We start from the raw sequence: 51,818 nt of genomic DNA on the forward strand, positions 1-51,818 counted from the left end.
ACGTTCGGACCCTGGCGACTGGCGCCGTCCGAGGGTCCGAACGTCAGGGAGTATCCAGAATCAGAGGTCGAGCTTGTAGCCCAGACCTCGCACGGTGACCAGGAACTTCGGCTCACCCGGGTCGGGCTCCAGCTTGGCGCGCAGCCGCTTGACGTGCACGTCGAGGGTCTTGGTGTCGCCGACGTAGTCCGACCCCCACACCCGATCGATCAGCTGGCCCCGGGTCAGCACGCGACCGGGGTTGCGCAGGAACATCTCGAGCAGCTCGAACTCCTTGAGCGGCAGCCGCTGCTCGTTGCCGTCGACGGTGACCACGTGGCGCTCGACGTCCATGCGCACCGGGCCGGCCTCGAGCGTGCTGGGCGACAGGTCCGGCTCCTGGCCGCGGCGGAGTACGGCGCGGATGCGCGCCACGAGCTCGCGCGGGGAGTAGGGCTTGGTGACGTAGTCGTCGGCGCCGAGCTCGAGCCCGACCACCTTGTCGACCTCGTCGTCCTTGGCGCTGACCATGATCACCGGGACAGTGGAGGTCTGCCGGATCACCCGGCACACCTCGGTGCCGGGAATGCCCGGCAGCATCAGGTCGAGGAGCACGATGTCGGCGCCCGCCCGATCGAACTCGGTCAGGGCATCGGGGCCGGTGTTGGCCACGGCGACCTCGAACCCTTCCTTGCGGAGCATGTACGCCAAAGCGTCGCTGTAGCTCTCTTCGTCTTCAACGACGAGTACCCGGGTCACGGATGTGCCTCCTGCTTTTTCCTGGGAAGGGACAGGGTGAATGTGGAACCCTGTCCCTCGACGGACCATACGCGGATGTCGCCACCATGGGTGGCCGCGACGTGCTTGACGATGGACAGGCCGAGGCCGGTGCCACCGGTGGAGCGGTGCCGGGCCGGATCGACCCGGTAGAACCGCTCGAAGATGCGGTCGATCTCCTCCGTGGGGATGCCGATGCCCTGGTCGGTCACGGAGATCTCGACGGTCTCGTCGGTGGCGCGGGTGGCCACCAGCACCGACGAGCGGTCGGGGGAGTAGTTCACGGCGTTGGCGACCAGGTTGCCCACCGCCACGGCGATCTGCTCGGAGTTGCCGAGGATCTTCAGGCCCTTCTCGCCGGAGGCGACCACCGAGAGTCCGCGCGACTGCGCGTCGATCATCACGGTGTCCATGGCGGTGGCGACGATGGCGTCGACGTCGACCGGCAGCGGCTGGTCGAGGGGGTCGTCGCCCTGGAGTCGGGAGAGCTCGATGATCTGCTGCACCAACCGGGCCAGTCGCTCACTCTCCACGATCATCCGGCCGGAGAAGCGCTCGACGGCCTCAGGGTCGTCGGAGGCCTCCTGCACGGCCTCGGCGAGGATCCGGATCGCGCCGATCGGTGTCTTCAGCTCGTGGCTGACGTTGCCGACGAAGTCTCGACGGATCGCCTCCACCCGACGCTCGCGGGTGCGGTCCTCGACCAGCACCAGCACCAGGTGCGCGCCCAGCGGTGCCACCCGCGCCGTGACATGGCGTGCGGGCACGGACGGCGTACGCCGCATGACGATCTCGGTCTCGCGAATCTGGCCGTCGCGGCGGACCTGTCGCACCAGGTCGGCCAGGGACGCGTCGTGCAGCTCGTTCCCCTGCACCAGGCCGAGGGCGTACGCCGGAGCCGAGGCCTTGAGTACGACGTCCGCGTCGTCGACGACGACCGCACTGGCACGCAGCACCGACAGCACGGCCGCGACGCCGGTCGGCACCAGCGGCTCGGCGGTCTCCGGGATCCGCTTCTGCTGCCTCTCGCTCATGACGAAGGCGAGCAGGACGCCCGCCACGAACAGGCCGATCAGCAGCGCATACAGGATCGTCTGCGATGTCGTCACGTCCTGATCGTACGCAGCGTTTCACCTGGAGTTCGCCAACGAGACCATTGCTTCCCACTGTTCACGCTCAGTTCACGCATCAGCGTCGGCTGGTCACTTGCGCCCTCTACTGTCGCTGCATGCGCGAGGCCTTCCATGACGAACTTGATTCCATCTTCATCGACCTTGCGGGCATCGCCCGCAAGGTCCAGCACGCCGTGGCGCGTGCCACCGAGGCACTGATGACCGGTGACGTTCACATCGCCGAGGAAGTGATCAGCGGCGACGAGGCGATCGACCTGGCCCGCGAGGCGGTCGAGGAGAAGTCCTTCGAGCTGCTCTCGCTCCAGCAGCCGGTGGCCGGTGACCTCCGGACCGTGGTGGCGGCCCTGCGCATGGTCGCCGAGCTCGAGCGCATGGGCGACCTGTCGGTGCACGTGGCGAAGATCGCCCGGCTCCGTGTGCCCTCGGTCGCGGTGCCGGCCCAGGCCGAGCCGACCATCCGCCGGATGGCCACGGTCGCCGAGATGATGACCGCGAAGACCGCCGAGATCATCGAGAATCGTGACGTCGAGGCGGCCGCCGACCTGGCCCAGGACGACGACGAGATGGACCGTCTGCGGCGCAACTCGCTCCGCGAGCTGCTCAGCGCGGACTGGACCCACGGGGTCGAGCCGGCCGTCGACCTGGCCCTCCTCGGCCGCTACTACGAGCGGATCGCCGACCACGCCGTCTCGGTGGCCCGTCGTGTGGTCTTCGTGGTCACCGGCGAGACCACGATCGACGCCTGACCGACGGAATCCGGACACCCTCCCACGGGCGGAGACGTCAGGGAGTGTGGGACCTGCGGGACGAAGCCGTCAGGAAGTGCCGCGAATTTCGATGGTCCCTGACGTTTCCGTTCGCGGGTACCGGGGCAGTGATGCTGTACGACGCGCGGGCGGGGGACGTGCGTCGTACGACATCGGCCCGCACCCCAGGTGGGAGTGCGGGCCGATGTCTTTCCCGGTCAGGCCCTCGGGGGACCTGGTCTCAGTGGGTCAGGGAGCGTCGTACGTCATCGTGTACGTGCCCGACCCGCTGTAGGACTGGACGACGTACGAGTAGGAACCCGCCGTCCCGTCGTAGCTGATCTCCTCGTGGGAGCCGGACGACAGGCTCGAGGCCACTCTCACCCACGCGCTGCCGTTCCACTTCTCCAGGTAGAGATCGAAGTCGGTGCCGTCCGGGCCGTCGATGCAGGCCTGGTGCGTGCCCGCGGCGGTGGACGTGTAGTAGCCGTTGGCGCCGGGCTCGTACTCGTAGTCGTTGCGTGAGGTCAGCGAACCGCTGTCGCTGAGCGCCAGGCTCGCGCAGTCGCCCTCACCCGGGTCGGGGTCGGTGCCACCGTCGGTCGTGCACGTGTAGTCGTTGGCCGGCACGTCGACGCCGTTCCAGGCCGACTCCACGCCGGCACACTCGGCGCTGTCGCCGCCGTACAGGTCGATCGCTGCGCGCACCGTGGCGTCACGCGCCTCGGGGTACGTCGTGGTCGAGGTCATGTAGGCGTCCAGAGCCTTGAACCAGACCTGCTCCACCTTCTCGCGACCGATGCCCTCGAAGGACGAGCCGTCGCAGGTGGGGCTGTCGTAGTCGACCCCGTTGATCGTCTTGGCACCCGAGCCCTCCGAGGCCAGGTAGAAGAAGTGGTTGCCCGGACCCGAGGTGTAGTGCGGGTCGTCGTTGCCCATCGAGGAGGTCCAGCAGTCATAGCTGGCGCCGTCCTTGGAGGGCTGGTCCATGTAGCGCAACGGCGTCCCGTTGCCGTTGATGTCGATCTCCTCGCCGATCAGGTAGTCACCGATGTCCTCGGCGTTGTTGGCGTTGAACTCGACCGAGGTGCCGAAGATGTCGCTGGTGGACTCGTTGAGGCCGCCCGCGTCGCCGTAGTAGACGAGGCCGGCCGTGGCCTCGGTGACACCGTGGCTCATCTCGTGGCCGGCGACGTCCAGCTCGGTGAGCGGGTTCTGGTTGTTCTCGCCGTCGCCGTAGGTCATCTGCTGGCCGTCCCAGAAGGCGTTGACGTAGTTGTCGCCGTAGTGGACGCGCGAAGGCACCCCCACGCCGTCGTCGAAGATGCCGTGCCGGCCGTGCTTGTCGAGGAAGTAGTCCCACGTCTGTGCGGCACCGTAGTGCGCATCGACACCGGCCGAGTGCGGGTCGGCCATCGTGCCGTCGCCCCAGTCGTCGTCCTCGTCAGTCATCACCGAGCCGCCGGACTGGCTGTTGCCGAGGTCGATGGTGGTGCCGTTGCCGCGCCCGGTGTCGGTCATCTCGAACCCACCGCTGACGGTCTTCGTGCCGATCTCGACCTCGCCGACGAAGATGCCGTGGCCGGTGCCGGTGTGGATCTCGTCCCAGCTGGCCAGGGTCTTGCCGCTCACTGCGTCGACCACGACGTGCAGGCGGCTGGGGGTCTGGTCCTTCCGGACTCCCTTGACCACGGTGTCGTACGCCAGCCGGTCACCGTTGTCTCCGGCAAAGACCACGAGCTCGGCCGACGAGCCGGTGACCTTGTGGCCGGCCGTCCTGGTCGCGGTGCGCACAGCCTGGGCCTTGCTGACCGTGGCGGTGGTGGCGGCCGGCGCGACGGCGGCACGGGAGGAGTGCTGGACGTCGGCGATCGCGCCCTTGGCGGTCGTGTGGACGATCATGTCCCCGCCGATGACCCGCATCCCCTTGTAGGTGCGCTGGTAGCGGATGTGCTCGGCGCCGTCGGCGTCCTTCACGACATCCTTGACCTTGAGGTCCTGCGTGGCCGCGAGGCCGACCCGCTTGGCCATCGTGTCCTGCTGGGCGCGGGCCGTCGCGATGAGCAGCTTCTGCTCCTTGACGGTGATCTTCTTGGCGGCGTTGCGTTGGGCCGCCTGGGTGTCGGACGTCTTGTCCTGGGTGGGCTTCTGGACGTCCTTGTCACCGCCATCTGCCTGCGCGTTCGGCGCGAGACACATCAGGGCAACCGTCGCGGAGGCCACCAACGTGCGGCGCCTGCGTGAGATGAGATTGTGACTCATTGATCTCTCTTTCCCGAGTTCGTGCCGGGGTCGGCACTGGGTCGACCTTCAGCCCGGCGTACGTCGGGAGGCAAGAGAGAGTGGCGCGTTAACTTTTGACTCGTGGGCGGGGTCGGTCAAAATCACAGGCGGGCCTGTGAATCTGCCCGATCAACGCGAAACTTCCCGTCAATCGGGCAGATTCACAGGTGAGCCTGTGATTTTGATCCCGGGTTACCCGGCCGCTCAGTGGTGCCAGGCCAGGCCGGTGGTGCCCGGCGCGCAGTCGAGCACCACGTAGTGGGCGTGGCCGAGCGAGTCGACGCTCACCCGGCGCCGGACCTCCTGACCCTCGTCGCGCGGCCGGTGGTATCGCTCCACCCACTCCGGGAGGTCGTCCGGGGAGAAGTGCACCTCGACGACGTATTCACGGATGGCACGGCCACAGCTGGCGTCGTACGACGTGTCGAGCGGGCCGGGTCCGTCGGCGGTGATCTCGTAGTCGAGCACGACCGTGTCGCCCCGGGTCAGCGGCTGGGCGAAGCGGAGTTCCGTGCCCAGCACCCGGTGGGCGGTGTCGAGGTGGCGCGCGGCCACCTCGGCGCCGGCATGCACGGTCAGCCAGGGGGTGCCGGCGGTGCGGTCCTCGAAGAACTGGGTGACGCCGATGCCCTCCAGGCCGTCGGCATCAGCCCTGGCCACCGTCCGGATGCGAACCGACTCGATGCGACGGGAGGTATCGATGCGGACGACATCGTGCTGGCTGATCCGGGTCAGGTGCTGGCCGCCGGACCGGGCCTGGACCTGCTCGGCGATCCGGCGTACGGCGTCCTGCTCGACGAACCTCGGCACCAGACCCACCTGCTGTGGGGCGCGCACCTGCCCGCGCGGGCGCGGCGGCGGGACCAGCACCCGCAGCGTGTGCGGAGCGAGTCCGAGCACGCTCTCCAGGTGGGCCACCACCATCTGCGACCGCTTGCGTCCGGGGACGCGGTTGCCGCTCTGCCAGTAGCTCAGCGTCGCGACGCTGACCTCGACGCCCCGCTCGGCCAGTCGCTGCTGGATGCTCTCCAGACACAGGCCGCTTCGATCGACTGCCCGGCGCAAGGTCGCGGCGAAGTCGTTCGGACGGGTGATGAGCGCGCTGGGCACGGGTCTCCGATCGTGACCCCATGCCATCCACCCCGGACGTCGGGAAATGTATCAGCAGAGCAGGTCAGCGCGCGTCGTCGTACGACGACACTGGTGCGGCGCCGTGGTCACTTGCGCGGTCTCACCACACGTGTGGAGCGACGAGAACCCCGCGTTGCACGGGGAAGAGATGAGCGTCAGCGGCCCTGGTTGGCGACCGCGGCGGCGGCTGCTGCGGCAGCCTCGGGGTCGAGGTACTCGCCACCGGCCACGGTCGGCGCCAACGCGTCGTCGAGGCGGTAGACCAGCGGCATGCCGGTGGGGATGTTCAGCCCGGCGATGTCATCGTCGCTGATGCCGTCGAGGTGCTTGACCAGGGCCCGCAGACTATTGCCGTGCGCGGCCACCAGCACCGTCTTGTCGGCGCGCAGGTCGGGCACGATCGAGGACTCCCAGTAGGGCAGGAACCTCGCGATGACGTCCTTGAGGCACTCGGTGCGCGGCATCTCGTCGCCGAGGTCGGCGTAGCGCGGATCGCCCACCTGGGAGAACTCGGAGTCGTCGTCGAGCGGCGGGGGCGGGGTGTCGAAGGAGCGACGCCAGGTCATGAACTGCTCCTCGCCGAACTCGGCGAGCGTCTGCTTCTTGTCCTTGCCCTGCAGGGCGCCGTAGTGACGCTCGTTGAGGCGCCAGCTGCGCGTGACCGGGATCCAGTGACGGTCGGCCGCGTCGAGCGCCAGCGCGGCCGTGTTGATCGCACGGCGCTGCAGCGAGGTGTGCACGACGTCGGGCAGCAGGCCGGCGGCCTTGATCTGCTCACCGCCACGCACCGCCTCGGCACGACCCTTCTCGGTCAGCGCCACGTCGACCCAGCCGGTGAAGAGGTTCTTGGCGTTCCACTCGCTCTCGCCGTGACGCAGCAGGATCAGCGTGTGGGCCATCAGTGGCCTTCGCCTTCACCCTCGTCGGATCCGCTGTGGTGGGTGAGCGCCGGGTCGACCGGGGTCAGCGTGTCGCCGTCCTGGCCGGCCCACTGGCCGTTGTTCTCCACGACGGGCACCTGGACGGTGACCGGGTCGGAGGTCTTGAAGGTGAGGGTCAGCTCGACCCAGCCGCCCAGCTTGAACGGGCCGGTCACGACGATGCCGGGCACCAGGGCGGCCTCGCCCTTGCCCAGGGTGTCGCTGGCGGTGGCGATGCGGGTGTAGCTGCCGGGCTCGATGTCGACCGGCTTGACCTTGGCCTCGACCGGGCCGCCCTCGCCGTCGTCGTCGCTCGTGCTGACCACCTTGCCGGAGACCGCGGTCAGCCGGTCGGCGTCGTCGAGGGAGTTGTTGGACAGCGTGGTCACCAGGGTGCCCTTGCCATCCTCGGTCGCCACGATCACGGCGTTGAGTACGTCGACCTCGGCGTCACGGTCGTTCGCGCCGGGAGCCGGTGTGTAGACCTTGTCCGTGGCGTAGTTGAACCCACACGAAGACAGCAGGGGTGCAGTGAGCACGAGGGTGCCGGCGGCGATGGCGCGGGCGATCCGGTTGCGAAGCATCATCTGAGGGCCTTTGGTGTCGTGGGCGGGCCGTGTCTGACCGGACCGCATCGTGCGGGTCACACCCTATCGTTCACTGGACGAGTCCGACGGTGAGGGCCGCCGTGAGAAGGGCCGCACCCACCAGCACCGTGTAGATCACCGCGATCACCAGCAGCTTGGGGGCCCCGGACTTCAGGGCGACCGCGAGCGGGAACGTCCTCGCGCCGTCCGCGTTGTCGTCGACCAGACCGGGCAGGGAGACCAGGACGTGCACGCCGATGCCGAGCAGGGCGGCACAGACGGTGATCGCCAGGGTCGGCGGGCCACCGGCGCCGTCACCACCCCAACCGCCGTAGGACAGGAAGGCCGGCATCAGGCCGAACGTGGCCATCCACGGGAGGTAGGAGAAGCGGCTGCGTCGCAACAGGCCGGCGTTGCCGAGCAGGGCGATCAGCAGGATGCCCAGCCAGGTCAGGCCCGACGTCAGTCCGTGCGCGATCGAGAGCGGGATCACCAGCAGCGCCGCGACCGCGATCGCGAAGACCAGCGTGCTCTTGTCCAGGTAGCCGGCGGCGACGGGCTTGCCCGTGCGGGCGTGGGCCTTGTCGCGATCGGCGTCGACCAGGTCGTTGTGCCACCCCAGCAGCACCTGGCCGACCAGCACGGTGATCAGCACCAGACCGCTCTCACGGGTCGAGCGACCGGCCAGGGCGGCCGCCACCGTCAGCCCGATCGTGACCAGCAGTGCCTGCCGGGCATGGCTGGCCCGGAACAGCGCGACCGGCAGGCTGCGCCCAAGCTCGAAGACCGCCCCCGGGGAGCCGTCGGCCCGCGACACGCGGACCCGCCGTGCGGGCTTGTAGTTCTTGGCAGACATAGGCCGAAGTATTGACCAACCCCCTGTGTTTGCAGGGTTTCGACGCGCACATCTCGTACGACGACCGCATCGTGACACGCACTCCAGATTCGTTGCCCACCACAGGCAATGCGGTTCTGTCAAGCCCGCAATGGGCACCTGACCTGCGCAAACGTGGAAACCGGTGTCTAGAACTCGTGTTAGACTGGTCACCTAGGAAGGGGTACTTGGCACATGACATTTACCGTCGGCGAAACGGTTGTTTACCCAAATCACGGAGCGGCTGTCATCGAGGACATCGAGACGCGCACCATCAAGGGAGAAGACAGGGAATACCTGGTTCTCCGCATCGTCGCACAGCAGGACCTCGTTGTTCGGGTCCCTGCCTGCAACCTCGACCTGGTCGGGGTTCGTGACGTCGTGGACAAGGAGGGGCTCGACCGCGTGTTCGACGTCCTCCGCGCCGCGCACGTCGAGGAGCCGACGAACTGGTCGCGTCGCTACAAGGCAAACCTCGAGAAGCTGCACTCGGGTGATGTGATGAAGGTGGCCGAGGTCGTCCGCGACCTGTGGCGCCGTGAGCGTGACCGCGGCCTGTCCGCCGGTGAGAAGCGGATGCTGGCGAAGGCTCGCCAGATCCTCGTCTCCGAGCTGGCGCTGGCCGAGCACACCAATGAAGACAAGGCAGAGGCGATCCTCGACGAGGTTCTCGCCAGCTGAGATTCGATCCAACGCATCACTGAAGAGCCCCCGCAGGGTCACCTGTGGGGGCTCTTTCGTGCGCCGGTGATGCCCACCAGAAACCTCCGACACGCTGGCGCAAGTGATCTGCGAGTCGCCAAAGAAGTCCGAATGTTCCCCTTTTGCCCGAAAGTTAGTGAATTAGGATTGACTAGAGGGGTGATCTGAGTCACTCTTGCATCCGACCCGATGTGTGGGCACGGGTGCAACAGAGGTGGGGTGTGGTTGTGGGGTCAACGATTGAACCGACGCTGGGGCAAGCCGACAAGGCGCTCGACGTCGAGAACCTCGAAGTTGTCTACAACGACGTCGTGCTCGTGCTGCGTGGGGTCAGCCTGAACATCGCGCGTGGCGCCATCGTCACCTTGCTAGGAGCCAACGGTGCCGGGAAGACCACGTTGTTGCGGGCCGTCTCCGGGCTCCTCGAGCTACACCGGGCGGACGCGACCAAGGGCAGTATCCGCTTGGACGGGCACGACGTGACTCGCCTGGCATCCGCGTCCCGGGTGGGCAAGGGGCTTGCGCAGGTGATGGAGGGCCGGCGGATCTTCACCTCGCTCACCGTCGAGGAGAACCTCCGGTCCGGCGGCATCGCGGCTGCCAGCAGGAGCGAGGCCAACGACACCTTCGGGCGCATGCTCGAGATGTTCCCCGTGCTGGCCCGGCGGTTACACGACGTCGCCGGCTACCTCAGCGGCGGCGAGCAGCAGATGCTGGCGATCGGCCGAGCCCTGATGTCGGGTCCTTCGATGCTGTTGCTCGACGAACCCTCACTGGGCTTGGCGCCTCGCGTCGTCGAACAGATCCGGGACGTGGTGGTCGAGGTGAACCGGCACGGCACCAGCGTGCTCCTGGTCGAACAGAACGCCGCCATGGCCCTGTCGATCGCCGATCACGGCTACGTCATGGAGCACGGACGGATCGTGCGCGAGGGGCCGGCCTCGTCGCTGCTCGCTGATCGCGACATCGCCGAGTTCTATCTCGGTGGCGGGACCGACCGGCGGTCCTATGCGGACGTCAAGACCTATCGGCGCCGAAAGACATGGGGAGCATGACGATGACTACGGCAGACCAGCAATCCGGCGAACCGCGCCTCCGGGTCCACGACATCTCCCTGGCCTTCGGGGAAGTGAAGACCCTGAACGGGGTCAGTTTCGATGTGAACCCGGGTGAGCTGCTTGCGGTGATCGGGCCGAACGGCGCCGGCAAGACGTCCATCTTCAACTGTCTGTCGGCGGTGTACCGGCCGCACTCGGGGTCGATCCACCTCGACGGACACAGCCTGATCGGGGTGTCCCCGACCAAGGCGGCCCGACTCGGCGTGGGGCGCACCTTCCAGAATCTCGGCCTCTTCGAACACCTCGACGTCGTCGACAACCTGCTGCTGGGACGCCACCACCTGATGCGTAGCGGTTTCCTGGCAGGGGCGCTCTGGCTGGGGCGCGCACGTCGCGAGGAGGTGGCCCATCGCGAAGCGGTCGAGCAGGTTATCGAACTGCTGGCGCTCACGCCGTACCGACGTACGCACGTCGGCCTGCTCCCCTACGGCGTACAGAAGCGCATCGAGTTGGGCAGGGCGCTCGCGATGGAGCCCAGGGTCCTGCTGCTCGACGAGCCGGTGGCGGGAATGAACCTCGAGGAGACCGAGGACATGGCGCGTTACCTGGTCGAGCTTCGAAAGGAACTGGGTGTCTCGATGATCCTGGTGGAACACGACATGCACCTGGTCATGGACCTTGCCGACCGGGTGCTGGCACTGGACTTCGGCACACCGCTCGCCACGGGGACCCCGGCCGAGGTGCAGGCGCATCCGGACGTCATCGCTGCCTACCTGGGAGGGGCCGCGTGAGCCGGGCGCAGGTGCCGGAGTGGGAGACACTGCCGCACGCGCTGCACCATCGGGCGATGGCCACCCCGGATCGGGTCGCGCTCCGCAAGAAGGACCTGGGGCTGTGGCGGACCTACACCTGGCGCGAGTACGCCGAGCGCGCGGCCGCCGTCTCCGCCGGCCTGCGTGCTCTGGGAGTGCAACCGGGAGATCGAGTAGCGGTGCATTCCCAGAACCGGCCGGCCTGGGTGATCGCCGACCTCGGAATCCAGGCGATCGGCGCAGTGACCGTGGGGATCTACCCGACCGCGCCCACAGCCGAAGTGGCCTACCTGCTCGATCATTCCGGCTCGGTCGTCGTGATCACCGAGGACGAGGAGCAGACCGACAAGGCCCTGCAGGCGCGGCCCGAGTTGCCCGAGCTGAGGCAGGTGGTCGTGGTCGATCCCCGCGGGGTCGACCACGACGACGACTTCGTGATGACCTTCGCCGCGCTGCAGCAGCGCGGCCGGGACAACTCCGCCGACCTGTTGGGAGACCTCCTCCGTGACATCGAACAGCTCGACACTTCCGCCGTGGCCACCCTCGTCTACACCTCGGGAACGACGGGGCCACCCAAGGGCGCCATGCTGAGTCACCGCAACCTGGTCGCTGCAGGGCGCAACGGTGAGCGGGGTTTCGGCCTGCGGCCCGGGGACGAGGTGTTGTCCTACCTGCCGCTGTGCCATGTGGCCGAACGCCTCATCTCGGAGGTCGCTGCACTCGCCTCCGGCTATGTCGTCAACTTCGGTGAGGACTCCGACACGTTCGCCCAGGACCTGCGTGAGGTGCAGCCGACGTTCTTCCTCGGCGTGCCCCGGGTCTGGGAGAAGATGATGGCCACGGTGACGATCCGGATGGGCGACGCCGACTGGTTCAAGCGCCTCACGTACCGCGCCGGGATGGCCATCGGGAGGGGAGTCGCACACCGTGCCTGGAAGCGTGGACGGCGAGGACCGCTGGACGCACTCCTGTATTGCCTGGGCTGGCTGGTCCTCTTCCGGTCGCTGCGCAGCCAGCTCGGCCTGGCTCGGGCCAGGCAGGCGCTCTCCGGGGCGGCGCCCATCGCACCGGAAGTCCTGGAGTTCTTCTGGACCATGGGGGTTCGTGTCGTCGAGGGGTACGGCCAGACCGAGAACACCGCTCAGGGCACCATGGTCCCGGTCGACGACGTCCGCCTCGGAACCGTGGGCAGAGCGGTGCCGGAGTGCGAGCTTCGCATCGACGAGCAGACCCGGGAAATCCTCACCCGGGGGCCCGCGACCTTCGTCGGGTACTTCCGCGACGACGAGGCGACGGCGGCCACGATCGATCCGGAGGGCTGGCTGCACACCGGTGACGTGGGCGAACTCGACGATGCGGGAATGCTCCGCATCGTCGATCGCCTCAAGGACGTCATCATCACGGCTGGTGGCAAGAACATCAGCCCCTCGGAGATCGAGAACCAGCTCAAGGTCTCGCCGTATGTGCGAGATGCCGTGGTGATCGGTGACCGTCGCAAGTACGTCACCGCACTGGTCGGGATCGAACTCGACACCGTCGGTGATTGGGCTGCGAAGAACCGCATCCCATTCACCACGTACGCCGACCTGTCCGGGAAGCCGGAGGTCGTCGCGCTGGTCGACGAGTGGGTGAGCTCGGTCAACGAGAAGTTCGCCCAGGTCGAATCGGTGAAGAGGTTCGCGCTCCTGCCCAAGGAACTGGACACCGACTCGGGCGAGGTGACCGCGACCCAGAAGGTCAAGCGTCGCGCGATCGAGGAACAGTTCGCCGACCTCATCGACGGGATGTACACATGAGCTCCTCTGGGTGGAACCTGACCGGCGACGCGCTCGCCGAGACCCTGTTCTCCGGAGTCGCAGTCGGGTGCAAGTACGCGCTGGTTGCCCTCGGCTTCGTCATCGTCTTCAAAGCGACGAAGGTGTTGAACTTCGCCCAGGCCAGCTTCGTGCTCGTCGGTGGATTCCTCTGTTGGCAGATGGCGGTCACGTGGGAGCTCAACTTCTATGTGGCCCTATTGGCCGCGATGGTGGGCGGCGCCGTCCTCGGGATGGTCGTCGAGCAACTCCTGATGCGTCGCCTCCTCGGTGAGCCACCATTCGCATTGATCATGCTCACGGTGGGGGTGCTCTACGTCCTCGACAACGTGACCACAGCAATCTGGGGTCCCGAGGACCGTGGCCTGCAGGATCCGTGGGGATCGCGAACAGTGGACCTGGGGGCGGTGAACCTGGCGGTCGCCGACCTCTGGACCATCGGTGTGACCTCGGCGGCCTTGCTCGCCTTCTACCTGTTCTTCGGCCACTCCAGCTTGGGCTTGGCGATGCGGGCCACGGCCGACGACCAAGAGGCGGCCCTGGCCGTGGGCATCGATGCCCGCACGGTGCACCGGGTCTCCTGGGCGGTGGCGGGAGCGCTCGGAGCCCTGGCCGGCATCATGCTCGCCTCCGGGGCCGGCTCGGTCGGCCCGGGCCTCGGCCTGATCGCACTTGTCGCGTTCCCGGCGATGATCCTGGGCGGACTCGAGTCACCACTGGGAGCAGTGGTCGGTGGGCTGGTGATCGGCATGGCCCAGCAACTGACGGCATTGCTCCAGCCGGAGTTCGCTCCGTGGCTGGGTTCGGGCTTCGAGAGGGTCGCGCCGTACGCGATCATGGTCGCGATTCTTCTGGTCCGACCCTATGGCCTGTTCGGCGAGCGAGAGGTCCGACGGATCTGATGAGTGTTCTCCCCTTCACCTCCCGGTCGGCGGCACGCGGCAGGCCGCACCGCAACATGGTCCTGACCCGTGCCGACGATCTGCGGTTGACCCGCGGTCCGTGGCGCAAGGCCTTCGCCGTCCTGCTCGTGGTCTGCTACCTGTCCTTGCCGCACTGGTACTCGGACGCGTCTCTGAGTGTGCTCACCCTGGTTGCGGCATTCGCCATCGGATCCATCGGCCTCAATCTGCTGGTCGGCTACACCGGTCAGGTGAGCTTGGGGCATGCGGCGTTCGTGTCCATCGGGGCCTTCGCAACCTCGGCACTCGGGGACCAGCGCGGGTGGCCACTGCCGGCGTACCTGGCGGTCGCGGTGTTGGTGGGGCTGCTGGTCGGCGCGATCGTCGGACCCTTCGCGTTGCGGCTGCGAGGCAACTACCTCGCCATCGTGACCATCGGACTGGTCTTCGTCGCCGAGCACATCTACCGGAACTGGGAGTCGTTGTCGGTCCCTGTGCGTGGCACTGCTCCGACCAGGAATGCCGCCATCGAGCTGGGGCCGCTCGACTTCGGCAAGGGCCTGCAGTTCGGCGACGTCGTCTACACCCGGGAGCAGTCCCTCTTCTGGCTCGCGTGGGCGCTGGTCGCGCTCACCGCGTTGGTGGCTCACAACATCACCCGCACCCGTTCGGGTAGGGCCATGCAGGCGGTCCGCGACCACGACCTCTCCGCCGAAGTCATCGGCGTGAACCCGGCACGCACGAAGGTCGGCGTCTTCGCTGTCTCGGGGGCGATGGCGGCGGCCGGAGGTGTCGTCTACTCCTTCACGCTCGGCGCGGTTGACTACCACGAGCTCTCGGGTGGTCGCGGGCTGTTCATGTCGATCACCTTCCTCGCGATCATCATCCTCGGCGGACTCGGCACCATCTACGGCTCGATTCTCGGTGCCTTCCTGGTCATCTACGGCCAGCGGTTCATCGCTGACAACGGTGCCGACGCGCCGATCCTCGGCATCCCCGTCGAGAAGGGCTGGCTGTCCACCGGCGAGTTGAACGGCGTGCTGTTCGGCCTGCTGGTGATCGGCTTCCTCCTGCTCGAACCACGTGGCCTGGCCGCCCTGTGGCTGCGGGTTCGACGGTGGTTCGAGAAGTGGCCGTTCTCCTACTGATCCCGCACGGCGCACGACCCGGCACGACAAACCCCTGAGAGAGGAACCATCCATGAAGAGCCAACGCGCGACTCGACGCCTGGCGGCGATCGGAGCCCTGACCGCACTCATCCTGGTCGCTGCCTGCGGCGGCCGGAGTGACTCCGACGACGCCGGGGGTACCCCCGGCTTCGACGGGGAGAAGTTCACGCTCGGGGCGCTCACTCCCACGAGTGGTCGAGTCGCGGTGATCGGCAACCCGGTGACGCTCGGCAACGAGATCTACTTCAAGCAACTCAACGAGGCCGGAGGCGTGGCGGGCAAGTATCCGGTCGAGCTCATCATCCGCGATACCAAGTACGAAGCACCGACCGCGGCCCAGGAGTACCAGGCGACCAAGGACGACGTCGCCATGTACGTGCAGGTGCTCGGCACCCAGGTGGTCAGCTCACTCCTTCCGGACCTGACCGCCGACGGCGTCATCGCCTCACCGGCCTCCCTCGACTCGTTCTGGGTGCGCGAGCCGAACCTGCTGCCGTGGGGCGGGCCGTACCAGATTCAGGTGATCAACGGCGTCGAGTGGTACCTCACCGAGGGCGGCGGCAAAGGCAGCACCGTCTGCTCCATGGTCCAGGACGACGCGTACGGCGCGACCGGCAAGCAGGGACTGGACTTTGTGGCCGGCCAGCTCGACCTCGACGTCGCAGCTGAAGTGGAGTTCAGCCTCGGCACCACCGACTACACGACCCAGATCAACCAGCTCCAGGGGCGCGGCTGCGAGACAGTGCTGCTGACGGCAACGCCGGCGGATGCTGCTGCGACCTTGGCCAAGGCAGCCCAGGTCGGGTTCGAGCCCAAGTGGCTGGGTCAGTCGCCGTCGTGGTTGAAAGCGCTCTTCGAGGGCGACCTGCGCAAGTACGCCGAGAAGAACCTGCTGATCCTGGCCGAGGGTGGCGCATGGGATCCGGCGGCATCACCGGGAATGAAGAACCTGATCGCGGCGATGAAGACGTATGCGCCGGACGCCAAGCCCGACTGGTACATCACCGTCGGCTGGGTCCAGGCGATGGCCGCGCACCAGGTGCTGGAGGAAGCCGTCAAGTCCGGAGACATGACTCGCGAAGGCATGCTGGACGCGATGAACAACCTGGACGTGATCACCGCCGACGGGCTGTTCGGGGACTACGCGTGGGGTGATGCCGAGACACGCAACCCGCCGCGGACCAGCACGGTGTACGGAGTGGACATTGCCGGCTCCCCGATCGGCCTGACCCCGGTCGTCGAGAACTACACGGGCACGTCGGCGGAGGCCTTCAACTTCGACGACTGAGCCCTCCTCGGGTCCCGGTGGTCTGCCGGAAGTGATACATCTTGTGGCCACCGGGCCCGTTCGGGCCCGGTGGCCTACGCAGCAGAGGAGAAGGAAGATGCGGACGTTCGGGAGGCGCGCGTGCTGATCGATGCCAATGTAGGAGGCCCGCTCGACGGCACCGCGGGCGGCTCCGTTGTCGAGTTGAAGGAGCAGTTCGGCGAGGTCGGCGAGATCGGGTACGACGGGGTCTGGACGACCGAGGTCGGACGCGACCCGTTCCTGCCGTTGCTGCTCGCTGCTGAGCACCTCGGCGACGTCACCATCGGCTCCTCGATCGCGGTCGCCTTCGCCCGCAGCCCGATGACGCTGGCCACCACGGCCAACGATCTCCAGTCGTTCAGCTGTGGGCGCTTCGTTCTGGGCCTCGGGTCCCAGATCAAGGCGCACATCGAGCGCCGTTACAGCATGCCCTGGTCGAAGCCAGCCGCACGGATGGAGGAGTTCATCTCCGCTCTCCGGGCGATCTGGAGCGCCTGGGAGAGCGGGGAGCGGCTCCGGTTCGAGGGCGAGTTCTACCGGCACACGTTGATGACGCCGATGTTCACCCCGGAGCCCCACCAGTGGGGGCCGCCGCCGGTCCTGTTGGCGGCGGTCGGCCCGGGGATGACCCGGACCGCGGCCAGGGTCGCGGACGGTCTGATCGCGCACTCGTTCACGACCGCGAAGTACCTCACCGAGGCGACCCTGCCACGGCTCGAGGCCGAGCTGGCCGAGGCCGGGCGGCCCCGTTCCGGGTTCACGTTGTCCTACCCGGGACTCGTGGTCACCGGAGGATCGGACCGCGAGCTCGAGACGGCTGCCGCCGCCGTCCGCGGTCAGATCGCGTTCTACGGCGCCACTCCGGCGTACCGGGACGTGCTCGACTGCCACGGCTGGGGAGACCTGCACGAGGAACTGCACCGACTGTCGCTCCGGGGCGAGTGGCAGACGATGGCCGGGCTCATCGATGACGAGGTGCTGTCCACGTTCGCCGTGGTGGGTACTCCTGAGCAGGCCGGTGCCGAGGCCGGACGCCGGTACTCCGGGCTGGTCGACCGCTTCACCTACTATGCGCCCTATGCCACCTCAGTGGACGTGCGCCGCCGCTTCGTCGCATCGGCGCGTGAGGTGGTCGGCACCTGAGAGGGGTGGACGTGATGAACGACGAGAACGGCGCCGAACGGTCCACGCGTGTTCGTGACCCTGATCGGGCGGAAAAGATCCTCGCAGCAGCGGCGAGGCTGTTCGCCGTACAAGGGTTTCATGCAGTGAGCCTGGCCGACATCGGTCGCGAGGCCGGCATCGTCGGATCGGGGATCTACCGGCACTTCGACAACAAGTTGGCAGTGCTCGTCGCACTGCTCGACCAATCCCTGGCCGAGTTGATGGAGCGGACTGACGAGCTCCAGGCCGTCGACCTCCCGCCGGAGGAGGCGATGGGCCTCCTGGTGCAGCACCAGGTGGACTTCTGCATCCGGCACAGGCTGTCGGTGCAGCTGTACCGCACCGAGTTCACCGCCTTGACCCCGGACGACGCCCGTAGGCTTCGGCGTCAGCAGCGGCGCTACATCGAGGAGTGGGTGGGCACCCTGGGCGAGATGCGTCCAGAGCTGACCGCCGCCAAGGCCCGAGCCCTGGTCCACGTGACCATCGGTGCCATCCAGAGCATCGTCACCCATGACAGCGGTCTCGACACCGACGAGCTGACCTCCATGTTGGGTGCCGTGGCGCAACGTTGCCTGACCACCCAATTGCCGTAAGCCCCGGCCGGGAACCACGAGGTCCGCACACCGGCTGCGCGCCAGCCGGGCGCTCCCGGAGGTCAGCGCACGAACGCCCAGACCGCCAGGCCGATCGCGAGCACGACGAGCGTCACTGAGCCGAGCAGGTAGAGCAGCGCCTGCTTCTTGTGGTCCGCTAGCAGCTCGTCCTCCGACTCGGTGGAGATGGTCAGCCCTTCCCTGCCCTTCGGGTCGCGGACCTCGAGCGTGCCGTTGCGGTCGCGCGCTTCACCGCGCACGAAGACGCGGGTCTCGGGCAGCAGCACCCACTCCTCGTACTCGAAGCCGATCGTGTCGCCGTCGCTCGCGCCCAGACCGATCTGGAACCCACCGAACGAGATCGAGCGACCCTCCGCCTCGGCCTCCCGGAACTCGCTGACGCTCTTGCGAGCGCTCGTGACCCCGTGCGCGTTCGGGACCACGAGGATCGTGCCCTCCCCGTCGTCGAGGGTGAACGCGTCGCGGGTGAAGCTGTCGGTGACGACCTCCTCCTTCGTGCGGGTGCGTCGATGGCCGTCCTTGTCGCGGTAGACGTCCTTGTAGCGCCGGGTCACGCGGTGCTTGTGCCACACGCACTCGGTCTTCGAGATCTCCGAGACCAGCAGGCCCCGGGGCCCGGCCTTCGCCGTGCCGTCGAGCTCGACCACCTCGGCGTACGACCCGGCACCGGCGGCGTCGGTGGCCGCCTGGTGCAGCTCGTGCAGGGTGGCGGTGGTGCTGGTCTCGGTGAGCAGCATCGCGCGGTACTTCCCGCGTGTCTCCCGCGACATCCAGAACGCGCCCGCACCCACGACCAACGCCAGCGTGGCTCCTGCCAGATACGACCACATGTCCGGGTCCTCTCCTCGTGCGTACGACGACCGCGCGGTGTTCCACGCGGTCGGTGCCCCTCTACCCGGTGGCCGCGCAGCCCACACCTGTCCGTGAGGTGGTGAGCACAAGTTGACACCTGCGTGAAACAAACCGTTCCCGGCGCGAAATCTGCGCTGCCTAGGTTCCTCGGCATCCGAACCCACGAGGAGTCGATCGTGACCACCACCGCACCCCCGCCCTCCCGGCCCGCGCCGGCCGCCATGAAGGGCGGCACCTGGATCGAGGACTGGCGCCCCGAGGAGCCCGAGTTCTGGGAGAACGGCGGCGCGCAGGTCGCCCGGCGCAACCTGGTCTGGTCGATCTTCTCCGAGCACCTCGGCTTCTCGGTGTGGCTGCTGTGGAGCGTCAGCGCCGCCATGCTGCTCAAGGTCGGCTTCGACTTCACCACGTCGCAGCTGTTCCTGCTGGTCGCCGTACCGAACCTGGTCGGCTCCCTGATCCGGCTGCCCTACACCTTCGCGGTGCCGAAGTTCGGCGGGCGCAACTGGACGGTCGTGAGCGCAACCCTGCTGCTGATCCCGACCCTGCTGTTCGCGCACTTCGTGCAGCGCCCCGAGACGCCGTACTGGGTGTTCCTGGTGGTCGCGGCGACGGCCGGCTTCGGCGGCGGCAACTTCGCCTCCTCGATGGCGAACATCAACTTCTTCTACCCGGCCAAGCGCAAGGGCACGGCGCTCGGGCTCAACGCGGCCGGCGGCAACCTCGGCGTCGCGGTGATCCAGTTCTTCCTGCCGATCGTGGTGGGCGGGGCCGGCGCGTTCGGGCTGGTCAAGGCGAGTGAGAGCGGCCTGGCGCTGCAACGCGCCGGCTACCTGTACGCCGCCCTGGCCGTGCTGGGCGCGGTCTGCGCGTGGTTCTTCATGAACAACCTGGCCGCCGCGCGCTCGAAGCCGCGCGAGCAGCTGGCCGTCGTGAAGTACAAGCACACCTGGGTGATGTCGTTCCTCTACATCGGCACGTTCGGCTCGTTCATCGGCTACTCCGCCGCGATGCCGCTGCTGATCAAGCTCAACTTCTGGGTGCCCACCGCCGACGGCGCCGGCGCCGGCATCAACTTCGCCTACTACGCGTTCCTCGGTGCCCTGGTCGGCTCCGTGGCCCGCCCGTTCGGTGGCTGGCTGGCCGACAAGTACGGCGGCGCGCGGGTCACACTCTGGACGTTCGTGGCGATGATCGTCGGCACCCTGGCCGTGCTCTGGACCCTCTCGCAGCTCACCCCGAACCCGACGGCCAGCGTGGCGATCGCGGAGCAGAACCAGCAGTGGTTCCCGTGGTTCCTCGGCTTCTTCCTCTTCGTCTTCGCGGCCAGCGGCATCGGCAACGGGTCGACGTACCGGATGATCCCGCTGATCTGGGCCCGCCAGGCGCGCACCACCACCGCGGACGGCACGCCGGAGCGGGCCGCCGCCCTGGCCCGGGCGACCAAGGAGTCGTCGGCGGTGATCGGCATCGCGGGTGCGACCGGTGCGATCGGCGGCTTCCTGATCCCGATGACGTTCGGCGCCCCGTGGATCGAGGACCCGGTGGCCGCGGTGAAGAGCGCGTTCCTGGTCTTCACCGGGTTCTACGCGGTGTGCCTGGGCGTCACCTGGTTCTTCTACACCCGCCGCGCCTTCCTGGTCGGCCGGGTGCCCAGCCTGGCCGGCGCAGGGATCTAGGCCCCGCATGACCACCGAGACCCACTGCCCCTACTGCTCGCTGCAGTGCGGGATGCGGCTGGCCCCGGCCTCCGGGCTGTCCTCGGGGTCCGGGCCGCTCCCGGCCCGGACCGCGCTCGAGGTCACCGAGTGGCCGGAGTTCCCGGTCAACCGGGGCGCCCTGTGCCGGAAGGGGTGGACGTCGACGGGGCTGCACCGGCACCGCGAGCGGCTGACCCAGCCGCTGGTCCGCTCCACCGAGACGGGCGAGCTGGCGCCGGCATCCTGGGAGGAGGCGCTCGACCTGATCGGCGACCGTCTCCTTGCCTTGCGCCGCGAGCACGGCGCCGACGCGATCGGGGTCTTCGGCGGGGGTGGCCTGACCAACGAGAAGGCCTACCAGCTCGGCAAGTTCGCCCGGGTGGCGATCGGCACCAGCCAGATCGACTACAACGGTCGGTGGTGCATGTCGTCGGCCGCCTCCGCGGGGACCCGCGCGCTGGGCTTGGATCGCGGTCTGCCGTTTCCCCTTGCCGACATCGAGCACACCGACGTCGTCGTGCTGGCCGGGTCGAACCTGGCCGAGACGATGCCGCCGGCGGCGCGTCACCTCGCTGCCCTGCGCGAGCGCGGCGGCACGGTCGTGGTGATCGACCCGCGGCAGACCTCGACCGCTGCTCAGGCCGACGTCTTCGTGCAGCCGGTGCCCGGCACCGACCTGGCGCTGGCGCAGGCCGTCCTGCACCAGCTCGTGGCCGACGGCAACGTCGACTCGGACTATGTCGAGTCGCGTACGACGGGCTTCTCGTCCGTGCGCGACTCGGTGGCGTCGTGGTGGCCGGAGCGAGCGGAGCGCGTCACGGGCGTGCCGGCCTCCGAGATCCGTGCCCTGGCTGGGTTGCTGGGCACCGCGGAGAAGGTGATGGTGCTGACCGCGCGCGGCGCCGAGCAGCATGCATCCGGGTCGGACACCGTGCTGGCGTGGATCAACGTCGCGCTGACTCTGGGCATGTGCGGCCGGGAGCACGCCGGCTACGGCTGCCTGACCGGGCAGGGCAACGGGCAGGGTGGACGCGAGCACGGGCAGAAGGCCGACCAGCTTCCCGGCTACCGGATGATCGACGATCCTGAGGCCCGCTCGCACGTTGCCTCGGTGTGGGGTGTGCCGCCCGAATCCCTGCCAGGCAAGGGAAAATCAGCCTACGAGCTGCTCTCCTCCCTCGGTGAGCCGGACGGAGTGAAGGCCCTGCTGGTCTTCGGCTCCAACATCGTGGTCTCCGCCCCGAACGCCTCCTTCGTCTCCACGCGGCTCGATGCCCTCGATCTGCTGGTGGTGGCCGACATCGTTCTCTCGGAGACCGCTGCCCGCGCGGACGTCGTACTGCCTGTCACGCAGTGGGCAGAGGAGACCGGCACGATGACCAACCTCGAGGGCCGCGTGATCCTGCGCCAGCAGGCGATCACGCCACCAGTCGGCGTGGTCAGCGACCTGGCCATCCTGCAGGGCCTCGCGGAACGGCTGGACTCGCCGGTCGACTTCGCCACCGACCCGGAGACGATCTTCGCCGAGCTCGGCCGCGCCTCCGCAGGCGGCAAGGCCGACTACGCCGGCATCACCTACGACCGGATCCGCGACGAGCGGGGCGTGTTCTGGCCCTGCCCCTCGCCCGAGCACGCGGGCACGCCGCGGATGTTCCTCTCAGCGTTCGGCCACGAGGACGGCCGGGCCCGCTTCCACGTCGTCGAGCACCGGGGTGCCGTGGAGCAGCCCGACGCGGAGTATCCGCTGCACCTCACCACCGGGCGGGTGCTTGCCCAGTACCAGTCCGGAGCCCAGACCCGGCGGGTGCGCGACCTGCCTGACGACGGGCCCTTCGTGGAGCTGCACCCGATGCTGGCCCGGCGTCTCTCGGTGGAGGACGGCCAGCCGGTCCGGTTGGCCACTCGCCGCGGCGAGATGACCGCACCCGCCCGGGTGGTCGACACGATCCGCCCCGACGCCGTGTTCGTGCCGTTCCACTGGGTCGGCGCCAACCTGCTCACCAACGATGCGCTCGACCCGGCCTCCCGGATGCCGGAGTTCAAGGCCTGCGCGGTGGCCCTGTCACGTGCGGACCGGGCTGCGCCCGCACTGGCGGCTGCGCCGGAACTGGGGGCTGCACCGTGAGGGGCGAACGCCTGGTCATCGTCGGCAACGGGATGGCCGCCACCCGGTTGGTCGAGATGCTCGTCGCCCGGCGGTACGACGGCCACATCACGGTGATCGGCGAGGAGCCGGTGCCGGCGTACAACCGGATCCTGCTCTCGGCCGTGCTCGAGGGCACGCACCGCGCCGAGGCGCTGACCATGCGCGACCCGGAGTGGTTCGCCTCGGTCGGCGTGGACCTGCGCCTGGGCAGCCGGGTGCTGCAGGTCTCGCGCAAGGAGTCCGACGCGATGCTGGTCGACGGGACCACGATCCCGTGGGACCGGCTGGTGCTGGCCACCGGCGCGATCCCGACGCTGCCGCCGATCCGCGGGCTGGTGCAGCTGGACGGCCAGCTGCACCCGAAGGTGCACGCGTTCCGCAGCCTGGCTGACTGCAACGGCCTCCTGACCGCGCTCGACGAGCGGCCCGGTCAACGCGCGGTCGTCGTCGGCGGTGGCCTGCTCGGCCTCCAGGTCGCCCGTGCCCTCAGTGTTCGCGGCGTCGCCACCGAGATCGTCGAGGGCAGCGAGCACCTGCTCTCTGCTCAGCTCGACGAGCGTGGTGCCTCGATTCTCAAGCGTGGGTTGAAGAAACTCGGCACCGAGGTCTACGCCGGTGCTCGCGCCGTCCGCCTCACCGACGAGGGCCTGAGGCTCGACAACGGCTACACGTTGGAGACCGACCTCGTCATTCTCACCGCCGGTGGACGCCCCTCGACGGCGCTGGCCCGGCAGGCCGAGCTCTACGTGCGGCGCGGTGTCGTGGTCGACGGGCACCTCGCCTCGATCACCGACCCGCGGGTGCACGCGATCGGGGACTGCGCGGAGTACGCCGGCAAGGTCACCGGGTTCGTGCCGCCCGCCTGGGAGCAGGCCGTCGTCCTCGCCGAGCACCTGTGCGGCGGCGACACGGTGTACGACGGGTCGCGTTCGGTGGCCCGGCTGCGGGCCAGTGACCTCGAGGTGGCGGTGCTCGGCGACCCGGAGCGCACCGACGGGGAGGTGGTCGAGGTGACCAACCCGATCGCCGGCACCCACCGCAAACTGGTGGTCCGGGGTGGGGTGATCGTCGCCGCGGCCCTGGTCGGAGACCTGGCCCGGGTCGGGCTGATCACCCAGCTCTACGACCGGCGCACGATCCTGGGCGCGCACGAGCCGGGGGAGCTGCTCTCCGCCGAGCGCGCCACGGCCGCCGAGTCGCTCGCGCTGCCCGATGACGCGGAGGTCTGTGCCTGCGCCGGGGTCAGCGCCGGACGGATCCGCGGCTGCCGCACGCTCGACGAGGTGCGCGGCTCGACCCGCGCCACCACCGGCTGCGGCGGGTGCACGTCGGTGGTCGAACAACTCCTCTTCCCCGTCGGCTCGAGTTGACGGGGAGAACCGCCGAATCGCCACGAGTTGACGGTCCGATCGGCGTGCTCAGCCCGGGTACCGCATGAGGAAGTCGTGGTCGGTGTTCCTGCCACCCTCGGGGTCCCGCGGCGGCTCGGTGTCATTGACCTCGACGGTGTCTTCGAGGCGCAACGGCTCGGGCAGCCTCGCGAAGCGATTCGTCGGCATCTCCGGCTCGTCAGCCATCACGGAATCCTCTCGTCGGTCAACCCAGAGTAGCCACGGGCCGGCGACGGGTCGGTGAAGAAGGGTTTTCATCCCCGAAACAAAGCGAAACCCTCCAGTCAACATGGGCCGCCTAACTTCCTAGTCACAGGTTGTCAGGAAGGACTCCTCATGAGCACACGCAAGAGACTTGTCGTCATCGGGAACGGCATGGTCGGTCACCGCTTCGTCCAGGCCGCCATCGAACGCGGCCTCACCGAGCGGTTCGACGTCGTGGTGGTCGGCGAGGAGCCGCGGCCGGCGTACGACCGGGTGGCACTCACCTCGTTCTTCGAGGTCGGCGCCGAGCAGCTGTCCTACCTGCCCTCCGGGGCGTACGACGACCCGCGGGTGCGGCTGGTGCTCGACACCCCGGTCACCGCGATCGACCGTGACGCCCGCACCGTGAGCCTGGCCGACGGCGAGGTGATCGGGTTCGACGTGGCCGTGCTGGCCACCGGCGCCGCACCGTTCGTGCCGCCGGTGCCCGGCAACGACCTCGGCAACGTCTTCGTCTACCGCACGATCGAGGACCTCGAGGCGATCCGCGAGGCGTCGACGACCGCGCAGGCCGGGGTCGTCATCGGCGGTGGCCTGCTCGGCCTCGAAGCGGCCAATGCCCTGCACCAGTTGGGGATCGAGGCCCACGTCGTCGAGATGGCGCCGCGACTGATGGCGGTGCAGATCGACGACGCCGGTGGTGCCACGTTGAAGCGGCACATCGAGCAGCTGGGCCTCACCGTGCACACGTCGGTGATGACCGAGTGCATCGAGGGCACCGACGGGCTGGTCAGCGGGCTGCGGTTCAAGGACAGTGACGAGCCGCTGGACGTCGACCTGGTGATCTTCTCCGCCGGCATCCGGCCCCGCGACCGGCTGGCCCGCGACTGCGGGCTCGACGTCGCCGAGCGCGGCGGCATCCTGGTCGACCCGCAGATGCGCACCAGCGACCCCGCGATCTACGCGATCGGTGAGTGCGCGGCCCCCGCAGGCACGATGTACGGCCTGGTCGCCCCCGGCTACCAGATGGCGGAGGTGGCCGTCGACGCGCTGGTCAACGACGAGAGCTCGGCGGCCTTCGAGGGAGCCGACATGTCCACCAAGCTCAAGCTCCTCGGCGTCGACGTGGCCAGCTTCGGCGACGCCTTCGCCACCACGGAGGGCGCACTCGAGCTGGTCTTCGCCGACGCAGTCGCGGGGGTCTACAAGAAGCTCGTCGTCTCATCCGAGGGCGACCGGCTGCTGGGCGGCATCCTGGTCGGGGACGCGTCGGCGTACGGCGTGCTGCGACCGATGGTCTCCAGCGGCATGGCACTGCCCGACAACCCCGAAGAGCTGATCCTGCCGGCCGCGCGCGGCGGCGAGCCGGTGAAGCTCGGCATGCCCGACGAGGCCGTGGTCTGCTCCTGCAACAACATCACCAAGGGCTCCATCTGCGGCACCATCGACGCCGAGGGTTGCACCGACCTGCCGTGCGTGAAGGCGTGCACGAAGGCCGGCACGGTCTGCGGCTCGTGCGTGCCGATCGTGAAGAACCTGCTCGCCGAGCGCCTCGAGGCCGCGGGCCAGACGGTGAGCAAGGGGATCTGCGAGCACTTCGACCTGACCCGTCAGGAGCTCTTCGACGTCATCGCAGTCCACGGCTTCCAGCGCTTCGACGACATCGTCACCGCGCACGGCCGCGGCCGCGGGTGCGACATCTGCAAGCCGGCCGTCGCCTCGATCCTGGCCAGCCAGTTCAACGGCCACGTGCTCGACAGCACCACCGCGAACCTGCAGGACACCAACGACGCCTACCTGGCCAACATCCAGCGCAACGGCACCTACTCGGTCGTGCCGCGGATCCCGGGCGGCGAGATCACCGCCGACAAGCTGATCGTGATCGGCGAGGTGGCCCGCGACTTCGACCTCTACACGAAGATCACCGGGGGCCAGCGGATCGACCTGTTCGGTGCCCGCATGGAGCAGCTGCCACAGATCTGGAAGCGACTGGTGGACGCGGGCTTCGAGTCCGGCCACGCCTACGGCAAGTCGCTGCGCACGGTGAAGTCGTGCGTGGGCTCGACGTGGTGCCGCTTCGGCGTGCAGGACTCGGTGCAGATGGCGATCGACCTCGAGCTGCGCTACCGCGGGCTCCGTTCCCCGCACAAGCTCAAGGGCGGCGTCAGCGGGTGCGCCCGCGAGTGCGCCGAGGCCCGCGGCAAGGACTTCGGCATCATCGCCACCGAGAAGGGCTGGAACCTCTACGTCTGCGGCAACGGGGGAGCGATCCCGGCGCACGCGCAGCTGCTGGCCAGCGACCTGTCGGGTGCGGACCTGGTCCGCTTCCTCGACCGGTTCCTGATGTACTACATCCGCACCGCAGACCGCCTGCAACGTACGTCGACCTGGCTCGGCACGATCGACGGTGGGCTCGAGCGGGTCCGTGAGATCGTGGTGGACGACGCCCTGGGTCTCGGCGCCGAACTGGAGGCGGAGATGGCACGCCACGTGGACTCCTACTTCGACGAGTGGAAGGCCACCATCGAGGACGAGGAGAAGCTCTCCCGCTTCGTCTCGTTCGTCAACGCCCCCGGTGTGCCCGACCCGAACATCAGCTTCGACACCACGCGCGGCCAGATCCGGCCCACCCAGGGCGACGAGCCGGTCTCGCTCGGGGCCAGCATCCCCGTCGGGATGCCGACCGCGGCGGTCCTGCGATGACCGGACGGGAGTGGGAGCCGATCTGCCCGCTGACCGCTCTCGAGGTCGAGCGCGGTGTGACGGCACTGGTGCACGGGCAGGCGGTCGCGATCTTCCGCACCCACGACGACGAGGTCTTCGCGCTCGGCAACTACGACCCCTTCGCCAAGGCCAGCGTGCTGGCCCGCGGCATCGTTGGCACCCGCGGTGAGATCCCGTTCGTGGCCTCGCCGATGCACAAGCACGCGTTCGACCTGCGCACCGGCCAGTGTCTCGACGACGACCACGTCCACGTGCCGTCGTACGTCGTCCGCGTGGTGGAGGGCGTCGTCCAGGTCGGGCAGCGCGTGGAGGCGGCATGACCGGCGATCGGCCTCTCGAGGGTTTCCGGGTCGGGGTCACTGCGGCCCGCAAGGCCGAGGAGCAACGTGCCCTGTTGGAGCGGCGCGGCGCCCAGGTCGAGTGGTCGCCGATGCTGTCGGTGGAGCCGAACAAGATCGACGCCGGGCTGCGGGAGGCCACCGAGCGGGTGCTGGCCGAGCCGGTCGACCTGTTCGTGGCCACCACCGGCATCGGCCTGACGTCCTGGTTCGCCGCGGTCGAGGATTGGGGTCTGCGCGAACGGCTCCTGGCCTCGTTGGCGCAGGCGGAGATCCTGGCCCGTGGCCCCAAGTCGGTCGGTGCCCTGCGCCGGGCCGGGTTGCGCGAGCTGTGGGCTCCGGAGTCCGAACGCTTCGAGGACGTGCTCGCCCACCTGCGCGGTCGTGATCTCTCCGGCCTGCGCATCGTCGTGCAGGAGCACGGCCAGTCTCTCTCCGCCGTGGCGCACGCGCTGCGGCGGCAGGGAGCGGACGTCGACGTGGTCACCGTCTATCGGGTCGAGGGGCCCGAGGACCCGGCGCCCGCCTTTCGCATGGTCGACCTGATCGCGGAGCGCAAGCTGGACGCGGTGACGTTCACCGCCGCCCCGGCGGTGGCCGCCCTGATGGACCTGGCCGGGGCGGTCGGCCTGCGCGACGAGGTCGTGGCCGCCTTCCAGGCCGACGTGGTCGCCGCCTGCGTGGGCCCGGTGACCGCCGCTGCGTTCGAGATGTGGGGCGTGCCGACGGTGCAGCCGGAGCGTTCCCGCACCGCGGCCCTGGTCAAGCTGCTGGAGACCGAGCTGCCGGTGCGCCGTGCCGGTCAGGCATTCGACGTCGCCGGTCACGTGCTGTTGCTGCACGGCGACCAGGTGCTGCTCGACGGCGTGCCCGTGCACCTGTCACCGTCGCCGATGGCGGTGCTGCAGGCGCTGGCGGTCAACCCCGGACACGTCGTCCCGCGGCGCGAGCTGCTGGCCGCTCTGCCGACCGGACAGGCCGCCTCCGAGCACGCGGTGGAGATGGCAGTGGCTCGGTTGCGTGCGGCCCTCGGCACCCGTGTCGTGCAGACAGTCGTCAAGCGGGGTTATCGATTGGCGACTCCATGACGGTCGGTTTCGGCCAGGCGCCCGGGCGCGGGTCCGCGACGTTGCCTTCGTTGGTCACCGTCGCGCACGGCACCAGGTTGTCGGCCGGCAACCGGGTCGCGGTGGCGATCACGGCCCAGGCCCGGCGCCGCCTGGAGGTGCCCGGCACCACGTCGTACGTCGAGCTGTGTCGGCCTCGCTTCACGGACGTGATGGCTGGCAGCCACGGACCGTCGGTGGCGGTGCCACTGCTGCTCTCGTCGGGCTTCCACACCCGGGTCGACCTGCCCGCGGCCGTGGCCCGCTCGCCGTACCCGGTGCGGCTGGCCGGTCCGCTCGGCCCGCACCCGCTGCTTGCCGAGGTGATGCTCCGACGTCTGCTGGGCGCCTGCGCCCGCCCCGACGACCCTGTGGTGATGGCCGCCGCGGGGTCGAACGACCCGGCGGCGCTGGTCGACCTCGCCGAGATGACCAGGCTGCTGCAGCGGCGTTGGGACGCCCCGGTGCACCTGGCCACGGTCACCGGCTGCGGGCCGAGGTTGTTCGACACGGTCGCGGCCGCGCGCACCGGGGGCCGGGTTGCCGTGGTGCCCTACCTGCTCGCGCCGGGGCACTTCCTCGGGCAGGTCCGCCGGCGCGCCGCCTCGGCAGGAGCGTCCCTGGTGGCCGACGTGATCGGTGCCGACCCGTTGGTCGCCGAGCTCGTCGTACGCCGATTCGCCGCCGCCCTGCGCGACCAGTCCCGCGCCGCCTGACCCTCAGACGATCAGGGCGGTGGCGATGGCGGCGACACCTTCGCCTCGCCCGGTCAGGCCCAGGCCGTCGGTGGTGGTCGCCGAGATCGACACCGGGGCGCCGACGACCTCGGAGAGCACGCGCTGCGCCTCGTCACGCCGTGAGCCCAGCCGGGGTCGGTTGCCGATCACCTGGATCGCCACGTTGCCGATCGTGAAGCCCTCCGCCCGCACGCGTCGTACGGTCTCGGCCAGCAGCGCGGTGCCCGACGCACCCGCCCACTCCGGCTCGGCCGTGCCGTAGTTCGTGCCGAGGTCACCCAGCCCGGCCGCGGAGAACAACGCGTCGCAGGCGGCGTGGGCGGCGACGTCGGCGTCGGAGTGGCCCTCGAGTCCGGCCGGCTCGTCGGGCCAGGCCAGGCCGGCCAGCATCATCGGCCGGTCGACGGCGAATTTGTGGACGTCGGTGCCGATGCCTGTGCGGGGGGTCGGAGTCACGAGACAATGATGCCTGAGAACATGGACGTCGTGACGACCCCCCGAGGAGCCTGGTCGGCCGCCGGTGCCGTGGCCGGTGTGGCAGGACTGGCCGTGAGCCATGCCGCGACCATGGTCCTGACGCTGCGCTCATCGCCGCTGGTCGCCGTCGCCGAGCTGGTCATCCAGCACGTGCCGGGTGTGGTGGCCGAACGCGTGATCGAGTTCCTCGGCACCAAGGACAAGCCGTTCCTGGTCGTCGTCATCTTCATCCTGATGATGCTGTTCGCGATGTGGGCCGGTCGGCTCGCAGAACGCTCCTGGTGGAAGCCGATCCTGGTCTGGCTCGGCATGGGCGGATTCGCGCTGCTCGCGGTCCTGACCCGCTTCGACGCGACCGCGCTCGACTACCTGCCGGTCACTGCCGGTGTGGTCACCTGGATCGTCGTCCTCTCCTTCGTCACCGAGCCGCTGCACTCGATCGATGCCGAGAGCGACACCCCCGCGGACGGCAGGTCCCGACGCAGCTTCATCATCCGCAGCACGGTGCTCGGCGTGGCCGGCATCGGTGTCGGCATCTTCGGCCAGAACTTCGGGGCCAAGCGCCGCCACGTCGAACAGACCCGGCGGCTGCTGAACCTCCCGATCACCGACCGCATGCCGCCGATGGGGGTGCACGTCGAGCTCGACGACCTTCCCCCGTGGCAGACGCCGAACGGGGTCTTCTACAAGATCCACACCGCGGTCGTCGTACCCACGATCGAGCCGCAGGACTGGTCGCTGCGCATCCACGGCCTGGTCGACCAGGAGATCACCCTGACCTACCAGGAGCTGATCGACCGCCCGATCATCCAACGCTGGATCACCCTGAACTGCGTCTCCAACCCGGTCGGCGGTCCACTGATCGGCAACGCCTGGTGGTCCGGCGTCCGGCTGTCCGACCTGCTCGAGGAGGCCGGCGTCTCCGCCGAGGCCGACGCGATCCTGCAGACCTCGCAGGACGGATGGACCTGCGGTACGCCGATCGAGGCGGTCACCGATCCCGAACGCCACGCCATGCTGGCGATCGGGATGAACGGCGACGCGCTGCCCATCGATCACGGCTTCCCCGTGCGCACCGTGGTGCCGGGGCTCTACGGCTACGTCTCGGCCTGCAAGTGGGTGGTCGACATCGAGGTGACGAAGTTCGAGGACTTCGAGGCCTACTGGACCGGCAAGGGCTGGTCCGAGAAAGGTCCGGTCAAGATCGCCTCGCGCATCGACGCGCCGCAGAACGGCGACGACGTCGAGGTCGGCGTGGTCTCGATCGGCGGCCACGCGTGGGCCCAGCACACCGGGATCAGCAGCGTCGAGGTGGCCATCGACGGTGGCGACTGGGCGCCGGTCGAGCTCGGATTCGTGCCCAACACCGACACCTGGGTGCAGTGGAAGGCCGACGTGGAGCTGGAAGAGGGCGATCACACCGTGCTGGTGCGTGCGGTCGGCGCCGACGGCGAGACCCAGACCGGTGTCGAGCGCGACACCGCTCCCGACGGTGCCACCGGCTGGCACCAGATCGAGGTGACCGCGAAATGACCTTCCCCACGCACGGTGCGGCCCTCGTGGTCGGCGGCAGCGGCGGCCTGGGCGCCGCCACGGCCCGCTTGCTGGCCTCCCGGGGCAGCCACGTCGCGCTCACCTTCCACGCCAACGTCGACGCCGGTACGACGACCGCAGCCTCCTGCCGCGAGTGGGGCGTCCGCGCCGCGGCGTACCGTCTCGACGTGGGCTCACCGGCTGACTGTGTCGAGGTGGTCGCCCGGGTCGTCGAGGAGTTCGGCGGGCTGCACACCTTGGTGCACGCGGCCGGACCCCACGTGCCGATGACCCATCTCTCGCGGGTCGACCCTGGCGACATGGCCCGGCAGCTGGCCGCCGACCCGGCCGGATTCTTCAACGTGGTCCACCCCGCACTGCCGCACCTGCGTGCCAGCGGCGGCTCGATCGTGGCGGTCACCACCGCGGCAACTGCCCGCTTCCCGGTCCGCGACGGGCTCTCCGCCGGGCCCAAGGGGGCGGTCGAGGCACTGGTCCGCGGGCTCGCGGCCGAGGAGGGACGGTTCGGCGTACGCGTCAACGCGGTAGGGCCCGGCATGCTCACCGACGGCATGGCCGCCCGCCTGATCGACTCGGGCGAGCTCTCGGAGGCGGCCCTCGAGGTGACCCGCGACAACATTCCGCTGCGCCGGTTCGGCAACGCCCGCGACATCGCCGAGGCGGTCTGCTTCCTGGCCTCCGACGCGGCCGGCTTCATCTCCGGCCAGAAGCTGGACGTCGACGGCGGCTACTCCACCTGAGCCCCCTTCGGGATACTCCCTGACGTTCGGACCTCGGGAAATGCCGCGGGAGGGTCCGAACGTCAGGGAGTATCCCGTTCGAAGGGGCCAAACGTCAGGGAGTATCGAATCGTCAGGGGGGTGGGGCGACCCCTAGGATTGGGCGGGTGAGCCTCCAGTTCTATGACACCGCGACCCGCGAAGTGCGTGACTTCGTGCCCCTCGAGGAGGGGAAGGCCGGCATCTACCTGTGCGGGCTCACGGTGCAGTCGGAGCCGCACGTCGGGCACATCCGTTCGGGCGTGAACTTCGACGTGCTGCAACGGTGGCTGCGGGCCTCCGGTTACCAGGTGACGTTCATCCGCAACACCACCGACATCGACGACAAGATCCTGATCAAGGCCGCCGAGCAGGGCCGCCCCTGGTACAACCTCGCCTACGACATGTCGCGCGAGCTGACCAAGGCGTACGCCGCCCTCAACGTCGCTCCGCCGACCTACGAACCGGCGGCCACCGGCCACATCCCGGAGATGGTCGAGCTGATCTCCGAGCTGATCGAGCGTGGCCACGCCTACGCGGCCGAGGACGGCTCGGGTGACGTCTACTTCGACGTCCGGTCCTGGCCGGCGTACGGCGAGCTGTCGGGGCAGCGGATCGACGACATGGAGGCGGCCGCCGACGCCGACCCGCGCGGCAAGCGCGACCCCCGTGACTTCGCCCTGTGGAAGGGCCAGAAGTTGGGGACGGAGCCGGACACCGCCGCGTGGCCGAGCCCGTGGGGCAAGGGACGTCCGGGTTGGCACATCGAGTGCTCGGCGATGGCCGGCAAGTACCTCGGCACCGCCTTCGACATCCACGGCGGCGGCCTGGACCTGCGCTTCCCCCACCACGAGAACGAGCAGGCGCAGTCGCGCGCGGCCGGCCACCCGTTCGCGTCGTACTGGCTGCACAACGCCTGGATCACCACCTCCGGCGAGAAGATGAGCAAGTCGCTCGGCAACTCGCTGCTGGTGCCCAACGTGCTCGAGCGGGTGCGGGCCATCGAGCTCCGGTTCTACATGGTCTCCGCCCACTACCGCTCGCACGTCGAGTTCAGCTTCGAGGCGCTCGACGAGGCCGCGGTGGGCTTCCGTCGCATCGAGAACTTCCTGGCCCGTGCCGCCGCCGAGCTCGGCGAGGTGCCGACCGGTGGGCTGCTCTGCGCCGACTTCGTCAACGCCATGGACGACGACCTCGGTACGCCGGCCGCGGTCGCGGCGATCCACGACGTGGTGCGTGAGGGCAACAAGCTGCTGGGCACGGGCTCGACCGACGCGCTGCGCGGGAACGCCGCATCAGTGCGGGCCATGCTCGACGTGCTCGGCCTCGACCCCGCCGACCCCGCGTTCGTGAGCGGCTCGACCGGCCAGACCGACAAGCTGAGCGCCGCGGTCGACGTACTCATCACCACCCTGCTCGAGCAGCGCAACGAGGCGCGGGCAGCCAAGGACTACGCCACCGCCGACGCGATCCGCGATCGCATCAAGGCGGCCGGCATCGAGATCGAGGACACGCCCAGCGGTCCGCAGTGGTCTCTCGAGACAACCGAAGTGGAGCAGAGCTGACATGCCCGGGAACTCACAGCGCAAGGGTGCGATCAAGAAGACCGGCAAGGGCAACCCCACGGCCGGATCCGGTGGCCGGGTCAAGCGCGGTCTCGAGGGCAAGGGCCCCACCCCACGCGCCGTGGACCGTCCCTACCACCAGGCGCACAAGAAGAAGGTGAAGGCCGAGAAGTCGGCGGCCAAGCGCCCGCGCCGGGTCACCAAGGGCGGTGACTCCGAGTGGGTCGCCGGCCGCAACTCCGTCGTCGAGGCGCTGCGGGCGAACATGCCGGTCACCGCGCTGTACGTCGTGGAGGGCACCGAGCGTGACGGGCGGCTGCGTGAGGCGTTCGCGCTCGCGGCCGACGGCGGCGTCTCGCTGCTGGAGGTCTCCCGCGGGGAGATGGACCGCCTGACCGCCGGTGCCGTGCACCAGGGCCTGGCCGCGCGCGTGCCCGCCTACGAGTACGCCGACCCCGACGACCTGCTCGAGGCCGCTGCGGCCAATCTCGAGAAGCCGCTGATCGTGGCGCTCGACTCCGTGACCGACCCGCGCAACCTGGGCGCGATCGTGCGCTCGGCCTCCGGGTTCGGTGCGCACGGCGTGCTGATCCCCGAGCGGCGTGCCGCCGGCATGACGGCCAGCGCCTGGAAGACCTCGGCCGGCGCCGCGGCCCGGATCCCCGTCGCCCAGGCGGTCAACCTGGTCCGCCAGCTCAAGGCCTACCAGGCCGCCGGCTGCATGGTGATCGGCCTGGCCGCCGACGGTGACCTGTCGCTGACCGAGCTCGACACGCCCGAGGTGGATCTCGCCAAGGGACCACTGGTCGTCGTGGTCGGCTCCGAGGGCAAGGGCCTGGGCCGGTTGGTCAGCGAGACCTGCGACCACCTGGTCTCGATCCCGATGTCGAGCGGCCTGGAGTCGCTCAATGCCGGCGTGGCCGCGTCGGTCACCCTCTACGCGATCGCCCAGGCGCGCGCCTGAGCGTTCGTCGTACGGCGAAGGTGGTCTCGCCGGGCTCGACCATCCAGGGCTCGACCGTCCAGGGGTCGACCATCAGGCGGGTTCTGGCCCGTGAGGTGGGTCTCGGTCGTTAGGGTCGAGGCATGGCTGTGGGGAGACGGACCTGGGCGCGCGTCGGGGGCTATGCCCTGGCGTGGCTGCTGCTGGCCGTCCCGTCGGCAATCGCGATCTTCCTGAACTCCAGCACCACGGTCACCGTGGCCAGTCATGACGCCGAGGTGCAGCCGACCCTGCACCGCTACGTCACGATCCGCACGGGGCCGTTCCTGCCCGACGTACGCCGCCGCACCGACGGGCTGATCGGGGTCGACGTCCGGCTCGGCAAGACCGAGGCCGACTCGACCGAGGCCCTGGTTGAGCGCTACGCGTTCATCGCCTCGCAGCCGGACTCCCAGATCGTGATCGTCGAGGATGCGGTCAAGGAGCTGGCCTGGGACGCGGCCGCGCGGGGCGCCGTACTCGCCGTCTTCCCGCTGCTGCTGTGGGCACTGATCGGCAAGCAGCGTCGCCGCGAGGTCTTCGGCAGGACCCCGAGACGGCGGGCCGTGGCGGCAATCGCGACCGGTACGACGATCGCGGCGACCGTGGTGCTCGTGGTCAAGCCGTGGCAGTCCGACGATGCCCTGATCGTGGACCAGTCCGACTGGCAGAGCCTCGCCTCCTACCTGCCCGAGTTCGACGTCCCGGCCGAGGCCCGTGGCATCGAGGTGCAGGGCACCCTGGCCGCCGGTGGCACGAAGCGCCTGGTGCTCAGCGCGGTCGACACCTATCGGGTGAGCAAGGAGTTCTACCAGGGGGCACGCGAGAAGGCCGAGCAGCTCGACCTGCGCCGGCCCGAGGAGGGCGAGACCGTGGCGCTGATCGTCTCCGACCGCCACGACAACATCGGGATGGACCCGGTGGCCCGAGCGATCGCCGATCGTGCTGACGCGACGGCGGTGCTCAACGCCGGCGACGACACCTCGACCGGCTCGCGGTGGGAGGCGTTCTCCCTCGACTCCCTGGACGACGCGTTCGGGGACTACGCCCGGTTCGCCGTGCAGGGCAACCACGACCACGGGTCGTTCGTGCAGGGCTATCTCGAGGACCGCGGCTGGCAGACCGCCAGCACCCAGGTGCTCGAGGGCCCCGGCGGCGGCCGGCTGATGGCCTTCAACGACCCACGCTCCAGCGGCCTGGGCAACTGGCGCGACACCCCCGGGCTGACCGTCAACGAGCTGGCGGTGCGCATCGCCGATGACGTGTGCGCGGCCGACGAACGAGTGAACACCCTGCTGGTGCACGACATCGACATGGGTACGCCGTCCCTCGAGCGCGGCTGCGTCGACCTGGTGATCTCGGGCCACGTGCACGTGCAGGTCGGCCCCGACGCGGTCAAGGGCAGCAACGGCGAGGTGGGCTACAACTACACCAACGGCACGACCGGTGGGGCGGCCTACGCGGTGGCGGTCGGCAGCAAGCTGCGGCGCCCGGCGGAGGTCACTCTGGTCACCTATCGCGACGGCCGACCGGTCGGGCTGCAGCCGGTCACGTTGCAGACCAACGGCGTGTTCCAGGTCGACGACTACATCCCGCTGGCCTACGGCTCGAAGGACGTCGCCGACGCAGGGCGGCGCAGCAGCACGAAGCCGGGCCCGGGAACGCGCACGGCGGGCGGCAGACGCCGCTAGCTCCCGGCGGTGGTTTCGGCGGTGGTTTCGACGGATTCGTGATGGCCGCCTCAGCAGGTCAGGCTCAGCTGCTCGGCATGGGCGGACGCTGGGGGAGCTGGGTGGCGATGAAGTCGCGCGCGGTGTCGAAGATGTCGACCTCGTGCCCGGCCGCCTCGGAGAGGAACCAGCGGTGCACGAGCACCTCGTGGAACAGCTCGGCCGGCTCGAGGCGCCCGCGGAGGTCGGAGGGCACCATCGCCCTGATCGGCTCGTAGACCTTGACCAGCCACTGGTTGGCCACCACCTCGGGGTCTTCGTCACCGAGTCCGAGGTGGGCGGTGTAGGCGGCCAGGTCGTTGAGCAGCCGCCGAGCCTGGTTCTCCTCGACGTGCAACCCGGTGAGCCCGGCCAGCTCCCGGGTGTGGTGACCGAGCTCGACCACCTTGGGTTGCAGCAGGTAGCGGTCGCCCTCGGGTGTGGCCACCATCTCGATCTCGTCGACGTCGAAGCCCAGCTCGTTGAGCCGCTCGATGCGTTGCTCGACGTGCCACATCTCTTCTGCGCCGAACTCCTCGGCACCGGTGAGCTCGCCCCACAGGGCGTCGTACCGCTCCTGCAGGAGGGTGATCACCACGCTCGGGTCGACCGACTCCTTCAGGTCTCCGCTGGCGGTGAGGTCGAGCAGCTCGGCGTACACGTTCTCGCAGCCCACCGAGACGTCGTGCTCACGCATCGCGTCGGACAGGGTGGACTTCAGCTCGCCGGTCTCGGCGTCGACCAGGTAGGCCGCGAACTCGCCGGCGTTGCGTCGGAACAGCACGTTCGACAGCGACACGTCGCCCCAGTAGAAGTTGGCCAGGTGGAGCCGCACGAGCAGCACCACCATCGCGTCGATGATCGCCGGGAGCTCCTTGGCCCCCAGCCCGTGGGAGAACAGCCAGCGGTAGGGAAGGGAGAAGCGCAGGTGGCGGGTGATCAGCACCGACGGCAACGGGTTGCCGGCGGGGCCGGTGCGCCCGGTGACGACCCCGAGCGGTTCCACACTGGGCAGGTTGCGGGAGCCGAGCTCGCGCAGCATGCGGTATTCGCGGTGGGCCAGCTGCTCCTCGGTCTCCTTGGCGACGTAGGTGCTGCCGCCGACTCCGGTGGTGATGATGCGAACCACGTGCCGCGAGAGTCCCTGCGGCAGCGGGACCAGGTGCACCTCGTCCCACTCGGCCAGTGGTTGGGACCACGGCAGGGGGAGCAGGGCCGGATCTGGCCGGCTCGCCACGACGCGCAGGGGCATGGTCACATCGTGGCCCTTGAGTCCATCGCTGTCGAGCGGTTGCCGCGCGCCGCTGGTTGACGAGGTCGCTCCGGCGACCGTCTCGAGACCAAGGCGTCCTTGAGTGCACGATCCGTGTTCATCTCGGCGCGGAATCGAGCACGGATCGTGCACTCAACGCGTGGGCGTGTGAATGTTGGTACGCCGGGCGCTCGTTAGCTCGCCGCCCGCCGGTGGTCGACTCGTGCGCGGCGCTCGCCGCCCGCCGCTGGTCAACTCGTGCGCGGCGCCCGCCGCCCGCCGCTGGTCGACTCGCCGCTGCGCGAGGACGATCAGACTGCCAGCACCTGCAGGGACGGGCCGTCACCGGAGACCAGCGCACCGTCGGCGACGGATGCGCCACCCGTGGACATCAACGTCTCGCGGACCACCAGTCCGTCGAGCATGACCGCCGGCCCGGCAGCACGGCGTACGACGACCAGCACGTCGCCGTCGGCGTGCTCGCGCAGGAAGACCAGCGCATCGTCGGCGACATGGGCCCAGCGCAGGCCGCCGCGACGTAGGGCCGTGTGCTCTCGCCGGAGCCGGGCCAGGTCGGAGTAGACGGTGAAGGTCTCGTGGTCCCACTCGTCGCGGCGGCCCCAGGGCATCGTCCGGCGTGAGTCTTCACCGAGCACCCCCTCGAGGCCGATCTCGTCGCCGGCGAAGACCATCGGCACGCCGGGCAGCGTGAACTGCAGGGCGGCCGCGACCTGGTGCCGGGCGGCCGAGCCGGTGAGGGTGCGGATGCGGGCGCTGTCGTGCGAGCCGAGGATGTTCCACGACGCGCCGGACGTGCGCCAGCCGTAGCGGGCCAGCCACATGCGCATCGACGCGACGACCTGTTGCCCGGTGCGTTGCGCGACCGGGACCGGGGTGCCGAACGAACGTGCCTCGGTCTCGTCGGCGCGCAGCCATTCCCAGACCGGCCAGGAGAAGCCGGAGTAGTTCATGATGCCGTGCCAGCCGTCGCCGGGCACGTCGTTCGATCCGTCGTGGTTGTGCTCGCCGAGCACCAACGCGTCCTCGCGCACGACGGTCGCGGTTCGGCGGACGGCCCGGGCGACCTCGTGGTTGAGGTCGATCTCGCGGAGCCGCCCGGTCATGTTGGCGACGTCGATGCGCCAGCCGTCGAGGCCGTACGGCGGCCGCAGCCACCGCCCCACGACCGAGTCGGGGCCGTCGGTGAACGCGTTGCGCAGTGCGGGAGCGGCGTGGTTGAGCTTGGGCAGCGTCTGGTGGCCCATCCAGGTGGCGTAGCTGCCGTCGGCCTCGAAGCAGTACCAGCTGCGGTGAGGGTCCTGCTCGTCGGCGGCCGCAGCGCGGAACCACTCGTGGGTGTCGCCGGTGTGGTTGGTGGTGAGGTCGCCGAGGATCCGCCACCCGCGCTCGTGGACGGCCGCGGTGAGCCGGGCGTAGGCCTCGTCGCCGCCGAGCAGTGGGTCGACCCGGTCGAAGGTCGAGGCGTTGTAGCGGTGGTTGGACTCTCCGGGGAAGACCGGGGTCGTGTAGACGATGTCGGCGCCGACCTGCGCCACGTGGTCGAGGTGCTCGGTGATGCCGTCGAGGTCGCCGCCGAAGAACTGCAGGGGAGTGCGGGGGTCGCTGCCCTCGAAGACCACCTCGTCGTCCCAGGCCGCGGGGGTGGCCCATGTCGGGGTCTCTCGTTCATCGGCGGCCGCGGACCGGGCGAACCGGTCGGGGAAGATCTGGTAGACGACGCCGTCGCGGGACCAGCCCGGAGCCGGCTGGTGCGAGCTGAGCGTGAAGTCGAAGGCGTCCGGCACGTCATGGTCGAAGACGCCGGCCCCGGTCAGCCAGCGTTGGGAGCGGTCCGCGCCGACGAGCAGGAACCGGTAGTGCATGACCGGGTTGTGCAGGGGGAGTTTCGCCTGCCACCACACGCGATCCGCGGAGTCGGGTCCAGCTTCGGTGTCGGTCGTGGTCTCCGCTGCGCGCAGGAAGACCGGCTCGGCGTCGGTCGTCGTACGCACCCAGATCTCGGCGGTGCCGTCACCGCCGGGAGTGCTGCAGCGGATGCCGACCAGGTCACCCGGCGCGGGGGACTCGTCGTCGACGTAGAGAGGTGACCCGTCGTGGTGGGGCTCGCGCAGGAGATCCATGCCCACCAGTGTGGCGGGTCGGGCTCACTGGTGCGGGGTCGGCTCCAGGAACACCGCGCCGGGCCCGCGCGGGGCGACCTCGTCGTGGGGATTGCTCAACGCACACGTCTTCAGGCTCAGGCAGCCGCAGCCGATGCAGCTGTCGAGCTTGTCGCGAAGTCGCTCGATGCGTTCGATCTGCTCGTCGAGGCGCTCGCGCCACAGGCGACTGAGGCGGGTCCAGTCGGCCTTCGTCGGCGTGCGGTTCTCCGGGAGCGTGGCCAGCGCCTCGCCGATCTCCTCGAGAGTGAGCCCCACCGTCTGTGCACTTCGGATGAAGGCGAGGCGGCGCAGCGTCGAGGCCGTGTAGCGGCGCTGGTTGCCCGTGGTGCGCACCGACTGCACGAGCCCACGCGACTCGTAGAACCTGATCGCCGAGGTGGCGACGCCGGCGCGCTCGGAGAGGTGGCCGATCGTCAGTTGTTTCATGGGAACCTCAAGTGACCTTGAACTTGAGGTCCAGTGTGCCACGAAGAGCAAACCTGGCAAGGAGCGTGTGATCGGAGCCGGAGACAGGAGTCGAACCTGCGACATTCGCTTTACAAGAGCGACGCTCTACCAACTGAGCTACACCGGCATGCATTGCCCGGGGCAACGCAGAAGAAAGTCTAACCGGCCGCCTCTCGTGGTTGCGCCACGTGGTCCCGCCCGGGACCGGTCCCTACGCTGAGACCATGACGACCAACGACGACCGGACCATGTGGGAGCGGATGAAGGCCGGCGACCCCTACATCGCCGACGACCCACGGCTCGAGGAGGAGAACCACCGCGGCCGTGACCTGATGGCGGCGTACAACGCGACCACCTCCCGGCAGCGGCCGTTGCGGCGCCACCTGCTGGAGGAGCTGCTCGCCTCGATCGGGGAGGACACGGAGCTCCGCTCACCGCTGTACGTCGACTACGGGAGCAACATCTCGATCGGCGCCCGGACGTTCGCGAACTACGGCCTGGTCGCGCTCGACGTCGCGACGATCACCATCGGCAACGACGTGCAGATCGGGCCGAACGTCCAACTCCTCACCCCGACCCACCCGGTCGAGCCGGAGCCCCGGCGCGAGAAGTGGGAGTCGGCCCAACCCATCACGATCGGTGACAACGTGTGGCTCGGCGGCGGCGTGATCGTGTGCCCCGGAGTGACGATCGGCGAGAACACCGTGGTGGGCGCCGGGTCGGTTGTGCCCAAGGACCTTCCCGCCAACGTGGTCGCGGTCGGCAACCCCGCCCGGGTGGTGCGCAGCCTCGACTGAGCTTCCCCGTTGCTCGGCGTCCTACCATGGCCCCATGACCCCGATCCGCGAGAAGATCGTCAACAATGCCGCGCCCTACCTGCGCCCCGGCGAGCAGGTGCAGGGCGCGTTCTGCGGGCAGAGCATCAGTGGCTGGTGGTTCCTGCTGACCTATCTGATGATCTTCTGGCTGCGGTATCGGGTCGTCATCGTCACCGACCAGCGGATCCTCGTGCTCAACACCGGCGTGTGGTCGGCCACCAAGCCGAAGGGCGTCGTCGCCGAGCTGCCGCGCAACATCATCATCGGCCCGGCCGCTGGCCTGTGGTGGAAGTGCGAGACGCTCGGCGAGAAGCTGTTCGTGCACAAGCGGTTCCACAAGGACGTGCTCGCCGCGGACACCCTGCTCGCCCAGTCGGGGATGGCGCCCGTGCGCATCCCGCTCGGCGGTCATCAGCCCCAGCAGGGCCAGCAGAGCCAGCAGCAGTTCGCGGTGCCGCCCCAGCAGTACGGCGGCCAGCAGTGGCAGCAACAGGGCCAGCAGTCCGGCCAGCAGTACGCAGCGCCCGGGCAGAGCTACGGCGAGCAGCAGTGGCAGCAGCCGGCTCCCCAGAACCAGCAGTACGCCGACCCGGGGCAGCAGCCGGGCGGCCAGCAGTACGCCGACCAGCAGTGGCAGCAGCCGGCTCCCCAGCAGTGGCAGCCACCGATCGAGGGCCAGCAGTGGCAGCCCGGCCAGCAGCCGGGGCAGCCAGCTCAGCACCCGGGCCAGCCCGGGCAGCAAGCTCAGCCCAAGCCGTGGCAGCAGGTGAACTTCCCCGACGAGGAGAACTTCACCCGGGTCCGGCCGAGGCCCGAGCCGGAGGACTAGGCGCGACCCGGGGAGGGCCGATGAGTTCCGGAGTCGTTGCCGGTCTGACCTGACACCACCCCTCAGGAGGACTCATGCACGATCTCGGAACCGCCACCCGCGCCATGGCCGAGGTCATCACGGGCATTCGTGACGACCAGCTCGGCGCACCGACCCCCTGCCCGGCGTACACGCTCGGCGACCTGCTGGAACACGTCGACGGGCTCACCTTGGCCTTCGCGATGGCCGCCCGCAAGGAGCTGCCGGCAAGCGACGGGCCCCCGCCGCCCGGCGACGCGACGCGGTTGGCCGGCGGGTGGCGCACTCGCATCCCGGAACAGCTCGACGCCCTGGCTCGGGCCTGGCGGGCACCCGACGCGTGGACCGGTGACACCGCCGCAGGCGGCGTGCCGATGGACGGCGCGACCTGTGCCCTGGTGGCCACCAACGAGGTGGTCGTGCACGGCTGGGACCTGGCCGTGGCCACCGGGCAGCGGCTCGTCGTTGACGCGGAGACGGTTGCCCCCGCGCTCGCCTTCGTCGGCTTCTTCTCCGGCCCCGGAACCGAGGAGATGCGCGGCGACGCGTTCGGACCCGAGGTCGCGCCGCCGTCGGATGCCAGTGAGCTGGAACGATTGGTGGCGCTCAGCGGGCGGAACCCGCGCTGGCAGCCCTGACGGGCGGACGGCGTACGACCGGGCGGCAGCCCTGAGGACAGGTCAGCCCAGGGCGTCGAGCACGTCCTGCGACTGGCGTTCGGCGGCCTCGGCCAGCTCTGCGGTCGGCTGGTCGGTGCCGTCGTAGGACGCGGCGTCCTTCGTCGTCCTCGAGGTGGTGCGCAGCAGGTCGGTGAAGGCAGTGACGAACGCGTCGCCGTCGAGCTCCTCGAGCCCGTGGATGTCGGCTTCGGTCGGCGCTCCCTCGAGCTCGGGTGCGTCGGCCTCGATGCCGTGGTCGATCCCGTGGTCGCGCACGGTCACCGGGATCTCCTCGCCCGACTCCTCCAGCAGGTCGGCGGCGGTCTCGATGCGTGCCCCGGCGTCGGCGCGCGCCGTGTCGACGGTCGCGGAGAGGGGGCCGGGGAGCGGCTTGCCGAGGGAGACGTCGAGCAGGTTCAGCAGGGCCGCGTCACGGTGCATCAGCTCGGTCACGAAGGCGGCGTCGTCGACCGGTTCAGGTTCGGTGTCGGAGGACGAACAGGCGCCGAGGGCGAGGAGCACCAAGCCGGCGACCAGCGCCCCGAGTGCGCGGCTCAACGGACCCGGATGACGTCGAAGCGTGACTCGGCCTGCGCGATCGAGTCCTGCCCGGCCACGATCTGCAGCTCGCGCTCACCCGAGTCGATGGTCGCCTGCAGTACGCCGAGCACCGACGTCGCGGTCGTGCCCAGGGCGTACGCCGGGTCGCCGGTGCTGCGCAGGTGCGCGGTGAACAGTGCGGCAGTGAGGTCGCCGGAGCCGTTGGCCTTCAGCGGGAGCCGCGGGGTCTGCACCAGCCACGCGCCGTCCTCGGTGGCGGCGAGCATCTCGATGGTGTCCTCGGGTGCGTCCGGCTGCTCGACGCTGGTGACCAGCACGGTCGAGGGGCCCATCGCGCGGGCGAGGTCGACCGAGGCCAACGTCTCCTCGAGGGAACGTGGCGAGGTGTCGGTGAGGAAGCCCAGCTCGAACTGGTTCGGCGTGATCAGGTCGGCGGCGGGCACGACCCGGTCGCGCAGCAATGGGGGGATCGCCGGGTTGACGAAGCAGCCGCTCTTCGCGTTGCCCATCACCGGGTCGCAGGCATAGATCGCGGCCGGGTTCGCCTTCTTCACCCGAGCCACGGCGTCCAGGATCACGTCGCCGATCTCCTCGCCGCCCTGGTAGCCCGAGAGCACCACGTCGACCTGGTCGAGCACCCCGCGCTCCTCGATGCCGGTGATCACCTCGCCTACGTCCTCGGCGGCGAGCATCGGTCCGCGCCAGGCGCCGTACCCGGTGTGGTTGGAGAAGTGCACCGTGAACACCGGCCAGACCTCGTGGCCCAGGCGCTGGAGCGGGAAGACGGCGGCGGAGTTGCCGACGTGGCCGTAGGCGACCGAGGACTGGATGGAGAGGATGTTCACCCCGGCATTCTCCCACCCACCCGGATCCCGGAATCGGCGGCCGGCCAGGGTCGGCGTACTCAAGGTACGGAAAGCCCTTCCGGGCGAAACTAGAACTTGTTACAGTCGGCTGTCGGGCGAGATCGAACACATGAGGGTGGACAACGATGGCCAAGCCGATCACAGTCAACGAAGCCGAGTACGTCGTGGTCGGTGCGGGCAGCGCCGGGTGCGCGGTGGCCGGCCGGCTCGCGGACGCCGGGCACAGTGTCGTGCTCCTGGAGGCCGGCGGCTCAGACACGTCGATGATGTTCAAGAAGCCCGGCATGATCACGATGATCCACGCCGAGCCGAAGCTGAAGGCGAAGTTCGACTGGGGCTACTACAACGCCCCGCAGCCGCACCTGAACAACCGCACGATCCCGGCCACCCGCGGCAAGCTGATGGGCGGCTCGAGCTCGGTCAACGGGATGATCTTCGTGCGCGGCAACCGCGCCGACTTCGACTCCTGGGCCGACGAGGGGAACAAGGGCTGGTCGTACGACGACGTGCTCGAGACCTACAAGAAGCTGGAGGACTGGGAGGGCGGCGCCGACGACTACCGCGGCGCCGGCGGGCCGGTCCGGGTGATCGAGAACCATGACATCACCGATGCCGCGAAGACGTTCGTGCAGGCCGGCGAGGCCGCCCTCGGCGTGGCCAGCACTCCCGACTACAACGGGGCCGAGCAGTCGGGCATGCACGTGATCCAGGAGTCGACCCGCGACGGCGTCCGGTTCTCCGCGTCGCGCGCCTACATCACCAGCAACACCTCGCCGGGCCTCTCGGTGCAGACCGGGGTGACGGTTGCCCGGGTGGTCATCGAGGCCGGTCGGGCGATCGGGGTCGAGGTGATCGAGGGCCACACCCGGGGGACGGCGACCCGGCGCACGGTCCGGGCCACGAAGGAGGTCATCGTCAGCGCCGGCGCGTTCGGCTCGCCGCAGATCCTCCAGCTCTCCGGCATCGGCCCGGCCGCGCACCTCGCCGGCCTCGGCATCCAGGTGCACGCCGACCTCCCCGTGGGCGACAACCTGCACGACCACCTCTTCGTGCCGACCACCTGGCATGTCACCAACTCGCCGCACAAGGGCAACGCCTTCTACTTCGGCAAGGGCATCGTCAAGGACAGGCTCAAGCCCGGCAGGACGTTCATGGCCCACTCGGTCTTCGAGTCCGGTGCGTTCGTGAGCACCTCGCTGGCCGAGGGTGGCCCCGACATGCAGCTGCTGGCGCTGCCGTGGTCCTACCCCGCGCCCAACCAGGACGCGCCGGTGCGGATGAAGCCCGACCAGCGCACCTCGTGGAGTGTCTTCTCCACACTGATCCAGCCCAAGTCGCGCGGCACGGTGCGCCTGGCCAGCACCGACCCGCTGGCGGCACCGATCATCGACCCGCAGTTCCTGGCCGAGCCCGACGACCTCAAGGTGCTGGTCGAGGGGCTGGGGATGATCCGCGAGATCATGGGCCACGGCTCGATCGCCTCCACGGTGAAGGGCGAGTACGAGCCCGGGCCGGCGTACGACGGGCAGCGGCTGGTCGACGAGGTGTTGAACCGGGCCACGACCGTCTATCACCCGGTCGGCTCGTGCCGGATGGGTGTCGACGACCGGGCCGTGGTCGACCCCGAGCTGAAGGTCGTCGGCATCGACGGACTGCGCGTTGCCGACGCCTCGATCATGCCGACCATCATCCGTGGCAACACGAACGCACCGTCGATCATGATCGGTGAGAAGGCCGCCGAACTCATCCTCCAGGGAGCCTGACCATGTCGCTTGCCCGCCCGGCGTCCATCACCGACGCGTTCCTGAACGAGCTCGTCGCGCGCGTGCCCTCGACCTCCGGCGGGTCGTGGAAGCTGACCGAGGTCTACTCCGGCGAGGTGCTGGTCGAGCTGCCGCAGTCCACGCCGGCCGACATCGCGGCGGCCTTCGAGGCCTCCCGCAGGGCCCAGGTCGAGTGGTCGCAGTGGCCGCTGAAGAAGCGGCTGCGCGTCTTCCGCAGGTTCCACTCACTCGTGCTCTCGCGCAACGAGGCCATCGTCGACCTGATCCAGGTCGAGAGCGGCAAGGCCCGCCGGATGGCCTTCGAGGAGACCCTCGACATCCCGATGGTGGCCGGCTACTACCTCAAGCGCGCCGCGAAGCTGTTGGCGCCGAAGAAGCACGCGGGCCCGGTGCCGGTCGTGTCGTCCTCCCTCGAGGTGCGCCAGCCCAAGGGCGTTGTCGGCATCATCGCGCCGTGGAACTTCCCGTTCGCCACCGGCATCTCCGACGCCATCCCGGCGCTGATCGCCGGCAACGGCGTGGTGGTCAAGCCCGACAACAAGACCGCGCTCTCGCCGCTGTACGGCGTGCAGCTGCTCGAGGAGGCCGGGCTGCCGCGCGGTCTCTTCCAGGTGGTGTGCGGTGAAGGTCCCGACGTCGGGCCGACGCTGATCGACAACGCCAACTACGTGATGTTCACCGGCTCCACGGCCACCGGCCGCACGATCGGCGAGCGGGCCGGCCGCAACCTGATCGGCTGCTGCCTCGAGCTCGGTGGCAAGAACCCGATGATCGTGCTGCCCGACGCCAACCTCGACGATGTGGTCAAGGGTGCACTGTTCGGTGCATTCGGAAACACCGGCCAGATCTGCATGCACATCGAGCGGATGTATGTGCACGACTCGATCTATGACGACTTCCGGGCCCGGTTCGTGGCCGCCACGGAGAAGCTGCGGGTGCGGGCGTCGTACGACTTCGAGGCGGAGGTGGGCTCGCTGGTCTCGGTGGACCACAAGAACCGGGTCGCCTCCCACGTGGAGGACGCGGTCGCCAAGGGCGCTGTCGTGCTGACCGGTGGGCGCGAGCTGCCGGAGGTGGGGCCGGCGTTCTACGCACCGACGATCCTCGAGGGCGTCACCAAGGACATGCTGGCCGGGGTCGGGGAGACCTTCGGCCCGGTCGTGGCGCTGCACCGCTACACCTCGGAGAACGAGGCGGTCGCGCTGGCCAACGACACCGACTACGGCCTGAACGCGTCGGTGTGGGGCGGTGATCTCGACCACGCGATCAGTGTCGGTCGCCGGATCCACTCCGGCAACGTCAACATCAACGACATCCTCGCGACGGCGTACGCCTCGAAGGGCACGCCCTCAGGCGGCGTCAAGCAGTCGGGCGTCGGTGCCCGTCACGGCGACCAGGGGCTGCTGAAGTACACCGACGTGCAGAACGTCGGCATCCTGCGCAAGCAGGTGATGGGCGCGCCCGAGGGCATCCCGTTCGAGAAGAACGTCGAGCAGCAGATCAAGGGCCTGGCCATCATGCGCAGGCTCGGCATCCGCTAGCCACGAGTGGTGCGTTCTGGTGCCGCGAGTTGTTGGTTTTCGCCCGTCGAGTTGTTGGTTCTCGCGCCGGTCAGGCCATCTCGAACGAGCGCTTCGACAAGCCCATCCAGTAGCCGTCGATCTTCTTGTCCCGCGGGTCGTCGGCCCTGCGGCTGGCGCCCAGCGAGATGAACAGCGGGATGTAGTGCTCGACGGTCGGGTGCGCGTAGGGCATGCCCGGCGCCTTCGACTTGTACGCCGCCAGCTCGTCGATGTCGCCACGTGAGAGGGCCTCGGCCGCCCAGAGGTCGAAGTCCTTGGACCATCCGGGTGCGGCGGCCTCGATCGACCAGTCCTTGAGGAACGGCAGGCCGTGGGTCAGGAAGCCGGATCCGATGATCATCACGCCCTCGTCCCTCAGCGGGCGCAGGCGCTCGCCGAGCTTGATCAGCTTGTAGGGGTCCTCGGTGGGCAGTGACATCTGCAGGACCGGGATGTCGGCGTCGGGGTACATGATCTTCAGTGGCACCCAGGCCCCGTGGTCGAGTCCGCGGCTGCGGTGCTGGTGCACCGGCTCGCCGTCCGGCATCATCGCGGCGACCCGCTGGGCGAGCGCGCTGGCATCCGGCGTCTGGTAGGTCATTTGGTAGTACTTCGGCGCGAATCCGCCGAAGTCGTAGACCAACGGCACGTTGGAGGCGCTCAGGCTGACCGGCGCGGACTCCCAGTGCGCGCTGACGATCAGGATCGCCTTGGGTCGTGGCAGCTCCTTCGCCCAGGCCGCGAGCTGGCCCGACCAGACGGGGTCGTCCAGGAGTGGGGGAGCGCCGTGCCCGATGTAGAGAGCCGGCATCGTCGTCGTGGTGTCCATGTCTCCTACAATAGTTTAACCTTCAACTTTATTCCACCCTTTCTTGGATACTCCCTGACGTTCGGACCCCCCGGGAGGGTCCGAACGTCAGGGAGTATCGCGCCTCTGGGGTCCGAACGTCAGGGAGTATCTCGGTAGGGTCGCGAGCATGAGTGCGCTGCAGGGACTGGTCGAGAAGGGGCTCGTGGCCGAGGACTGGGCCACGGCACTCTCCCCGGTCGATGACCAGATCGGCGCGATGGGGAGGTTTCTGCGCGAGGAGCTGGCCGCCGGTCGCCCCTACCTGCCGCACGGCGACCACGTGCTCCGCGCGTTCCAGCGCCCGCTCGCCGACGTACGCGTGCTGATCGTCGGCCAGGACCCCTATCCCACGCCGGGTCACCCGATCGGGCTGAGCTTCGCGGTCGCTCCCGACGTACGGCCGATCCCGCGCAGCCTGGCCAACATCTACCAGGAGCTGCAGACCGACCTGGGCCACGAGCCCGCCGCGCACGGCGACCTCACCGCGTGGTCCGACCAGGGCGTCATGCTGCTGAACCGAGTGCTGACCGTGCGCCCCGGGGAGGCCGCGTCGCACCGCGGGCGCGGGTGGGAGGCGGTCACCGAGTGCGCGATCCAGGCGGTGGTACGCCGGGGAGGGCCGCTGGCCGCGATCCTCTGGGGCCGTGACGCGCAGTCGCTGAAGCCCATGCTCGGTGCCGTCCCGTGGGTGGAGTCGGCGCACCCTTCACCCTTGTCGGCACGGCGCGGCTTCTTCGGATCCCGGCCGTTCAGCCGGGTCAACCGGATGCTCGAGGAGCAAGGTGGCCGGGCGGTGGACTGGAGGTTGCCGCAGGCCGCTGCGGCGATGTGACTCGTTCGTAACGTCCAACCCGTGGCAGCCTGCGGACGTGCACACTGTGCGCCACCGTCACCAGGGAGGTCTGCGTTGCTGACTCGAATCGCTGTCGTGAACCGTGGAGAGGCCGCGATCCGGCTGATCCGTGCCGTGCGAGACCTCAACGCCGAGGGCGGTGGCCAGCTCACCACGATCGCTCTGTTCACCGACGACGAACGGTCGGCGATGTTCGCCCGCGAGGCCGACGAGGCCTACGGCATCGGTCCCGCCTCCGCGCGCCCCTACCTCGACCACGCGGTCCTCGAGCGCGCCCTGGTCGAGACCCGCGCCGACGCGGTCTGGGTCGGCTGGGGCTTCGTCGCCGAGGACCCGGCCTTCGCCGACCTCTGCGACCGATTGGGCGTCACGTTCATCGGCCCCTCCGGTGAGTCCATGCGCAAGCTCGGCGACAAGATCGGCTCGAAGCTGATCGCCGAGGAGGTCGGGGTGCCCGTCGCCCCCTGGAGCCGTGGTGGCGTCGACACGCTCGAGGAGGCGCTGGCCTCCGCCGAGGAGGTCGGCTACCCCCTGATGCTCAAGGCCACTGCGGGCGGCGGCGGCCGCGGCATCCGCAAGGTTGAGAACGCCGCGGACCTCGAGGACGCCTACCAGCGCACCCGCGACGAGGCCGAGCGCGCGTTCGGCAGCGGCGTGGTCTTCCTCGAGCGGCTCGTCACCGGCGCGCGTCACGTCGAGGTGCAGCTGATCGCCGACGGGCAGGGTACGGCGTGGGCGCTCGGCGTACGCGACTGCTCGGTGCAGCGACGCAACCAGAAGGTGATCGAGGAGTCGGCCTCCCCGCTCCTCGACGAGGCCCAGGTCGCCGAGGTCAAGGAGTCGGCCGAACGCCTGGCACTCGCGGTCGACTACCGCGGCGCCGGCACCGTCGAGTTCCTCTACCACCCCGAGACGCGCACGTTCGCGTTCCTCGAGGTGAACACCCGGCTGCAGGTGGAGCACCCGATCACCGAGGTCACCACGGACGTCGACCTGGTCAAGGCCCAGCTCCTCGTCGCGGCCGGAGGCCGCCTGGAGGGCGAGCGCCCGGCCGAGGTCGGCCACGCCGTCGAGGCCCGGCTCAACGCCGAGGACCCCGACCGCGACTTTGCGCCCTCACCCGGACGCATCGCCCTGCTGGAGCTGCCCGCCGGTCCCGGAATCCGGGTCGACTCGGGCGTCGCGGAGGGCGACACGATCCCCGCCGACTTCGACTCGATGATCGCCAAGGTGATCGCCTACGGCCGCACCCGTGCCGAGGCACTCGCCCGGCTGCGCCGCGCCATGGCCGACACCACCGTCGTGATCGAGGGCGGCGCGACCAACAAGAGCTTCATCCTCGACCTGCTCGACCAGCCCGAGGTCGTCGACGGCAATGCAGTCGTCGACGGCAGCGCTGTCGGCTGGGCCGACACCGGGTGGATCGACCGGGTCCGCGCCGAGGGCCGGCTGGTCGCCCACCGGCACTCCGGGGTGGCCCTGGTGGCTGCGGCGATCGAGGCCTACGAGGACGAGGAGGCCGTCGAGATCGCCCGCCTCCTCGAGACCGCTCGCGGCGGTCGACCCCAGGTGCAGCACACCGTGGGACGGCCGGTCGAGCTCAAGCTGCGCGGCACCGTCTATCGAGTCACGGTGGTGCAGACCGGTCCCGAGACCTATCGGGTCACCGTGGCCCTCGGGGACCAGTCCGAGACGTTGACGGCCTCCCTCGACCGGCTCGACGAGTTCCACGCCCGGCTCACGATCGAGGACCAGCGGTTCCGGCTGGTCAGCGCCACCCACGGGCCGATGCACCTCGTGGAGGTCGACGGTGTCGCCCATCGGGTCAGCCGTGACGAGGGTGGCGTCGTACGCTCCCCGGCGCCGGCGCTGGTCGTGGCCACGCCCGTGCGCGCGGGCGACGTGGTCGAGGCGGGCGCGCCCGTGCTGGTGCTCGAGTCGATGAAGATGGAGACCGTCCTCCACGCCCCCGTGGCCGGGACCGTGAAGGAGCTGTTGGTCACCACCGGATCGCAGGTCGAGACCGGCGCCCCGCTGCTCCGGCTCGAGCCCGACGCGGACGCCGACGCGACGCCGGCCACCGCAGCCGTGGGTGAGGCCCCGGGTCTCGACCTGCCGGTCAGCCGCGGCGAGGTGAGTCTCGAGGAGCGGGTACGCCGGGGGCGCGCGGACCTCAGCGCGATCCTGATGGGCTTCGACCTCGACCAGAGGGCCGACCGCGGCGTGCTCGAGGACTACCTGAGCGCACGTGAGGCATTTCGTGCCGAGGGTGGAGACGTGCTGACCGACGAGCTCGCCCTGCTCGCCATGTTCGCCGACTTCGCCGAGCTCAGCCGCAACCGGCCGGCGGGGGAGCAGCTGCACACCGAGCTGCGGGTGCACAGCTCGCGCGAGCACTTCCACACCTACCTGCAGAGTCTCGACGTGGAGCGCGGCGGTCTGCCCGACGAGTTCCGGCAGCGTCTGGCCCGGGTGCTGGCCCACTACGGGGTGACCGATCTCGACCGGACGCCGCAGCTGGACGAGGCGGTCTTCCGGGTCTTCCTCTCCCAGCAGCGGTTCGCCACCGACCTCGCGCTGGCCACGTCGCTGCTCGAGCGCTGGATGGCCGAGCCGCCGCCGGCCGCCGAGATCGGTGCCGGCGTGCGCGAGCTCCTCGACCGTCTCGTCCGCGCCACCCAGCTCCGGTTCCCCGTCGTCGGTGACCTGGCCCGCAGCGTGCGGTTCCGCTGGTTCGACCAGCCTGCCGTCGACGCCGAGCGCGCCGGCGTACTGGCCGCGGGGCGCAACGAGGCCGCGGCCCTGGCCGAGAACCCCGACCTCCCCGATCGCAATGCCCGCCTCGACGCCCTGGCCGACATCCCCGAGCAGATCGTCGGGTTCCTCGCGGAGCGGCTCGAGAACGGCATCCCTGCT

General features: G+C 69.5%; 45 protein-coding genes and 1 tRNA gene. 29 read left to right on the plus strand and 17 right to left on the minus strand.

Annotated features, from left to right (window positions below; genetic code table 11):
• Window positions 1-60: 60 nt before the first annotated feature.
• Both NJ4_RS15225 and NJ4_RS15230 read right to left on the minus strand, forming a co-directional pair.
• The gene (locus NJ4_RS15225) at window positions 61-738 is read right to left on the minus strand and encodes a response regulator transcription factor (protein WP_067436942.1); all 678 of its coding nucleotides are present in this window, start codon (window positions 736-738) and stop codon (window positions 61-63) included.
• Complete coding sequence (locus NJ4_RS15230; RefSeq protein WP_067436945.1) at window positions 735-1,865, minus strand: sensor histidine kinase; 1,131 nt, start codon at window positions 1,863-1,865, stop codon at window positions 735-737. The genes NJ4_RS15225 and NJ4_RS15230 overlap by 4 nt, the downstream gene beginning before the upstream one ends.
• 119 nt (window positions 1,866-1,984) lie before the next feature.
• Here NJ4_RS15230 and phoU point away from each other — a divergent pair, with 119 nt between their 5' ends.
• Window positions 1,985-2,635, plus strand: coding sequence for a phosphate signaling complex protein PhoU (gene phoU / locus NJ4_RS15235; protein WP_067436948.1), 651 nt, complete (start codon window positions 1,985-1,987; stop codon window positions 2,633-2,635).
• A gap of 249 nt (window positions 2,636-2,884) precedes the next feature.
• On the opposite strand, the gene NJ4_RS15240 is transcribed toward phoU, so the two are convergent.
• The 5 genes from NJ4_RS15240 to NJ4_RS15260 form a co-directional block, all read right to left on the minus strand.
• Entirely contained in the window at window positions 2,885-4,897 is a 2,013-nt protein-coding gene (locus NJ4_RS15240) for a M4 family metallopeptidase (protein ID WP_082748704.1), read from the minus strand.
• A gap of 225 nt (window positions 4,898-5,122) precedes the next feature.
• The gene (locus tag NJ4_RS15245; RefSeq protein ID WP_067436951.1) at window positions 5,123-6,028 is read right to left on the minus strand and encodes a hypothetical protein; all 906 of its coding nucleotides are present in this window, start codon (window positions 6,026-6,028) and stop codon (window positions 5,123-5,125) included.
• A 176-nt stretch (window positions 6,029-6,204) separates the two neighbouring features.
• A complete protein-coding gene (locus NJ4_RS15250) occupies window positions 6,205-6,948 on the minus strand; it encodes a phosphoglyceromutase (RefSeq protein ID WP_067436953.1) in 744 nt (247 codons plus the stop codon).
• A complete protein-coding gene (locus NJ4_RS15255; RefSeq protein WP_157551158.1) occupies window positions 6,948-7,556 on the minus strand; it encodes a copper chaperone PCu(A)C in 609 nt (202 codons plus the stop codon). Before NJ4_RS15255 ends, NJ4_RS15250 begins: the two co-directional genes overlap by 1 nt.
• Before the next feature lie 70 nt (window positions 7,557-7,626).
• Window positions 7,627-8,412 carry a UbiA prenyltransferase family protein gene (locus NJ4_RS15260; RefSeq protein WP_067436959.1) on the minus strand — a complete coding sequence of 262 codons (786 nt, stop codon included), beginning with the start codon at window positions 8,410-8,412 and terminating at the stop codon, window positions 7,627-7,629.
• Between the two features lie 213 nt (window positions 8,413-8,625).
• Here NJ4_RS15260 and NJ4_RS15265 point away from each other — a divergent pair, with 213 nt between their 5' ends.
• From NJ4_RS15265 to NJ4_RS15305, 9 genes are all read left to right on the plus strand, one after another.
• Entirely contained in the window at window positions 8,626-9,111 is a 486-nt protein-coding gene (locus NJ4_RS15265) for a CarD family transcriptional regulator (RefSeq protein ID WP_056685347.1), read from the plus strand.
• 248 nt (window positions 9,112-9,359) lie between these two features.
• Complete coding sequence (locus NJ4_RS15270; RefSeq protein WP_245644585.1) at window positions 9,360-10,187, plus strand: ABC transporter ATP-binding protein; 828 nt, start codon at window positions 9,360-9,362, stop codon at window positions 10,185-10,187.
• A gap of 74 nt (window positions 10,188-10,261) precedes the next feature.
• Window positions 10,262-10,981: an ABC transporter ATP-binding protein gene (locus tag NJ4_RS15275; protein WP_245644586.1), complete on the plus strand. Its 720-nt coding sequence runs from the start codon at window positions 10,262-10,264 to the stop codon at window positions 10,979-10,981.
• Window positions 10,978-12,798 (plus strand): AMP-dependent synthetase/ligase, encoded by a 1,821-nt coding sequence (locus tag NJ4_RS15280; RefSeq protein WP_245644587.1) that lies wholly within the window; start codon window positions 10,978-10,980, stop codon window positions 12,796-12,798. The genes NJ4_RS15275 and NJ4_RS15280 overlap by 4 nt, the downstream gene beginning before the upstream one ends.
• Entirely contained in the window at window positions 12,795-13,718 is a 924-nt protein-coding gene (locus NJ4_RS15285; protein ID WP_067436965.1) for a branched-chain amino acid ABC transporter permease, read from the plus strand. Before NJ4_RS15280 ends, NJ4_RS15285 begins: the two co-directional genes overlap by 4 nt.
• The gene (locus NJ4_RS15290; protein WP_067436968.1) at window positions 13,718-14,866 is read left to right on the plus strand and encodes a branched-chain amino acid ABC transporter permease; all 1,149 of its coding nucleotides are present in this window, start codon (window positions 13,718-13,720) and stop codon (window positions 14,864-14,866) included. The genes NJ4_RS15285 and NJ4_RS15290 overlap by 1 nt, the downstream gene beginning before the upstream one ends.
• A gap of 52 nt (window positions 14,867-14,918) precedes the next feature.
• Window positions 14,919-16,175, plus strand: coding sequence for an ABC transporter substrate-binding protein (locus NJ4_RS15295; protein WP_067436970.1), 1,257 nt, complete (start codon window positions 14,919-14,921; stop codon window positions 16,173-16,175).
• 120 nt (window positions 16,176-16,295) lie between these two features.
• On the plus strand, window positions 16,296-17,339 hold the full coding sequence (locus NJ4_RS15300) for an LLM class F420-dependent oxidoreductase (RefSeq protein WP_067436973.1): 1,044 nt from the start codon (window positions 16,296-16,298) through the stop codon (window positions 17,337-17,339).
• 14 nt (window positions 17,340-17,353) lie between these two features.
• Window positions 17,354-17,956 carry a TetR/AcrR family transcriptional regulator gene (locus NJ4_RS15305; protein WP_067436976.1) on the plus strand — a complete coding sequence of 201 codons (603 nt, stop codon included), beginning with the start codon at window positions 17,354-17,356 and terminating at the stop codon, window positions 17,954-17,956.
• Window positions 17,957-18,018: 62 nt separating this feature from the next.
• Here the strand turns inward: NJ4_RS15305 and NJ4_RS15310 are convergent, their stop codons facing one another.
• The gene (locus NJ4_RS15310; RefSeq protein WP_067436980.1) at window positions 18,019-18,807 is read right to left on the minus strand and encodes a GIDE domain-containing protein; all 789 of its coding nucleotides are present in this window, start codon (window positions 18,805-18,807) and stop codon (window positions 18,019-18,021) included.
• 198 nt (window positions 18,808-19,005) lie between these two features.
• Between NJ4_RS15310 and NJ4_RS15315 the strand changes: the two genes are divergently transcribed.
• The 3 genes from NJ4_RS15315 to NJ4_RS15325 are packed head-to-tail and all read left to right on the plus strand — an operon-like array spanning window position 19,006 to window position 24,045.
• Entirely contained in the window at window positions 19,006-20,508 is a 1,503-nt protein-coding gene (locus NJ4_RS15315; RefSeq protein ID WP_322787625.1) for an MFS transporter, read from the plus strand.
• Window positions 20,509-20,515: 7 nt separating this feature from the next.
• Window positions 20,516-22,654 (plus strand): molybdopterin oxidoreductase family protein, encoded by a 2,139-nt coding sequence (locus NJ4_RS15320; RefSeq protein ID WP_067436983.1) that lies wholly within the window; start codon window positions 20,516-20,518, stop codon window positions 22,652-22,654.
• Window positions 22,651-24,045, plus strand: coding sequence for an FAD-dependent oxidoreductase (locus NJ4_RS15325; protein ID WP_245644588.1), 1,395 nt, complete (start codon window positions 22,651-22,653; stop codon window positions 24,043-24,045). The genes NJ4_RS15320 and NJ4_RS15325 overlap by 4 nt, the downstream gene beginning before the upstream one ends.
• A 48-nt stretch (window positions 24,046-24,093) precedes the next feature.
• On the opposite strand, the gene NJ4_RS25705 is transcribed toward NJ4_RS15325, so the two are convergent.
• Complete coding sequence (locus tag NJ4_RS25705) at window positions 24,094-24,252, minus strand: heme biosynthesis protein HemY (protein ID WP_157551160.1); 159 nt, start codon at window positions 24,250-24,252, stop codon at window positions 24,094-24,096.
• Between the two features lie 150 nt (window positions 24,253-24,402).
• Here NJ4_RS25705 and nirB point away from each other — a divergent pair, with 150 nt between their 5' ends.
• Genes nirB through NJ4_RS15345 form a run of 4 tightly spaced genes read left to right on the plus strand, consistent with a single transcriptional unit; the run spans window position 24,403 to window position 29,154 of the window.
• Window positions 24,403-26,973, plus strand: coding sequence for a nitrite reductase large subunit NirB (gene nirB, locus NJ4_RS15330; protein WP_067436985.1), 2,571 nt, complete (start codon window positions 24,403-24,405; stop codon window positions 26,971-26,973).
• Window positions 26,970-27,314, plus strand: coding sequence for a nitrite reductase small subunit NirD (gene nirD / locus NJ4_RS15335; protein ID WP_067436988.1), 345 nt, complete (start codon window positions 26,970-26,972; stop codon window positions 27,312-27,314). Before nirB ends, nirD begins: the two co-directional genes overlap by 4 nt.
• A complete protein-coding gene (locus tag NJ4_RS15340; protein ID WP_067436990.1) occupies window positions 27,311-28,420 on the plus strand; it encodes a uroporphyrinogen-III synthase in 1,110 nt (369 codons plus the stop codon). The genes nirD and NJ4_RS15340 overlap by 4 nt, the downstream gene beginning before the upstream one ends.
• Window positions 28,417-29,154: a sirohydrochlorin chelatase gene (locus NJ4_RS15345; protein WP_067436992.1), complete on the plus strand. Its 738-nt coding sequence runs from the start codon at window positions 28,417-28,419 to the stop codon at window positions 29,152-29,154. The genes NJ4_RS15340 and NJ4_RS15345 overlap by 4 nt, the downstream gene beginning before the upstream one ends.
• Before the next feature lie 3 nt (window positions 29,155-29,157).
• Here NJ4_RS15345 and ispF read toward each other — a convergent pair whose 3' ends face one another.
• Window positions 29,158-29,631 carry a 2-C-methyl-D-erythritol 2,4-cyclodiphosphate synthase gene (gene ispF, locus NJ4_RS15350; RefSeq protein ID WP_067436995.1) on the minus strand — a complete coding sequence of 158 codons (474 nt, stop codon included), beginning with the start codon at window positions 29,629-29,631 and terminating at the stop codon, window positions 29,158-29,160.
• Window positions 29,632-29,640: 9 nt separating this feature from the next.
• Here ispF and NJ4_RS15355 point away from each other — a divergent pair, with 9 nt between their 5' ends.
• The 5 genes from NJ4_RS15355 (at window position 29,641) to NJ4_RS15375 (ending at window position 36,202) form a co-directional block, all read left to right on the plus strand.
• On the plus strand, window positions 29,641-31,185 hold the full coding sequence (locus NJ4_RS15355; protein WP_245644589.1) for a molybdopterin-dependent oxidoreductase: 1,545 nt from the start codon (window positions 29,641-29,643) through the stop codon (window positions 31,183-31,185).
• On the plus strand, window positions 31,182-31,946 hold the full coding sequence (locus NJ4_RS15360) for an SDR family NAD(P)-dependent oxidoreductase (RefSeq protein WP_067436998.1): 765 nt from the start codon (window positions 31,182-31,184) through the stop codon (window positions 31,944-31,946). Before NJ4_RS15355 ends, NJ4_RS15360 begins: the two co-directional genes overlap by 4 nt.
• A 146-nt stretch (window positions 31,947-32,092) precedes the next feature.
• Window positions 32,093-33,529 carry a cysteine--tRNA ligase gene (gene cysS / locus NJ4_RS15365; RefSeq protein ID WP_067437002.1) on the plus strand — a complete coding sequence of 479 codons (1,437 nt, stop codon included), beginning with the start codon at window positions 32,093-32,095 and terminating at the stop codon, window positions 33,527-33,529.
• Window position 33,530: 1 nt separating this feature from the next.
• Window positions 33,531-34,493 carry a 23S rRNA (guanosine(2251)-2'-O)-methyltransferase RlmB gene (rlmB, locus tag NJ4_RS15370; protein WP_067437004.1) on the plus strand — a complete coding sequence of 321 codons (963 nt, stop codon included), beginning with the start codon at window positions 33,531-33,533 and terminating at the stop codon, window positions 34,491-34,493.
• 122 nt (window positions 34,494-34,615) lie between these two features.
• Window positions 34,616-36,202 carry a hypothetical protein gene (locus tag NJ4_RS15375; protein ID WP_067437007.1) on the plus strand — a complete coding sequence of 529 codons (1,587 nt, stop codon included), beginning with the start codon at window positions 34,616-34,618 and terminating at the stop codon, window positions 36,200-36,202.
• 64 nt (window positions 36,203-36,266) lie between these two features.
• Here the strand turns inward: NJ4_RS15375 and NJ4_RS15380 are convergent, their stop codons facing one another.
• The 4 genes from NJ4_RS15380 to NJ4_RS15395 form a co-directional block, all read right to left on the minus strand.
• Entirely contained in the window at window positions 36,267-37,472 is a 1,206-nt protein-coding gene (locus NJ4_RS15380) for a DUF4032 domain-containing protein (RefSeq protein ID WP_067437052.1), read from the minus strand.
• Window positions 37,473-37,783: 311 nt separating this feature from the next.
• Window positions 37,784-39,613, minus strand: coding sequence for an alpha-amylase family glycosyl hydrolase (locus tag NJ4_RS15385; RefSeq protein WP_067437013.1), 1,830 nt, complete (start codon window positions 39,611-39,613; stop codon window positions 37,784-37,786).
• A gap of 24 nt (window positions 39,614-39,637) precedes the next feature.
• The gene (gene soxR, locus NJ4_RS15390) at window positions 39,638-40,081 is read right to left on the minus strand and encodes a redox-sensitive transcriptional activator SoxR (RefSeq protein WP_067437016.1); all 444 of its coding nucleotides are present in this window, start codon (window positions 40,079-40,081) and stop codon (window positions 39,638-39,640) included.
• 75 nt (window positions 40,082-40,156) lie between these two features.
• Window positions 40,157-40,229: transfer RNA gene (locus NJ4_RS15395), tRNA-Thr, on the minus strand.
• Window positions 40,230-40,326: 97 nt separating this feature from the next.
• Between NJ4_RS15395 and NJ4_RS26955 the strand changes: the two genes are divergently transcribed.
• From NJ4_RS26955 to NJ4_RS15410, 3 genes are all read left to right on the plus strand, one after another.
• Entirely contained in the window at window positions 40,327-40,899 is a 573-nt protein-coding gene (locus NJ4_RS26955) for a sugar O-acetyltransferase (RefSeq protein WP_067437055.1), read from the plus strand.
• Window positions 40,900-40,933: 34 nt separating this feature from the next.
• Entirely contained in the window at window positions 40,934-41,749 is an 816-nt protein-coding gene (locus NJ4_RS26235) for a hypothetical protein (RefSeq protein WP_174524609.1), read from the plus strand.
• Window positions 41,750-41,823: 74 nt separating this feature from the next.
• A complete protein-coding gene (locus NJ4_RS15410) occupies window positions 41,824-42,405 on the plus strand; it encodes a TIGR03086 family metal-binding protein (RefSeq protein ID WP_067437019.1) in 582 nt (193 codons plus the stop codon).
• A gap of 42 nt (window positions 42,406-42,447) precedes the next feature.
• On the opposite strand, the gene NJ4_RS15415 is transcribed toward NJ4_RS15410, so the two are convergent.
• A complete protein-coding gene (locus tag NJ4_RS15415) occupies window positions 42,448-42,984 on the minus strand; it encodes a hypothetical protein (RefSeq protein ID WP_067437022.1) in 537 nt (178 codons plus the stop codon).
• Window positions 42,981-43,832 (minus strand): pyridoxal kinase PdxY, encoded by an 852-nt coding sequence (pdxY, locus tag NJ4_RS15420; RefSeq protein WP_067437025.1) that lies wholly within the window; start codon window positions 43,830-43,832, stop codon window positions 42,981-42,983. The genes NJ4_RS15415 and pdxY overlap by 4 nt, the downstream gene beginning before the upstream one ends.
• A gap of 146 nt (window positions 43,833-43,978) precedes the next feature.
• On the opposite strand from pdxY, the gene NJ4_RS15425 reads away from it, so the two are divergent.
• Both NJ4_RS15425 and NJ4_RS15430 read left to right on the plus strand, forming a co-directional pair.
• Entirely contained in the window at window positions 43,979-45,616 is a 1,638-nt protein-coding gene (locus NJ4_RS15425) for a GMC family oxidoreductase (RefSeq protein WP_067437028.1), read from the plus strand.
• A 2-nt stretch (window positions 45,617-45,618) separates the two neighbouring features.
• Complete coding sequence (locus NJ4_RS15430; RefSeq protein ID WP_067437031.1) at window positions 45,619-47,178, plus strand: succinic semialdehyde dehydrogenase; 1,560 nt, start codon at window positions 45,619-45,621, stop codon at window positions 47,176-47,178.
• 70 nt (window positions 47,179-47,248) lie between these two features.
• On the opposite strand, the gene NJ4_RS15435 is transcribed toward NJ4_RS15430, so the two are convergent.
• The gene (locus tag NJ4_RS15435; protein ID WP_067437034.1) at window positions 47,249-48,028 is read right to left on the minus strand and encodes a dioxygenase family protein; all 780 of its coding nucleotides are present in this window, start codon (window positions 48,026-48,028) and stop codon (window positions 47,249-47,251) included.
• 148 nt (window positions 48,029-48,176) lie between these two features.
• On the opposite strand from NJ4_RS15435, the gene NJ4_RS15440 reads away from it, so the two are divergent.
• Both NJ4_RS15440 and NJ4_RS15445 read left to right on the plus strand, forming a co-directional pair.
• Window positions 48,177-48,881 carry a uracil-DNA glycosylase gene (locus tag NJ4_RS15440; protein WP_067437037.1) on the plus strand — a complete coding sequence of 235 codons (705 nt, stop codon included), beginning with the start codon at window positions 48,177-48,179 and terminating at the stop codon, window positions 48,879-48,881.
• 96 nt (window positions 48,882-48,977) lie between these two features.
• Window positions 48,978-51,818, plus strand: a 2,841-nt coding sequence (locus NJ4_RS15445; RefSeq protein WP_407668067.1) for an ATP-binding protein, incomplete at its 3' end; no start/stop codon positions are given.

It is taken from the genome of Nocardioides jensenii JCM 1364 = NBRC 14755 (genome assembly GCF_001552535.1).
Lineage (GTDB): Bacteria > Actinomycetota > Actinomycetes > Propionibacteriales > Nocardioidaceae > Nocardioides > Nocardioides jensenii.

Excerpts from the sequence above, each read along its gene's own strand:
- phoU (WP_067436948.1), top strand. The coding sequence starts at position 1,985 with ATGCGCGAGGCCTTCCATGACGAACTTGATTCCATCTTCATCGACCTT.
- NJ4_RS15240 (WP_082748704.1), bottom strand. The coding sequence starts at position 4,897 with ATGAGTCACAATCTCATCTCACGCAGGCGCCGCACGTTGGTGGCCTCC.
- NJ4_RS15250 (WP_067436953.1), bottom strand. The coding sequence starts at position 6,948 with ATGGCCCACACGCTGATCCTGCTGCGTCACGGCGAGAGCGAGTGGAAC.
- NJ4_RS15255 (WP_157551158.1), bottom strand. The coding sequence starts at position 7,556 with ATGATGCTTCGCAACCGGATCGCCCGCGCCATCGCCGCCGGCACCCTC.
- NJ4_RS15260 (WP_067436959.1), bottom strand. The coding sequence starts at position 8,412 with ATGTCTGCCAAGAACTACAAGCCCGCACGGCGGGTCCGCGTGTCGCGG.
- NJ4_RS15265 (WP_056685347.1), top strand. The coding sequence starts at position 8,626 with ATGACATTTACCGTCGGCGAAACGGTTGTTTACCCAAATCACGGAGCG.
- NJ4_RS15285 (WP_067436965.1), top strand. The coding sequence starts at position 12,795 with ATGAGCTCCTCTGGGTGGAACCTGACCGGCGACGCGCTCGCCGAGACC.
- NJ4_RS15290 (WP_067436968.1), top strand. The coding sequence starts at position 13,718 with ATGAGTGTTCTCCCCTTCACCTCCCGGTCGGCGGCACGCGGCAGGCCG.
- NJ4_RS15295 (WP_067436970.1), top strand. The coding sequence starts at position 14,919 with ATGAAGAGCCAACGCGCGACTCGACGCCTGGCGGCGATCGGAGCCCTG.
- NJ4_RS15305 (WP_067436976.1), top strand. The coding sequence starts at position 17,354 with ATGAACGACGAGAACGGCGCCGAACGGTCCACGCGTGTTCGTGACCCT.
- NJ4_RS15310 (WP_067436980.1), bottom strand. The coding sequence starts at position 18,807 with ATGTGGTCGTATCTGGCAGGAGCCACGCTGGCGTTGGTCGTGGGTGCG.
- NJ4_RS15320 (WP_067436983.1), top strand. The coding sequence starts at position 20,516 with ATGACCACCGAGACCCACTGCCCCTACTGCTCGCTGCAGTGCGGGATG.
- NJ4_RS25705 (WP_157551160.1), bottom strand. The coding sequence starts at position 24,252 with ATGGCTGACGAGCCGGAGATGCCGACGAATCGCTTCGCGAGGCTGCCC.
- nirB (WP_067436985.1), top strand. The coding sequence starts at position 24,403 with ATGAGCACACGCAAGAGACTTGTCGTCATCGGGAACGGCATGGTCGGT.
- nirD (WP_067436988.1), top strand. The coding sequence starts at position 26,970 with ATGACCGGACGGGAGTGGGAGCCGATCTGCCCGCTGACCGCTCTCGAG.
- NJ4_RS15340 (WP_067436990.1), top strand. The coding sequence starts at position 27,311 with ATGACCGGCGATCGGCCTCTCGAGGGTTTCCGGGTCGGGGTCACTGCG.
- NJ4_RS15345 (WP_067436992.1), top strand. The coding sequence starts at position 28,417 with ATGACGGTCGGTTTCGGCCAGGCGCCCGGGCGCGGGTCCGCGACGTTG.
- NJ4_RS15355 (WP_245644589.1), top strand. The coding sequence starts at position 29,641 with ATGCCTGAGAACATGGACGTCGTGACGACCCCCCGAGGAGCCTGGTCG.
- NJ4_RS15360 (WP_067436998.1), top strand. The coding sequence starts at position 31,182 with ATGACCTTCCCCACGCACGGTGCGGCCCTCGTGGTCGGCGGCAGCGGC.
- rlmB (WP_067437004.1), top strand. The coding sequence starts at position 33,531 with ATGCCCGGGAACTCACAGCGCAAGGGTGCGATCAAGAAGACCGGCAAG.
- NJ4_RS15375 (WP_067437007.1), top strand. The coding sequence starts at position 34,616 with ATGGCTGTGGGGAGACGGACCTGGGCGCGCGTCGGGGGCTATGCCCTG.
- NJ4_RS15380 (WP_067437052.1), bottom strand. The coding sequence starts at position 37,472 with ATGCCCCTGCGCGTCGTGGCGAGCCGGCCAGATCCGGCCCTGCTCCCC.
- NJ4_RS15385 (WP_067437013.1), bottom strand. The coding sequence starts at position 39,613 with ATGGATCTCCTGCGCGAGCCCCACCACGACGGGTCACCTCTCTACGTC.
- soxR (WP_067437016.1), bottom strand. The coding sequence starts at position 40,081 with ATGAAACAACTGACGATCGGCCACCTCTCCGAGCGCGCCGGCGTCGCC.
- NJ4_RS26955 (WP_067437055.1), top strand. The coding sequence starts at position 40,327 with ATGACGACCAACGACGACCGGACCATGTGGGAGCGGATGAAGGCCGGC.
- NJ4_RS26235 (WP_174524609.1), top strand. The coding sequence starts at position 40,934 with ATGACCCCGATCCGCGAGAAGATCGTCAACAATGCCGCGCCCTACCTG.
- NJ4_RS15410 (WP_067437019.1), top strand. The coding sequence starts at position 41,824 with ATGCACGATCTCGGAACCGCCACCCGCGCCATGGCCGAGGTCATCACG.
- NJ4_RS15425 (WP_067437028.1), top strand. The coding sequence starts at position 43,979 with ATGGCCAAGCCGATCACAGTCAACGAAGCCGAGTACGTCGTGGTCGGT.
- NJ4_RS15430 (WP_067437031.1), top strand. The coding sequence starts at position 45,619 with ATGTCGCTTGCCCGCCCGGCGTCCATCACCGACGCGTTCCTGAACGAG.
- NJ4_RS15435 (WP_067437034.1), bottom strand. The coding sequence starts at position 48,028 with ATGGACACCACGACGACGATGCCGGCTCTCTACATCGGGCACGGCGCT.
- NJ4_RS15440 (WP_067437037.1), top strand. The coding sequence starts at position 48,177 with ATGAGTGCGCTGCAGGGACTGGTCGAGAAGGGGCTCGTGGCCGAGGAC.